At 71.0% G+C, this 57,671-nt stretch carries 33 protein-coding genes (2 of these 33 cut by a window edge); 16 read left to right on the forward strand and 17 right to left on the reverse strand.

Going from position 1 to position 57,671, the window contains the following annotated elements:
• From VHAB30_RS06490 to VHAB30_RS06510, 5 genes are all read right to left on the reverse strand, one after another.
• Positions 1-202 carry the beginning of a hypothetical protein gene (locus VHAB30_RS06490; protein WP_235926463.1) on the reverse strand. The gene continues 362 nt to the left of window position 1, outside the view, so 202 of the gene's 564 nt are visible here — the first part of the coding sequence; its start codon is at positions 200-202; the stop codon falls past the left edge of the window.
• 73 nt (positions 203-275) lie between these two features.
• The gene (gene fusA, locus VHAB30_RS06495) at positions 276-2,336 is read right to left on the reverse strand and encodes an elongation factor G (RefSeq protein WP_159276228.1); all 2,061 of its coding nucleotides are present in this window, start codon (positions 2,334-2,336) and stop codon (positions 276-278) included.
• Between the two features lie 134 nt (positions 2,337-2,470).
• Positions 2,471-2,935 carry a hypothetical protein gene (locus VHAB30_RS06500; RefSeq protein WP_062471967.1) on the reverse strand — a complete coding sequence of 155 codons (465 nt, stop codon included), beginning with the start codon at positions 2,933-2,935 and terminating at the stop codon, positions 2,471-2,473.
• Positions 2,936-3,606: 671 nt separating this feature from the next.
• Complete coding sequence (locus tag VHAB30_RS06505) at positions 3,607-4,812, reverse strand: porin (protein ID WP_159276229.1); 1,206 nt, start codon at positions 4,810-4,812, stop codon at positions 3,607-3,609.
• Between the two features lie 157 nt (positions 4,813-4,969).
• Positions 4,970-6,547: an amidohydrolase family protein gene (locus VHAB30_RS06510; protein ID WP_235926464.1), complete on the reverse strand. Its 1,578-nt coding sequence runs from the start codon at positions 6,545-6,547 to the stop codon at positions 4,970-4,972.
• A 100-nt stretch (positions 6,548-6,647) separates the two neighbouring features.
• Between VHAB30_RS06510 and VHAB30_RS06515 the strand changes: the two genes are divergently transcribed.
• The 3 genes from VHAB30_RS06515 to VHAB30_RS06525 all read left to right on the forward strand — a co-directional run bounded on the left by VHAB30_RS06515 (position 6,648) and on the right by VHAB30_RS06525 (position 10,115).
• Entirely contained in the window at positions 6,648-7,580 is a 933-nt protein-coding gene (locus VHAB30_RS06515; protein WP_159276230.1) for a LysR family transcriptional regulator, read from the forward strand.
• A 100-nt stretch (positions 7,581-7,680) separates the two neighbouring features.
• Entirely contained in the window at positions 7,681-9,099 is a 1,419-nt protein-coding gene (locus VHAB30_RS06520; protein ID WP_159276231.1) for an amidohydrolase family protein, read from the forward strand.
• Positions 9,100-9,137: 38 nt separating this feature from the next.
• Positions 9,138-10,115, forward strand: coding sequence for a Bug family tripartite tricarboxylate transporter substrate binding protein (locus VHAB30_RS06525; RefSeq protein ID WP_159276232.1), 978 nt, complete (start codon positions 9,138-9,140; stop codon positions 10,113-10,115).
• Positions 10,116-10,149: 34 nt separating this feature from the next.
• Here the strand turns inward: VHAB30_RS06525 and VHAB30_RS06530 are convergent, their stop codons facing one another.
• From VHAB30_RS06530 to VHAB30_RS06560, 7 genes are all read right to left on the reverse strand, one after another.
• Positions 10,150-11,925, reverse strand: a complete 1,776-nt coding sequence (locus VHAB30_RS06530; protein WP_139702353.1) for an amidohydrolase — start codon at positions 11,923-11,925, stop codon at positions 10,150-10,152.
• 9 nt (positions 11,926-11,934) lie between these two features.
• Complete coding sequence (locus VHAB30_RS06535; protein ID WP_139702354.1) at positions 11,935-12,957, reverse strand: porin; 1,023 nt, start codon at positions 12,955-12,957, stop codon at positions 11,935-11,937.
• A gap of 34 nt (positions 12,958-12,991) precedes the next feature.
• Positions 12,992-13,978 carry a Bug family tripartite tricarboxylate transporter substrate binding protein gene (locus VHAB30_RS06540; RefSeq protein WP_235926467.1) on the reverse strand — a complete coding sequence of 329 codons (987 nt, stop codon included), beginning with the start codon at positions 13,976-13,978 and terminating at the stop codon, positions 12,992-12,994.
• 70 nt (positions 13,979-14,048) lie between these two features.
• The gene (locus VHAB30_RS06545; protein WP_159276233.1) at positions 14,049-15,038 is read right to left on the reverse strand and encodes a quinone oxidoreductase family protein; all 990 of its coding nucleotides are present in this window, start codon (positions 15,036-15,038) and stop codon (positions 14,049-14,051) included.
• A gap of 51 nt (positions 15,039-15,089) precedes the next feature.
• Positions 15,090-16,010, reverse strand: a complete 921-nt coding sequence (locus tag VHAB30_RS06550) for a dioxygenase family protein (protein WP_159276234.1) — start codon at positions 16,008-16,010, stop codon at positions 15,090-15,092.
• A gap of 92 nt (positions 16,011-16,102) precedes the next feature.
• Positions 16,103-17,137, reverse strand: coding sequence for a tripartite tricarboxylate transporter substrate binding protein (locus tag VHAB30_RS06555; protein ID WP_159276235.1), 1,035 nt, complete (start codon positions 17,135-17,137; stop codon positions 16,103-16,105).
• A 61-nt stretch (positions 17,138-17,198) separates the two neighbouring features.
• A complete protein-coding gene (locus tag VHAB30_RS06560; protein ID WP_070061211.1) occupies positions 17,199-17,735 on the reverse strand; it encodes a cupin domain-containing protein in 537 nt (178 codons plus the stop codon).
• Positions 17,736-17,921: 186 nt separating this feature from the next.
• On the opposite strand from VHAB30_RS06560, the gene VHAB30_RS06565 reads away from it, so the two are divergent.
• Together VHAB30_RS06565 and VHAB30_RS06570 are read left to right on the forward strand one after the other, a co-directional pair.
• Positions 17,922-18,851 carry a LysR family transcriptional regulator gene (locus VHAB30_RS06565; protein WP_062472012.1) on the forward strand — a complete coding sequence of 310 codons (930 nt, stop codon included), beginning with the start codon at positions 17,922-17,924 and terminating at the stop codon, positions 18,849-18,851.
• A gap of 39 nt (positions 18,852-18,890) precedes the next feature.
• Complete coding sequence (locus VHAB30_RS06570; RefSeq protein ID WP_159276236.1) at positions 18,891-19,295, forward strand: OsmC family protein; 405 nt, start codon at positions 18,891-18,893, stop codon at positions 19,293-19,295.
• A 24-nt stretch (positions 19,296-19,319) separates the two neighbouring features.
• Here VHAB30_RS06570 and VHAB30_RS06575 read toward each other — a convergent pair whose 3' ends face one another.
• Together VHAB30_RS06575 and VHAB30_RS06580 are read right to left on the reverse strand one after the other, a co-directional pair.
• Entirely contained in the window at positions 19,320-20,000 is a 681-nt protein-coding gene (locus tag VHAB30_RS06575) for a GNAT family N-acetyltransferase (protein WP_159276237.1), read from the reverse strand.
• A 140-nt stretch (positions 20,001-20,140) separates the two neighbouring features.
• Entirely contained in the window at positions 20,141-20,539 is a 399-nt protein-coding gene (locus tag VHAB30_RS06580; protein WP_095745880.1) for a hypothetical protein, read from the reverse strand.
• Between the two features lie 1,081 nt (positions 20,540-21,620).
• Between VHAB30_RS06580 and VHAB30_RS06585 the strand changes: the two genes are divergently transcribed.
• From VHAB30_RS06585 to VHAB30_RS06605, 5 genes are read left to right on the forward strand one after another with little or no spacing between them, the layout of a single operon-like run.
• Positions 21,621-33,863: a VCBS domain-containing protein gene (locus VHAB30_RS06585; RefSeq protein ID WP_159276238.1), complete on the forward strand. Its 12,243-nt coding sequence runs from the start codon at positions 21,621-21,623 to the stop codon at positions 33,861-33,863.
• A 34-nt stretch (positions 33,864-33,897) separates the two neighbouring features.
• On the forward strand, positions 33,898-35,823 hold the full coding sequence (locus VHAB30_RS06590) for a TolC family protein (protein WP_235926469.1): 1,926 nt from the start codon (positions 33,898-33,900) through the stop codon (positions 35,821-35,823).
• 14 nt (positions 35,824-35,837) lie between these two features.
• Positions 35,838-36,635, forward strand: coding sequence for an efflux RND transporter periplasmic adaptor subunit (locus VHAB30_RS06595; RefSeq protein WP_159276240.1), 798 nt, complete (start codon positions 35,838-35,840; stop codon positions 36,633-36,635).
• A 28-nt stretch (positions 36,636-36,663) separates the two neighbouring features.
• Positions 36,664-38,016, forward strand: a complete 1,353-nt coding sequence (locus tag VHAB30_RS06600) for an efflux RND transporter periplasmic adaptor subunit (protein WP_159276241.1) — start codon at positions 36,664-36,666, stop codon at positions 38,014-38,016.
• A complete protein-coding gene (locus VHAB30_RS06605) occupies positions 38,010-40,133 on the forward strand; it encodes an HlyD family efflux transporter periplasmic adaptor subunit (protein ID WP_235926470.1) in 2,124 nt (707 codons plus the stop codon). Before VHAB30_RS06600 ends, VHAB30_RS06605 begins: the two co-directional genes overlap by 7 nt.
• Before the next feature lie 60 nt (positions 40,134-40,193).
• Here the strand turns inward: VHAB30_RS06605 and VHAB30_RS31270 are convergent, their stop codons facing one another.
• A complete protein-coding gene (locus tag VHAB30_RS31270) occupies positions 40,194-40,325 on the reverse strand; it encodes a hypothetical protein (protein WP_255221250.1) in 132 nt (43 codons plus the stop codon).
• A gap of 149 nt (positions 40,326-40,474) precedes the next feature.
• Here VHAB30_RS31270 and VHAB30_RS06610 point away from each other — a divergent pair, with 149 nt between their 5' ends.
• On the forward strand, positions 40,475-40,972 hold the full coding sequence (locus VHAB30_RS06610) for an arsenate-mycothiol transferase ArsC (RefSeq protein ID WP_062482660.1): 498 nt from the start codon (positions 40,475-40,477) through the stop codon (positions 40,970-40,972).
• 6 nt (positions 40,973-40,978) lie between these two features.
• Here VHAB30_RS06610 and VHAB30_RS06615 read toward each other — a convergent pair whose 3' ends face one another.
• Complete coding sequence (locus VHAB30_RS06615) at positions 40,979-41,299, reverse strand: hypothetical protein (protein WP_070061202.1); 321 nt, start codon at positions 41,297-41,299, stop codon at positions 40,979-40,981.
• Between the two features lie 266 nt (positions 41,300-41,565).
• On the opposite strand from VHAB30_RS06615, the gene VHAB30_RS06620 reads away from it, so the two are divergent.
• Entirely contained in the window at positions 41,566-41,823 is a 258-nt protein-coding gene (locus VHAB30_RS06620) for a hypothetical protein (protein ID WP_062482654.1), read from the forward strand.
• A 244-nt stretch (positions 41,824-42,067) separates the two neighbouring features.
• Here the strand turns inward: VHAB30_RS06620 and VHAB30_RS06625 are convergent, their stop codons facing one another.
• Positions 42,068-42,439, reverse strand: coding sequence for a hypothetical protein (locus VHAB30_RS06625; RefSeq protein ID WP_082818347.1), 372 nt, complete (start codon positions 42,437-42,439; stop codon positions 42,068-42,070).
• Between the two features lie 235 nt (positions 42,440-42,674).
• Here VHAB30_RS06625 and VHAB30_RS06630 point away from each other — a divergent pair, with 235 nt between their 5' ends.
• From VHAB30_RS06630 to VHAB30_RS06645, 4 genes are all read left to right on the forward strand, one after another.
• Complete coding sequence (locus VHAB30_RS06630) at positions 42,675-43,397, forward strand: secretin and TonB N-terminal domain-containing protein (RefSeq protein ID WP_159276242.1); 723 nt, start codon at positions 42,675-42,677, stop codon at positions 43,395-43,397.
• Positions 43,398-43,402: 5 nt separating this feature from the next.
• Positions 43,403-43,963: an RNA polymerase sigma factor gene (locus VHAB30_RS06635; protein WP_159276243.1), complete on the forward strand. Its 561-nt coding sequence runs from the start codon at positions 43,403-43,405 to the stop codon at positions 43,961-43,963.
• Positions 43,953-44,951, forward strand: coding sequence for a FecR family protein (locus tag VHAB30_RS06640; protein WP_235926472.1), 999 nt, complete (start codon positions 43,953-43,955; stop codon positions 44,949-44,951). Before VHAB30_RS06635 ends, VHAB30_RS06640 begins: the two co-directional genes overlap by 11 nt.
• 131 nt (positions 44,952-45,082) lie before the next feature.
• Positions 45,083-57,671: the 5' portion of a filamentous haemagglutinin family protein gene (locus tag VHAB30_RS06645; protein WP_159276245.1), read on the forward strand. It continues 1,067 nt past the right edge of the window; the window shows 12,589 of its 13,656 coding nt (coding positions 1-12,589); its start codon is at positions 45,083-45,085; its stop codon lies off the right edge, out of view.

Below are 57,671 nucleotides of genomic sequence, written 5' to 3' on the forward strand. Positions count from 1 at the left end.
AGTAGGTCAGCACGTCGAACGCGCTCGCCGGTTTTTTCCGGATCAGGGTCTGGTCGGAATTGATGACCATCACGTGGGCACCGAGTTGCGTGAGCAGCGCCCGCGCCTGGTCCGGGGTGTACGGCTGGCGCGGTGCGGCGTGGGCCTGCGAAGCGGGCAGGGCGAACAGGGTGGACAGGACCAGCGGCAGCAGTTTCTTCATCGGGGAGCCCGTGCGGGATGAATGGCGGATGCCGGCCATTAGGCCACGGCAGCGTCATGCCCCCGGTGGGCGCCTAGTCGTCGTCGCGCACCCGGTACTGCCCCATCAGCGTGCGCTGCACGGTCGGTGGCACGGCCTCGTAGTGCGACAACGCGATGGTGTAGCGCCCCTGGCCGCTGGTCATCGCATTGAGCCGCGACTGGTAGTTGGCCAGCTCGACCTCGGGCACCTGTCCGCCGATGGCCACCGTGCCGGCCCCCAGGCCCGAGGTGCCGGTGACCAGGCCGCGCCGCGACGACAGGTCGCTCGTGACGTCGCCCACGGCATGCTCGGGCACGGCGATCTCGATCTGCACGATCGGCTCGAGCACGGCCGGTTGCGCCTCGCGGATCGCCGCCATGAAGGCCTTGCGGCCGGCGGTCGCGAAGGCGATGTCCTTGCTGTCCACGCTGTGGTGCTTGCCGTCGTAGACCACCACGCGCACGTCGACCACGGGGTAGCCGGCGATCGCGCCGTAGGCCAGCACCTCGCGCACGCCTTTTTCGACCGCGGGGATGAACTGATTCGGAATGGCCCCGCCCCGGACTTCGTCGGCGAACTCGAAACCCGCGCCGCGCGCCAGCGGCTCGATGCGCAGGAAGACTTCGGCGAACTGGCCGGCGCCGCCGGTCTGCTTCTTGTGGCGGTGGTGGCCCTCGGCCGGTGCGGTCACGGTCTCGCGGTAGGCGATGCGCGGCGGCCGCGTCTGGACCTCGAAGCGGTACACCTCGCGCAGGCGTTCGAGCACGAGGCGCAGGTGCAGCTCGCCGAGGCCGTAGAGCACCGTCTCGTTGGTCGCGGCCACATGCTCGATGCGCAGGCACGGGTCTTCGGCCGCGAGCTTGCCCAGGATTTCCCAGGCGCGCTGCTCGTCGCCATGGCGCTTGGGCTCCACGGCCAGGCCGTACACCGGCACCGGGAACGGCAGCGGCGCGAGGTGCACATGGCTGTCTTCGGCCGCATCGTGCAGCACGGCATCGAAATGGATCTCGTCGACCTTGGCCACCGCCACGATGTCGCCCGGCACCGCGTGCGACACCTCGACGTGGTCCTTGCCCTGGAGCATGAACAGGTGCCCCACCTTGAAGGGCTTGCGGCCGTCGCCGATGTAGAGCTGGCTGTCGCGCGTGACCGTGCCCTGGTGCACGCGGAAGATGCCCATCTTGCCGACATAGGGGTCGATCGTGACCTTGAACACATGCGCCAGCACGTGCAGCGACGGGTCGGGCCGGGCCTGCATGGGCTGGGCCTGCGCGCCTTCGCCGACGAGGAACTCCGGCGGGTTGGCCTCGGTCGGGTCGGGCAGGAGCTTGACGATCACGTCCAGCAGCTCGGCCACGCCGGCGCCGCTGCGCGACGAGGTGAAGCACACCGGGATCAGGTGGCCTTCGCGCAGCGCCTGCTCGAGCGGCGCGTGCAGCTCGGACGGGTCGACATCGCCTTCCTCGAGGTAGCGGTCGACGAAGGCCGCGTCGACCTCGACCACCTGCTCCACCAGCGCGCGGTGCGCCGCTTCGACGGGGCCGAAGTCGGAGCGTCCGAAGCGGTTGAAGAAGCAGTCGATCACCTGCCGGTTGACCCCGTCGGGCACGTTCAGCGGCAGGCATTCGCGGCCGAAGGTGGCCTGGATGTCGGCCAGCAGGCCCGACAGCGAGACGCCCTGCGAGTCGATCTTGTTGACGACGATCATGCGGGCGAGGTGGCGCGAGGCCGCGTAATTCATCATGCGCACCGCCATCGGCTCGATGCCGGTGGCGGCATTGATGACCACCGCCACCGTTTCGACCGCCTCCAGCGCCGGCAGGCTCTGGCCGAGAAAGTCGGGGCCGCCGGGCGTGTCGATGAGGTGGATGCGTGTGGCGGCATGCGTGAGGTGCATCACCGAGGCGTTGAGCGAGTGCAGCATGCGGCGCTCGAGCGGGTCGTGGTCGCTGACGGTGCTGCCGCGCTCGACGCTGCCGCACGCGCCGACGGCGCCCGCCTTGAACAACAGGGCCTCGGCCAGGGAGGTTTTGCCGGCGGCCGCCGCGCCCACCAGCGCCAGCGTTCGCACTGCTTCCATTTCGGCCGCGAGGCCGTTCGATCGGCTTGGCATGGCGGGACTCCTTTGCGCGTCCGCAAGGCCGGCCCGGCGGCCCGCAAGGGCTCGGGTGCTGCGCATCGACGCCGGGCCAGCGTACGGGATTGACCGTGCCTATGCAAGCCGGGGAGGGCGCGCCGGTCGGCCGCTCAGGGCTCCTGCGGCGCGGTGCCTTCGGATGGCGGCCGGTCGGCGGGCAACCTGCCCAGCCGCGACGAGGTCGCGCGCTCCGTGCGGATCTTTCGCAGCGTGTTCGTCAACGCCTGCGGGCTCGTGTTGAGCTGTCTCGCCGCCTTGGCCGGGCGCATGCCCTCGACCAGCACCAGCCGCGCGGCGGCAAGGGACGGGGTGGCCTGCAGGTGCAGCAGCTCGGCCACTTGCCAGAACTCGGCCGAGGTGAAGGTGCCGAGGTCCGGCGGCAACGAGCGCGAAGGGACGGCCTGGCGTTTCTCGAAAACGCAGTGGGGCGCCGGGTCCATCTGCCCGACCCGCGCGACCAGCGCCTCGAGGTAGGCCTGCGTGGCGGGGGTGTTGGAAACCCAGTTCGAATGGATGACCAGCTTCGTCCCGTCGTCGGGGAACGTGTGCTCCCAGCTGACCCTCAACTCCGTCATGGCTGGCTGCGGAACGGGCGCATCGTGGGGCGGCTCGTTTCCATGTGATTTTTTTGCATTCGTGCAGTATGTCGCGACAACTCGCGCATTCTTTTGTCGATGTCGCCAGTGTGACCGATGAAGGTGGGTTTTATCCCGGACTTTCGGTGTAGGCGAATGGAAGGACGGGCCGCCTCGCGACGATGTGGCACGCGAGGCCCGGCGGCCGCCGGAGGCGGGTCAAGAAGGGCGCACGAACACGCGCCGCGCGCGGCCGGCGCGGCGAGGGCTGTCTTCCTTGCGGTCTGCCCGCCCTAGGCCGATGCGGCCGATGGCTGGGCGGATGCGGCCTGCGGTTGTTCCTGCGATGTGTGGACCGGCGCGGGGGGACCGCAGTCGTCCGGCATCTTGCGCGAGGTGCCTCTCACGAGGTGGCGGGGCACGTGGTGTGTCTTGATGAAAAGCGCCAGCGCCTCGCTGCGCGCGGGCTCGGAGACCGGTAGAAACATGTGCAAAGCGCTCATGGTGTCGTTCCGTCGATGCCAGGCAGGAAGGCGGCGCACCCGCTTGTGCCGGGTGGCTGGCGACCCCTGGCATGGCCGCCCGGCGAGCATTATGAGCGTCTGGATCAACCCCGTTGGCGCTGATGTTTTCGGGCGCCCGCGGTGCCGATGCCCAGACGCCCCGGCCTGCTAGAACGCGTGGCGGATACCGAAGTCGTAGCCCGTAGACGTCTTCGGTGTGAGCCCCGCGCTCTGCACGAAGGCCGGGCCGCCCGTGGTCAAGGCCGCGCCGTTCTTGTTGCGCACGTGGCCCACGGTCGCGTACAGCGCGGTGCGCTTCGACAGGTTGTGCACGTAGCCCAGCGCCAGCTTGCCGGCCTTCGGGTTCTTTGCTGCGCCGAACGGTGCGCCGGTGTTGTCCTGGTCGTAGGTGACGTGCGAGTACGCGGCGCGGATCAGCCCGGCGCCGACGGGCACGGTGACGCCGACGACGTAGCCCTCGAGGTCCACCTTGCGCAGGCCGCCGCCGAGCGCGGGCTGCGCCAGGTCGCGCGCGTGCCGCGAGCGCGACCACTCGCCGAAGAGCTTGACGCTGCCGAAGTGGTACGAGGCGCCGAGGTTCATCGTCTTCACCGAGTCGGTGCTGCCTGCGTAGTAGTTGTCGGCGACCGTGCTGTCGCCATAGGCCACGGCCAGCTGCAGCGGTCCGCTCGCGTAGCCCAGGCGCCCGCCGATGTAGCGGCCTGCGCGAGAAGGCGCGACCGCACCCGGGTTGCGCGCGCCGGTGACGGGGTTCACGCCCGGTGGCGTCGCGGTGCCGGGAGCGTAGCTGTCGCGCTCGTGCAGCGCGTACTGCAACTGCCCGTGAAAGCCGCCGAGGTTCGGCGGCAGGAAGTAGCCGATGGAGTTGCTCGCCCGCACGTAGTTCGCGTTGCCCGCGAAGGCCGTGTTGGCCGCGAGGATCAGGTTGCCGCCGGCGCCGTTGGTGTTGATCGGGTCGAACAGCGTGTCGTTCCAGAAGGTCGGCGTGAAGTCGCGGCCCAGGCGGATCTCGCCGAAGCCGCCCGAGAGGCTCACGGTCGAGCGGCGCGAGAAGTTCGCGATGCCCATGGCACCGTCGTCGTTGGTGATCGGGGCTTCGAGCCAGAAGCTGGCGGCCAGGCCGCCGCCCAGGTCTTCGGTGCCGCGAAAGCCCAACCGGCTGGTGTTGTAGCCCGAGTGGCCGAGGGCGGTGCGGCGCACGGTGACGGCGGGCGTGAGGCCGCGCGGGTCTTCGGAGCGGTTCGAATAGCTGCTGACCATCGCATCGATCACGCCGAAGACGGTGACCGAGGATTGGGCGGATGCGGCACCGGCCAGGGAGACAGTGGCCAGGGCGATCAGGGATTTGTTCATCGCGTGGATTCCAGAAAGTGGGAAGGCGCAGGACGAGCGGCGCCACGACAGCCCGGGAACGGGCTGCACGGAGGTGTTCAGTGAGCAGGGGTGGAGAGGGCGTGCGCGACGAGAACGTCGCGCGACGCCCGCAGGCCGGGGCGGCCCGCGCGACGCGCTAGGTCGTGAAGGTGATGCTGGCCTGCTGCGGCCCGATGCGCTGCTGCGCGGCCACCTGCTGGGCCTTGAGCTTCGCCCAGTCGACGCCGAGCATCTTCCCGTGCCGCTTGCGCGCGGTGCCGGCGACCCACACGCTGTCGATGTCGGCCTGCGATGCGAAGTTCATCACCCGGTCGGCCAGGCTGCCCAGCATGGCGAAGCCGATGCGGTCGGTGCGCAGCAGCACCAGGTCGGCGCGCTTGCCGACCGTGAGGCTGCCCGTGACGTTGCCCAGCCGCACGGCTTTGGCACCGAGTGCGGTGGCGAAGTCGAGCGTGTCTTCCGATTTGTAGTCGCGCACGATCTCGCGCCCCTCGGGCTCGAGAAAGAGGCTGAGGAACGCGCAGCGCACGTGCTCGAAGTAGTCCTGCTGCAGCACCGAGTTCACGTCGATGCCGATGCCGGTGGCCACGCCGGCGTGGCGCGCGCGGCCGTGCGCGGAGGCCATGAGGTGCGGCGTCATCATGTAGGGGAACTCGCCGACCACCGTGGCGCAGAGCATGCCGCCGGTGTCGCGCAGCATCTTGAGCTCATCGTCGGTGAGACGGTTGCCGTGCGACGCGTGGTAGTCGGGCCCGAGCAGCCCCGCCTCATGCAGGTCGACGATGCCGGAGCCGCGGTGCCCGATGGTGCCGGCGGGCTGCGGCTGCGCCGTCTTGTGCACGTGCGCGGCAATCATCTTCACGCCAGTGGCGCGGGCGCGTTCCCATTCCTTGCGCACCTCGGCCACGGGGCGGCCGGTGGCGTTCGAGGGCGCCAGGCCCAGCTGCAGCAGGCCGTTGCTGTCGGAGAACAACTCCTTCTGCAGGCGCTCGACGGTCTTCCAGTTGGTTTCGGTGGTCGTGTTGAGGTCGGCATGCACGCGGGCCGTCGAGATCGTCGAGCCCGGTCCGAAGGCGGTTGCGCGCCCGAGCTGGAAGGTGAACCAGCCGGCCACGCCCGAGTCCTTGACGCCGCGCGCGGCGGCCAGCGCTTTTTCTTCGGTGGGCTGGCCGTGCGCGTAGTCGAGCACGGTGGTCACGCCCGCGTCGATGGCCTGCAGGCCGCCGATCAGTTCCGCAAGGTAGTTGTCCTCGGGCGTCATGCAGGCCATGGTGCGCCGCTGCCAGCCGATGTAGCCCTTGGCGTAGGCATTGGGTTCGGCCTTGACGATGCGCCCTGCATCCAGGCCATGCCACATGTGGCGGTGGCCGTCGATCATGCCGGGCATCAGGATCATGCCGCGCGCCTCGATCACCTCGGCATCGCCGGCGGGCAGGCGCTTGCCGATGGCGGCGATCTTGCCGTTCTCGACCAGCACGTCGGTCGCCTGCAGCTCCTTGTTCAGCGGGTCCATCGTGAGCAGGTCGGCGCCGCGGATCAGCGTACGTCGCGCGGGGCCGCGTGGCGACGCAGCGGGCTTCGGCGTTTGCGCCATCGCCTGCGGCGCAAAGGCCGCTGCGGCGGCAGCGCCGGCCGACAGTCCGAGGAAAGCCTTGCGGGTCAATCCGGCCGGTGGCGCCGAGCCCGAGGGCGGGGCGATCTTGGGTGGGGTCATGTCTCGTTCCGTGGTTGTAAGAGTCCGAGGATGTTGACATTTTCATTTTTGACAATAAACATCGCCCGAAGAAAAAACTGTTTTCCTGAGAGGAAAGAATATGGACCGCCTCACGGCCATGTGTGTGTTCCGCAAGGTGGTCGAGCGCGGCAGTTTCACGGTCGCCGCCGAGCAGATGCGCATGTCCAACGCCTCGGTGAGCAAGTACGTGGCGGCGCTCGAAAACCACATCGGCACGCCGCTCCTGGCGCGCACCACGCGGCGCATCAATCTCACCGACGCCGGACGCAGCTACTACGACAAGTGCGTGCGCATCCTCGATGACGTGGAGGAGGCCGAGAAGTCCGCCGGCCAGCTGCAGACCACGCCGCGCGGCCTGCTGAAAGTGCGCGCGCCGGTGTCGCTCGGCACGGCGCACCTGGGCCGCACCGTGGCGGATTTCCTGGCCGGCTTTCCCGAGGTGACGATCGACATGACGCTCAACGACCGCTTCGTCGATCCGGCGGAAGAGGGCGTCGATGTGGCGCTGTTCATCGCCGACCACGTGAAGGACGCGACCGGTGCCACCCGCGCCATCGCGAAGATGCCGCGCATGCTGGTCGCTGCGCCGTCCTACCTTGCAGCGCGCGGCGCGCCTGATGTGCCGGCGGATCTCGTGCGCCACAACTGCCTGGTCTACACGCGCGGCCAGACGCCCGACGAGTGGCGCTTCACCGACGCGGGAAGCGAACGCATGGTGCGCGTCGGCGGCAACTGCCGCTGCAACAACAGCCTCGTGCTGCGCGAGGCGCTGCTGGCCGGCGCGGGCATCGGCTTGCTGCCCGCGTTCCTCGTGACGGGCCACCTCGCCGACGGCAACCTGCACACCGTGCTGCCCGGCGTGGTGCCCGAGCCGCGCACGCTGTTCGCCGTGTTCCCGCAGCCGCGCCGCCCGTCGCCCAAGGTGCGCGAATTCGTGAACTTCGTGGCGCGCAGCTTTGCGGCCGACAGCCAGTGGCAGCTCGAAGCCGAAGACGCGGCGGCAGCGGCCTAGATTTTTTCCTTTCAAGAAATCATTTCTTTCTTTGGACGCCGTTTATTGATCGAAACGAAATCGTCAACATCCTCGGACCCTTTGAAACCCCGAGTGAGACATGACGCACACCCTGATCAAGAACGCCAGCATCCTGACGCGAGACCCCAAGCTGGGAGACCTGCACGGCAGTGACCTGCTGATCGACGGCGACCGCATTGCCGCCGTCGGCCCGAACCTGCAGGCGCCACCCGACGCCGAAGTCATCGATGCGAAAGGCATGGTGCTCATGCCGGGCCTGATCGACGGCCACCGCCACGTCTGGGAAATCATCGACATGGGCCGCCTGGTGAAAACGCGCCCGGCCGAATACGCGCCGTACTACCAGCAGTGGAAGATGCGCACCATCGTCTCGATGACGCCCGAGGACAACTACCTCGCGGAACTGATCGGCGGCCTGCAGGCCATCGACTCCGGTGTGACCACCGTGCTCGACTACGCGCACGGCCAGCCCAGTGAAGACCGCGCCATGGCCGCCGCGCAGGGCCTGCGCGACTCCGGCATTGCCGGCTGGTTCGCGTTCCAGCTCGGCGTGTCGTCCTCGTACAAGCCGGGCGATACCGTCTCGCTGGCCAAGGCCGACGGCGAGCGCATCGCGATGACCAACGAATCGCACTGGAAGACCGCCGAGCGGCTGCAGAAGGAGCTGTTCTCCGACAGCACGGCGCTGCTGCAGCTCGGCCTGGCACCCAGTGGCAACAACGGCAGCCGTATCGAGGACATCCGCAAGGAATGGACGCGTGCGCGCGGCATGGGCGTGAAGATGCTCGCGGCCCACATCCACAAGCCCGAGCAACCGCACGCCCCGGGCGTGATGGGCCACCGCGATTCGGGCATGCCCGACCTGCACGAAGCCGGCCTGCTCGGCCCCGACTACCAGGCCACCCACGCCAACCGGCTCACGTCGGAAGAACTGAAGATGCTGCGCGACACCGGCGGCATGATCTGCGCGACCGCGATGGGCGAGTTCCCGTACGTGATGTCGCCGAGCAAGGGCCCGTCGGTGCACGGGCGTGCGCGCGCGGCCGGCGTGCCCACGGGCATGGGTATCGACATCTCGCTGGCGCTCACGGGCGATTACTTCGAGCACATCCGCGCCACGTTCTGGAGCCTGTACCTCGACCCCGAGTGCCGCGGGTACGTCGGCCGGTACACGTCGGAAGACATCCTGGACTTCGCCACCTCGATGGGCGCGCAGGCGGTGCGCCTGGGCGGCGTGACGGGCACCATCACCGTCGGCAAGCGCGCCGACCTCGTGCTGCTGAGCACCGACCGCATCGGCTTCGGCATGGCCGGCAGCTTGGCGGACCGCGTCGTCACCTTCGCGGGCACGCCCGATGTCGACAGCGTGTGGATCGCCGGCAAGGCGCGCAAGCGGCACGGCAAGATGCTCGGTGTCGATTGGGCGAACCTCAAGGCCCGGCTGGTGGAAGCGCAAGAGCGCGTGGGGGCACAGGCCGCCAGCATCAAGTTCGTCTGAGGCGCTGAGGCCGCACGCCCGATCCTCTGAACCCCATCATGAAAAAAATACTGAGACTCTTCGCGTTCGCCGCGCTGCAATTGGGCGCCGTGGCATCGCACGCGCAAGCCGCCGACAGCTGGCCGAACCGGCCGGTGCGCATCGTGCACGGCTTTGCGCCGGGCGGTCCCATCGACCACCTGGCGCGCCTGCTGGCTGCGCAGTTCCATGAGCACTTCAAGCAGTCGGCCATCGTCGAGGCCAAGCCGGGCGCGGGCGGCACCATGGCCGCGCGCTACGTGGCGCGCAGTGCACCCGACGGCTACACGCTCTTTCTCATGGCCTCCGGCCATGCGGCGGCGCCCAGCCTCTACGGCGCGCTGCCCTACGACGCGGTGAACGACTTCACCATGATCTCGATGGTGGCGCAGAGCCCGTTCGCGATCATCGCGAACCCCAACGCCAAGTTCGCCACCGTGCAGGAGCTGATGAAGAGGGCCAAGGCCGCGCCCGGCACCATCGACTACGGCTCGGGCGGCAACGGCAGCGGCATGCACCTGGCCGCGGCGCTGCTGCAGTCGCGGGCGGGCGTGCGCTTCAACCACGTGCCCTACCGCGGCGGCAGCGCCACCGCGTTGGCGGTGGTGAGTGGCGAGGTGCCGATCATCGTCACGTCGATGGCCGGCATGAGCGCCTACATCGACAGCGGCAAGGTCAAGCCGCTGGCCGTGACCTCGCGCCAGCGCTTCGCGCTGTACCCCGACGTGCCGACGATCGCCGAGACCGTGCTGCCTGACTTCGACGTGACCGCTTGGTACGCACTGGGCGCGCCGAAGAACCTGCCACCGGCCATCGTCGCGAAGCTCGCCGAGATGGTGCGCGTCACGCTCAAGCGCCCCGAGGTGGCTGAAGGCCTGCGGCTGCAGGCGGCCGATGCGTGGTCCACCACGCCGGCCGAGGCGCAAGCCTTCGTCGCGAAGGAAGTGACGCGCTGGACCCAGGTGGTCCGCGACGAGAAGATCTCGGCGCAGAACTGAGACGCAGCCGGCCATGCGCTCCGACGGCAACCGGTCAATGGCGAGGCGGCGCGCTTTCGGCTTCGTCGCCATGGTCGTGCATGTGGCCGATGGCCTTCAGCACGCGCGCATCGGTGCGCGGTGGCAATGCGGCGCCGTGGCGTGGCGTCGCGTGCACGGGCTTGCCGTCGACGAAGGTCAGCACGGATCGGATCGTGTGGATCGCGTTGGGCGCCACCGTGAGGAAGGGCGCATCGAGCACTGCGAAGTCCGCGAGCTTGCCCACCGTCAACGAACCGCGGTGCGGCTCGCTGAAGGTGAGCCAGGCGGCGTTGGCGGTGTACAGGCGCAAGGCTTCCTCGCGCGTAAGCAGGTGGTCGGCACGGCGCTGCACGGCACCGCCGACGGCGCGGCCCGTCACGTGGTACTCGATGGCGCGCCACACGTTGATCACGCCGACGCGCGTGGAGTCGGTGCCGCCGGCCACCATCAGGCCCTTTTGCAGCGCCAGGCGCGTGGGCGGCGATGCCTGCGCAGCCTCGGCGCCGTGGGCTTCCTGGATTGCCGGCGCCTCGAAGTACGGGCCCATCTGCACCGTGTACGCCATGCCCAGCTTGCGCATGCGTTCGAAGGTTTGTTCGGAGCCCGTGTTGATGTGCGTGATCGCCCACCGCAGGTCCTTGAAGGGCCGCGTCTGCGCGACCTTCTCGAGCACATCGAGGATGGCCTTCGCGCCGTCTTCGGTGTAGGCGTGGATCTCCAGCGGATAGCGGCGCTCGGCTGCGAACAGCGCGGCCCGGGCCAGCTCGTCGCGCGCCGACTGCGGCGGGTTGAAGCCCGCGCTCATGCGCACGCCGTCGTTCATGCCGAAGGCCAGCACTTCGCCCACGCCGAGAAAGCGCAGCATGTCGTCGCCGAACAGCGGCGGCAGGTAGGCCAGGCTGGTCTGGAACCAGGCGGTCTCGTTGCCGGGCGCGAGGGCCGATGCGCGGTAGGCGACGCGCACGGTCAGTGCCTTGTCGCGCCACAGCGTGAACAGCGGGCTGTAGATCGCGTGGTCGCCCGCGGCCGGATCGACGACGCCGGTCACGCCCAGGCGGTTGAGTTCGCGGAAGAAGGCCTGCAGGCTGGCGCGGTTCTCGGCTTCGGGGCGCGCACTGATGCGTGCGAACAGCGCAGAGAAAGGCCCGATGCCGCCGAACAGCTTGCCGGTGGCCCGGCCCTGCGCATCGCGTTCCACCGTGATGCCGGGCGGCAGCGCGGCGCCGGTGTCCAGCCCCAGCACATCGATCGCCGTGTTGTTGACGACGGCGTAGTCGTACAGGTACTGCACGTAGGCCGGGTTGTGCGGCAGGACGGCGCTCAAGTCCTGCGGCGTCGGCGCGCGCTGTTCGGCGAACTGCGCCGGATGCCAGGCGCCCATCACCGCGACCCATCGGCCGGGCCCGCGCTTTGCGGCGTCTTGGGTGAGCTGGTCGAGTGCGCCGGACAGCGTGGTCTGTTCGTACCAGTAGCTCTCGAAGGTGAACCCCTGGCCGCCGCGGATGGCATGGATGTGCGCATCGATGAGCCCAGGCACCACCGTCTTGCCACCCAGGTCGATGACGCGGGTGTGCGCGGTGCGCAGCTTGCGGATCGTGGCGTTCGAGCCCACCGCGACGATGCGGTTGCCGCGCACCGCGAGCGCTTGCGCGCGGGGCTTCGCCGGGTCCATCGTGAGGAGCTCGCCGTTGAGCAACAGCGTGTCGGCCGCCAGCGCCGTGGGCAGCCACAGCAGCGCGAGCGCCGCCGCGGCGGCCGCGACGAGCCGTTGTCGTATCGGTCGTTTCATGGGCTGCGTTCAGAAGGCGTGGTTCACGCCGAGCTGAATGCCCGACGAGCGCTGGCCCGGCACACCGGCCGGCGACGAATCGGCCACCACATAGGCAGCATTGCCGCGGTTGCTGATGCGCGAGTAGGCGCTGTACAGCGTGGTGCGCTTGCTCAGGTGGTGCGCGTAGCCGATGGCGAACTGGCGCGCGGTGCCGTCGGTCTCGAGGCCGGGGCCGGAGCGCTCGGAGCGCGCGAACGACACGCGGATCTGCCCCGCGCCGACGGGAACCGACGCGCCGATCAGCGCGTTCGTCTGCCGCTCGCGTCCCAGCCGATGGCGCAGGTAGTTGGCATAGGCCTTGACCACCCCGAAGTCGTAACTGCCGCCGACGGTCACCGTGCGGTAGTCGTCGGGGCCGATGGCGGTCTGGCCGTAGGCGGCCGCCACGTTGAGCGGCCCCGACTCGTAGCCCAGCCGGCCACCGCGGTAGCCGGCGCCCTGCGTGCCTTCGGCCGCTGCGAACATGAACTGCCCGTACAGGCCGCCGAGGCCGCGCGGCAGGAAGTAGCCGGCCGAGTTGCTGGCACGGGCCTGCGTGCGCGCACGGCCCAGGCCGAGCGGCCAGCCTTCGACGATGTTGCTGCTGCCTCCCACGCCGACCGTGCCGAAGGGCGAGAAGCTCGACACGTTCCAGAACGTGGGCGTGTAGTCGCGGCCCAGGCGCAGCTCGCCGAGGTCCTTGCTCATCAGGCTCACGGTGGAGCGCCGGCCGAAGCCGCCCTGCGTCTCGCCGGTGTCGGGCAGCACGGCGGTCTCGAGCCAGAAGCCGGCCGCGAGTCCGCCGCCCAGGTCTTCCACGCCGCGAAAGCCCAGGCGGCTGGGCAGCAGGTAGCCGCCCTGGTCCATGGCCTTCGTCGAGGCGTTGCCTGCCTTCGAGTAGGTGAAGTTCAGGTCGATGCTGCCGAACACCGTCACGGACGATTGGCCGTGCGCGGCGCCGAGCGCCCCCGCGGCCGCGAGGGCAAGCAGAAGTTTGTGTTGTTGTCTCATGTTTTTCTTTCGGAGCGGAGCGGTCGAGGGGTGATCAGCTGTCGATGCGGATGCCGGCGCGGCGGATGAGCGCGGTGGTCGACACGATCTCTTCGCGCACCTGCTGCGCGAAGGCCTGCTGCGGCATCGGTGCTGCGTCGGCGCCGAGCTTGTCCAGGCGCGCGCGCACCTCGCTGGTCTTCAGGGCGCGCACGGTCTCGGCATGCAGGTGCGCCACGGTGCGCTCCGGCGTCCTCGCGGCGACGAACATGCCGACCCAGAACAGGTGGTCCGCATCGCCGAAGCCGCTTTCGGCGGTGGTCGGCACCTGCGGCAGCAGCGGTGAGCGCTTCGGTGCGCCGATGGCCAACGCGGCGAGCTTGCCGCCTTGCACCAGCGGGGCGGCCAGCGCCAGCGGCGCCAGGAACCAGTCGAGCCGCCCGCCCATGAGGTCGGTGAGCGCCTGCGGCGTGCCGCGGTAAGGGATGTGCGCGACCTCGATGCCCGTCGCGATGCGGAATTTCTCGCCCGCGATGTGCGAGGCGCTGCCGCTGCCTGAAGAGCCGTACACGAACTTCTGCGGGCCGGCCTTCACCTTGCGCACGAGGTCCTGCAGCGAAGTGAAGCCGCGGTCGGGCGGCACCACCAGCACATTGGGCATCGACGCCAGCATGGTGATTGGCGTGAAGTCGTTCAGCGTGTCGTACTTGAGTCCGGGGTAGAGCGCGGCGTTGGCCACGTGGCCGGTCGAGTGGATCAGCACCGTGTGGCCGTCGGCCGCGGCATTGACCACCGCGCTGGCGCCGAGCGTGCCGCCCGCACCGGGGCGGTTGTCGACCACGCAGGGCTGCCCGAGGGACTGCTGCAGCCGCTCGCCGACGATGCGGCCCACCACGTCGGTGGTCGATCCGGCGGTGAAGGGAATGACCAGCTTCACGGGCTGGCTCGGGTAGGCGGACTGCGCGAAGAGCGTGGCGGGAAGCGTGGCGATGCCGCCTGCGGCTGCCGTGAGGCGAAGCAATGTCCTGCGATGGGTGTCCATCGTTGTCTCCTTGTTGTTTGTGGGGGAAGGGCCTGCCTGCGGGCAGGCCCCGAAGTGATGCGCGGGGCGCTCAGGGCGCCAGCACCAGACGCTCCATCGAGCCTTCGAGCACCTGCAGGTAGGCCTGGCGCGCGCGGTCCAGCGGCAGCACCGAGCCGTCGTTCACGTCGAAGCCCTGCAGGCTGCCGTCCTCGAAGCCGGGCAGCAGCGTGCGAAACACATCCGCGCACTGGCTGGCCGTGAGCTTCAGGCTGTCCACGCCGAGCATGTGCAGATCGCGGCGGTAGAAGGCCATGATGTCGAAGGGCACGTTGCGGTCGGGCGTGGAGATCAGGATCTGCGTGCCGCCCACCTTGAGTGCGCCAAGCGCCGCCGCGAAGTAGGGCGAGCCGACGGTGTTGTAGGCAATGTCCACGCCTTTGCCATCGGTCATCGACAGCACGGTCTGCGCGATGTCGTCGCGCGTGCCGTCGATCACCTCGACCTGCGCGCTCGCATGGCCTGTGTATTGGGTGGCGCCGCGTTCGACGCCGATCACGCGCGCGCCGGCCCGCGTGGCCAGCTGCACGGTGGCCTGCCCGACCTTGCCGTTCGAACCCAGCACCAGCACGGTCTGGCCGGGGCCTGCGAGGTGGGCCCGGCGCAGCCCTTCATAGGCCGTGACGAAGGGCACGCCCACCGTGGCCGCCGAAGCCATGGCGATGCGCTCGGGTTTGGCGACGAGTGCTGCCACGGGCAGCACGAGATAACGCGCATGCGTGCCGTCGCGCGTGATACCGAGGTCACCGCCGGTGCCCCAGACGGCGCGGCCGATCCATTCCGACGGGCCGGCGACCACGCGCCCGGCGTAGTCGCGGCCCGGCGTGCGGGGCCAGATGGCGTACGGCATCATGCCCAGCGCCGCCTTGACGTCGCTCGGGTTGATCGCCGCGGCAAGGACTTCGACGATGGCGCAGCCGGCCGGTGTCTCGGGCTGTGCGATGTCGACCAGGTCGGGGTTCAGTGCCTCGGGGCTCGGGGCCTTGGCGCTGAGGCGAAGGGCGCGCGGTGGTGTGCTCATGGTGCGATGTCTCGTGGTGCGAAGTGGAGGGAAGGAAATGCGTGTGTGGGTTCAGGGCAGCGGCGGCGTGGGCAGGCGCGTTTCGCCGGGTTCCAGCCGCAGCTCGAAGTCGAGGTGGAAGTGGCCCGCGCTGTCGGGCTCGAAGTCGCGCAGCAGCGAGCCGACCGCGCCGAAGGCCGCGTCGCTGTAGGCGTACGGATCGCGTGCATCGAAGATCTGCGTCGTCAGCACCTTGTGCCCGGGCGCGATGGCGATGAAGTGCAGGTGCGCCGGTCGCATGTGGCTGCGGTTCTGCAGTGCGAGCAGTTCGCCGCAGGGGCCGTCGGTGGGCACGCCGTAGCCCGAGGGCTGCACGCTCTCGAACCAGAAGCGGCCGTCGGCATCGGTCTCGAAGACGGCGCGCAGGTTCATGTCTTCCTGCTCGGGGTCCTGGTTTTCGTACAGCCCGCTGGGCGCGGCCTGCCAGGTCTCGATGCGGGCGCCGGCGATCGGCGTGCCGTCCAGCGACAGCACGCGGCCTTTCACGTGCAGCGTCGCGCCGGCCGTGTCGTCGGTCGCAATGCGCACGCCGTTGGGCCGCACCGGCTGGTTCGCGCGCCAGAAGGGGCCGATGAGCGCAGGCTCGGTGCCGCCCGCGGCGAGCACGGCCTTGGCGTCCATCAGCAGCACCAGCGTGGCGAGGCCAAGGATGTCGGCAAGCAGGATGCCTTCGTGCTTGCGTGGACCCGTGGCCTGGCCGATGCGCACCATGAAGTCCAGACCCTTGAAGAGTTCTTCGTAGGTCAGCGTCACTTCCGAGGCGAAGGCGTGCAGGTGACGGATCATCGCGTCGAGCACGGTGCGGGTGCGCGCGTCGTGCGTGCCCTGGTTGGCGTCCAGCACAGCCTGCAGCAGCGCTTCGGCGTTGGCGGGAATCGAGCGCGGGGCGGTCGGTGCCTCGGTGTCCGTGGGGGTCTCGGCGACAGAAATCATGGGAAGTCCTGGAGAGTGAAGAAAACGAAATCGGCACGGCGCCGCCCGGCACGCATCGGCGCACCGCTGTGGCTGAAGGGGCGTGGCGCCGGTTAGTCGGCGCGGATGCGCGCGCGGGTGGCGACGGCGGTCCAGCGCGGCACGTCTTCTGCGACGCGCGCGGCGAGGTCGGCGGGCAGGCTCGCGACCGTCTCGAAGCCGAGGTCGCGCGTCTGGCGCTGCACCTCATCGAGCGCCAGGATGCGCCGCACCTCGGTGTGCAGTCGCTCGATGGCGGCTGTGGGCGTGCCCGCCGGCGCGAACAGCGCCTGCATGGTCTCGGAGCGGTAGCCGGCAAAGCCGGACTCCGCCACCGTCGGCACCTGCGGCAGTTCGGCCCAACGTGCGCGGCTGCCGACAGCCAGCACCCGCAACGTGCCCGCCGCGATGTGGGCCTTGGCCGCCGGCAGTGCGGTCAATGCGCAATCGACTTGTCCGCCGAGCACGGCCTGCACGGCGGGGGCCGCGCCGTTGTAGGGCACGTGCAGCAGTTCGATACCGGCGCGCTGCCACAGCAGCTCGCCGCCCAGGTGCACGCTGTTGCCCTTGCCCGGCGTCGAGTAGGTGAGCGCGCCCGGCCGGCGCTTGGCGGCGTCGATCAGGGCCGACAGGCTGGTGAGCGGGCTCGCGGCCGGCACCACGATCACGTCGGGTGAACTGACGGCGAGCGACACCGGTGCGAACTGGCGCAGCGGGTCATACGGGGGCTTGTCGGCGAACAGGGCCGGGTTGGTCACGAAGGCGGACGACACCAGCAGCAGCGTCTGGCCGTCGGGTGCGGCGCGCGCCACCGAGGCGATGCCGATGTTGCCGCCGGCGCCCACGCGGTTGTCGACGAGCACCGGTTGGCCCAGTGCTTGCGCGAGCCGCACGGCCACGATGCGCGCGATGATGTCCGAGGTGCCGCCGGCGGCAAACGGAACGACGATGCGCACGGGGCCCTTGGGGCTCCAGTCCGGCTGGGCGCGGACCAGGCCGGCGCCCAGCGCCGCGAGCGTCGCGACGAGGGCGTGTCGCCGGCTCATGCCGTGGGCCACGCCGCATGTCGGCATGCGGCGTGCGGCCTGGAAGTCGTGGGGGATCGTCATTTTTTTGTCTCCTCGGGCGGTGCCTATGAGCCTTGCGCAGTTCGGGCGGTCGGCGCGGCGACTACTTTGTTTCTGGCACCGTCTCCTTGATGTAGCCGTCGGTGCCGTAGACCAGGCCAGTGGCCTCTGCAGCCCTGACGACATCCTCGTGCCAGGCGATGCGCCCGCATTCTTCGTCGGTTCCACCGACGACCGAATACACCACCAGCGCGTGATCGTTCGGATTGCGGAAACCGCGCATCACGCCGATGGGGCAGGAGATCACGTCCCACTGGTTGAGCATCACGGAGTACTGGCCCTTCTCGCCCCAGATGACCTCCATCTGCCCGTTCAGCGGACAGAAGACTTCCTCGGTCTTGTGTGCGTGAAGGCTGGCACCCTGGCCAACCGGGATTTCGATGAAGGTCACGCCGAAGCGGTGGTTGCCTGGAATTGCCGGCTGGACGCCTTTGTTCTCCAGGACGCCGCGGTTCATGATCTTGTAGATGTTTTTCTTCATCCCCGGCAGCCGGCTCTCGATGAAGGTCTCGCCGTAGGGCGCGACCTTGCCCCAGCGGGCGATGCGGGTGGATTCCATTTCCTGGAGGGTGGGGTCCATGTCTATTCCTTGATGCGATGAGGTTCGGATTCGTCGAAAAGGCAGCGGTTTACGTTCTGCGAGGCCCACTGTAGGCAACGGTCTTTCATGCGTCCATTACCATTTTTCGAGCGATTCGATAACATTTCGGTATGAGGTGTCCGGTGACCCTCGGCCGCGCTGGCGGCAGCGACCTGGAACCCCCGCATGGACCTCCGACAGCTTCGGTATTTCGTGGTGCTCGCCACGCAGCAGCACTACGGCCGCGCCTCCGCCGTGCTGCACGTGGCGCAACCGGCGTTGAGCCGGCAGATTCGCCTGCTCGAGGAAGAGCTGGGCGTGCGCCTGTTCGAGCGGCACGCGCGCGGCGCCACGCCGACCGAGGAGGCCGTGTTCCTCATGGAGCGCGCGTCGTTCCTGCTGCGCTATGCCGAGCAGATGAAGCAGGACATGACGGCGCGCCAGCGCGACCCGCGCGGGCCCGTGGCCATCGGCCTGTCGCCCGCGCTCGCGCTGCTGCTTGCGGTGCCGCTGGCGCGCGCGGTGCGCGAGCAGTTCCCCGATGTGCGGCTGCGCATCGTCGAAGGCTTCTCGCAATCGCTGCTGGGCATGCTGGAGCAGGGGGCGGTCGATGTCGCGATCCTCAACGGCCCGATGCAGCTGGCCAACGTGCTGGCTACGCCGCTCATGACCGAATCGCTGTGCCTCATCGGCCGCACTGACGACACGCGGCTGATGCGCATGACGAAGATCAAGCTGCCCCGGCTGGCAGGCCTGCCGCTGGTGATGACGGGCGTGTCCAAGTCGGGTGTGCGGCTCGAGCTGGAGGCCGCGGCGGCACGCGCGGGCGTGGTGTTGAACCCGGTGGTCGAGGTCGAGACCCTGAGCGTGGCGGCCCGCCTGGTGGAAGAGGGCCTGGGTCTCACGGTCCACTTCGCAGCGGTCGTGCAGGATGAGATCGAGGCCGGCCGGCTGGTCGCGATTCCCATCGAGGGGCTGCGGCTGCGCCGCGTGCTGGCCCGCGCTTCCGACCGGCCGCCGTCACGCGCGACCGAAGTGCTCATCGACATCCTGCGCGCCGTGGTGCAGGAGCGCGTGGACGCGGGGCGCTGGCCGCACGCGGTGCTGGACCGCTGAGCGCGCCAGAATGCTTGCTTGTCAACAGGAGCACACCCCATGGGCCACACCGCAACGATCGTCTCCACCGACGTCAATTTCAACCACCGCATCCAGGTCGGCAAGTTCCAGCTCGTGGCGGACGAGCCGGCGTCGCTGGGCGGGCAGGGCGCGGGGCCGGCGCCCTATGACTACTACCTGGCCGCGCTGTCCGCCTGCACCGCGATCACGCTGCGGATGTACGCCCAGCGCAAGGGCTGGGAGCTCGGTGAGTTCAAGGCCGAGCTGAGCTTTTCGAAAGACCCCGACGGCAAGGCGCACATCCACCGCGTGCTGCACGCCAGCGCACCGCTCACCGATGCGCAGTGGAGCCGGCTGCTCGAGGTGGTGGCCAACACGCCCGTCACGAAGACGATGCGCGAAGGCGCCGAGATCACGAGCGAGCGTGGGGTGGCGGCCGCCTGATTCGGGCAGCAGGCGCGGCGCTGTTCAGCGCCGAGAGATCACGCGAACCACCGGTTCGCTGTGCACGCGAAAACCCATGCGCTCATAGATGCGCCGCGCGCCCGCGTTGCCTTGCATCACATGCAGCACCGGCACTTCGCCGCGCTGCATCTGCTGCGCCACCAGGCGCGTGACCAGCCGCTTCGCGTAGCCCTTGCCTTGCGCATCAGGGTGCGTGCAGACGCCGCTGATCTCGCGCAGCGTGCCGGCGGCCATGCGTTCGCCGGCCATCGCCACGAGCCGGCCGTTGTCGTCGAAGCAGCCGAAGTACTCGCCGAGTTCGATGGTCCGCGTAGAGAAGGGCCCGGGGCGCGTCAGGTCGGCCAGGGCCAGCACTTGTTCTACATCTGCCGCGCCCAGTCGGACCACATCAGGAAGCGTGTCGGCCACGGGCGCAGGCGCGTCCCAGATCATCTTCACGATGACCGATTCCATGTCGACCTGCCAGGTGGACGGCGCGGGGCGCGACCAGCCGATGGCATAGAAGTGCTCGTCCGGCGTGCAGAAGGGCAGCAGCGCGTCGAGGTCGGGATGCAGTGCGTCGGCAAAGCCGACGATGGGGGAGAAGCCTGTGGCGTAGCGGCGTGCGGTCGATGTGCCGGCGGCAAAAGACGCATGCGGGCCCGAGAGGGCGTGCCAGGTGAGGTTGGTGAGGAGGTCTGTCATGGGACTGGATTCTTTCGGTCTGACAGGAACCGTTGGTGCGCCGTCCGCTGTAGTGGGAGCGGCGCCTCCTCGTCGGTGACGAGGAGGTGTGTCGCGTCGCACGGCGAGGGCAACCTCGCCGGCGTCAGCGACTCAGTGCATTAGCACTTCATGGCCGTGGCTTGTGCGGCGAAGGCGTCGGAAGCGGCCTTGCAGGCAGCGCCGAGTTGGGCGGCGTTGGCGCCGTAGCTGGCCCAGGTGGCCTTGGTCTGCTCGAGGCTGGACTTCAGGGCGTCGGCGGCGGCGCCGCTTTGCTTGCCCACGCAGGCGCTCACCTTGTCCAGGTACTCCTGGCATTCCTTGGGCACGTCGGCCGATGCCGTCGTGGTGGCAGCGGGCGCGGCAGCAGCCGGTGCGCTGGCGGCCGGTGCGGGTGCCGGCGTGGCCGGGGCGGTGGCAGCAGGTGCTGCGGGAGCGGCCGGCGCTGCGGGCGTGGACTCTTGCTTCGAGCAAGCGGTGATGGCGGCAGCCACGAAGATGAGTGCGAGCAGTTTGTTCATTTTTTCTTACATGAGCGAGTTGGATGATGTGCCACGCCTCGTGTCCTCCGGCGCGCAGTGCGCACACCAGGAACGCAAGATTCGGGGCCGGAACAGTATCACCGCGCCCTGTGCAACAGACCCCCGCGAAGGCAGGAATCGGGGGGCTGCAGATGCTCCAAAAACGTAACAATTATCTTGAATCGTTAAATATTGCCGGGTTAAGCAGTCGAAGCTGCGCGGGCGTACGCAGGGGGCGTGATGGCCCGCCGAACCGGGTGCTCGACCGGCCTCGCATCTGCAAGCGGATGTTGTTGATTCTTTCGAATTACATCAAAGCGACGAGGCCGCGCGAAGTTTCCTGAAGGCGCGCTGCGGTCCATTTCCGGAGTCGACCGAGCGGCCTGCCGTGCCTCTTCAGCGGTCACGCACATGGTTACAACCCCGTGCCGCAGACCCGCTCCTCGCGGTGCGCGGCAGCCGGCTGGACATGGCCGGATGTGGCCCGGTTCCCGGTCGATCGAATTGCGGCCGGACCCTCGGCTTGTGCATTGCATCAATTAATTCTTATGGCAAAGGTTCTCATTGCAGGATGGCATGCACATCCTCTTTCAGTTGTGAATCGGCTGCGATGAATTGAGGCGTTGGCGCGCCATTCATGAGCAGCGAGTCTTTGCCGGCAAGGAATAGGGAATTCCCGCCCCGATTTTCTACGGAATCCCGTAGTTGAAAATTGGAAATAAATCGGGTAATTCAATCGGACGGAATTCGCAAAGGCTTCGATCGCCTGGCTGTCGAGGGAAGATCGCCTTGAGCGGAGATGAATACGGCGATGGATATGCCTTCCATATGAGCAAGTGAATGGATCGCGACGTGTGAGTAACAATTAATTTCAGATTGAGGGGGAAAGCAAAGGGAGCCGTTGTTTTTGCGATTTTTTGACGGTATTGGCTCGAAAAGATAGAACGTTAATAGTGGACACATTTGCATATTTGTCGTCACACTTTGAGCCATGCCAAGGTCTCAATCGCCCCAATTCCTTCGTCCACGCGCTCATCGATTTGCGCTGGAAAGCCGGCAGCTATTTGATGGCGCCGCTTTTGTGGAGGCCGCCACGGCGGCACCGGCGGACGCACCGCAGGGCCCGCACGGGGATGCGCCGCATGCCGCCGACGCGGCAGCGCCCGTTGCCGTGCCGCATGGGCGCGAAAGCACGCCCGAAGCGGATGCGCGATCCGCGCCTGGCCCGGCTCCGGCCTCGTCCGGCGAGGTCTACGTGGTCGACAAGAACGTTGCCAATTGGCAGCAGCTCGCGGCTTCGGTGCCGCAGGGCGCCGGCCTGATCCTGCTGGACACCGGCTCGTCCGGCGTCGAACAGCTGCGGCAGGCGCTCGAAGGGCGCAGCGGCCTCACGGCGCTGCACATCCTCAGCCACGGCAGCGCGGGCGAGATCACGCTGGGCAACGAAACCCTCGACGTCGCCGGCTTGGCGCACTCGGCCGGCGCCTGGCAGGCGATCGGCGCGAGCCTGGGCGCGGACGGCGACATCCTGCTCTACGGGTGCGACGTGGGCGCCGACGGGCAACGCTTCGTGCAGGCCCTGGGCCGCGCCACGGGCGCCGATGTCGCGGCGTCGAGCGACGCCACCGGTGCGGCCTCGCGCCAGGGCGACTGGTCGCTCGAAGTCGTGACCGGCCTCATCGAGTCGCGCGCCTTCGTCGCCGCCGACTACGACGGCCTGCTGGCCGCGCCCACCGTGTCGACGACCACGCCGCGCATCACGGTCAGCGAACCCAGCGCGCTCAACGCGCCGGGCGCCGACCGCGCGACGCTCAGCGGCTGGACGCTCACGGACGACGGCGCGGGCAACGTCACGGTCGACGTGACCGTGGAGAACCCCGCGCTGGGCGCGCTGTCCAGCGCCAGCATGGCGGGCGTCACCACCGTGCCCGGCGGCTACCGCTTCGTCGGCAGCGTGGCCGACGCCAATGCCTGGATCAACCAGCTGGTGTTCACCGCCGCCGACACCGAGCTGGGCAACGCCACGGCCACCACGCGCATCCTGGTGTCGATCACCGATTCGGAAACGCCGGCGCTCACCGCCAACCGCGCGCTCGACGTGACGATCACGCCGTCGAACGACCCGACCACGGTGGCCGACGCGGCGCAGACGGTCTCCGAGGGTGGCACCACGGTGCTGACCGGCGCCACCCTCAATGCCATCGACCCCGAGGTGACGATCGGCTCGCAGAACACAGGCCAGATCGTCTACGGCATCGCGACCAACACCGCGCACGGCTACCTCACGCTCAACGGCGAACGCATCGGCGTGGGCTCGGTCTTCACGCAGGCCGACGTGCTGGCGGGCCGGGTCGCCTACGTGCACACGGCCACCGGCGCGGACCAGAACCTGGACGACAGCTTCGTCATCGTGGTCAACGACGGCGCCACGCCGCTGGCCGGCTCCGACCACGCCACCATCACGCTGAACGTCACGCCGCTGAACCAGCCGCCCGTGGTCTCGGGCGGGGGCAGCGTGTTCGAAGGGCAGCCGCCCAACGCCATCGACCCCGGCGGCAACCCGACCTCGGTCGTGGGCAACTTCATCGTCGCCGACGGCGGCGGCGACGATGTCAGCGGCGACCTCACGGTGCGGCTGACCAGCCTGCCCACCGACGGCACGCTGTACTTCACCGGCACGGTGCTGATCGGCGGCGTGCCCCAGAACGTCACCAACCGCGCGATCACACAGGCCGACATCGACGCCGGCTTCGTGTTCGGCTACGACGACCGCGGCGGCCTCACCTACGGCAACAACGGCCAGCGCGACAACAACGGGCAGAGCTACCCGTTCACCGACGGCTTCGGCGTCACGGTGAGCGACGCCGGCGGCGGCACGGGCACGCCGTCGTCCACCTCGGGCACCATCGCGATCAACGTGCGACCGGCCAACGACGACCCGGTGCTCGACCCCGGCAGCACGCTCGAGGCGACCGTGGACCCGGCGGGCGGCGGCTACACCGTGACGCTCACGCCCGGCATGCTCGGCGCGACCGACGTCGACTCGAGCGACGACAACCTGACCTTCGCCGTCACCTCGATGAACGGCCTGAACCAGGGCTACCTGCTGCTCGACGGCAAGATCCTGCCGCCAGGCGGCACCTTCACCATGGAAGACGTGCGTTCGGGCCGCGTGCAGTACGTGCAGACGCAGGGCGCGGCGGCGGGCGACACCGACACCTTCAGCTTCCAGGTGGTCGACAACACGCTCGGGCCGACCTGGGACGCCAACGGCAACACCGTGATCCGCGAGGGCGCCGACCGCAACCCCGACGGCACGCTGAAGACCTACGAGTTCACGATCAACCTCGTCGAAACCCCGGCGGGCAACGGCGATCCGCTGCAGACCATCGACGGCACCGTCACCACCTCGGGCTCCAACCACGCGGGCACCGACCAGAACGGCGCCACGCGCGGCACGCTCAGCGAAGGCGGCTCGGTGGTGCTGGGCGGCACCGGCTCCGACTTCAACACCGTGCCGGGCCTGAGCTACGTGGTCGAAGGCGTGCCGCCGTCGCAGGTGATCTACACGGTCACCGACTACACCGGCACCACGGGGCCCGTGCGCAACGGCGTGCTGCAGCGCTTCGACGGCGCGGCCTGGGTCGACATCGACACCTACGAGACCTTCACGCAGGAAGACCTGAACGCCGGGCGCATCCGCTTCCAGCACGACGGCGACGTGGAAGACTTCGAATCGGCCGTGTCGCTCTCGGTGACGGCCGGTGTCGCCGTCGGCGGCGTGCGCAACGTCTGGAGCACCAGCTTCTCGTTCTTCATCACGCCGGTCAACGACGTGCCCGTGGCCACCGGTTCGTCGAACACGGTCATCCGCGAAGGCGAGACCGCCTACCTCACGACCGGCCAGATCCGCGTGGTCGATGCGGACGATGCCGCGAGCGAAAGCTACCTCGAAGGCTCGGCCACGCTGCTGAACGGCGACCCGAACTACGCCTTCAACAACGCCGGCAGCGGGCCGGGCGCGATGCAGGTCGAGTTCGACAGCCTGCCCACCGGTGGCCAGCTGGAGTACTGGAACGGCGCCGCCTGGGTGGCCGTGGCCGTGGGGCAGCGCATCGACGCCTCGCTCATCACCGGCAGCGCCGGCACCACGGGCCTGCGCTTCGTGAGCGACGGCTCCGAGGTGCGCACCACCCAGTTCAACGTGCATGCCGTGGACCGCTGGGGCGCCGCGTCGAACCCCGTCACCGTCGGCATCCAGATCACCAACGTCAACGACGCGCCGGTGATCGCGCCCGACCCGACGCAGCCCGACCCGCCCGGCACCGCCAACCAGCCGCTGACCGTGGCCGAGGGCGGGCGCGGCCAGATCACGCCGGGCATGCTCAGGGCCTTCGACCCCGACAGCACGCTCACGCAGCTGCAGTACACGATCACCTCCGTCACCACGCACGGGCGCATCATGTACTCGACCGACGGCGTCAACTTCGTGGCGCTGGGCGTGGGCTCCTCGTTCACGCAGGCCGACGTGAACGCCGGGCGCATCTACTACTTCAATTCGGGCGACGAATCGGACGGCCACACCGAAGCCAACGGCGATCCGCCGAGCGACCGCTTCACCTTCACGCTGAGCGACGGCGACAAGGAACAGACCGGCGGCCAGTTCTGGATCTACGTCACGCCGCTGAACGACGCGCCCACGGTGACCGCGCCGGCCGGCCCGATCGACATCGACAGCAGCAACCCTGCGCACAACCCCGTGCCTGGCTTCCACGTGGGCGACACCGACCTGGACGCGGTGATCCAGGGCGAGACCGACTTCGTCCAGGTGACGGTGCGGCTGCTGGACGCCAACGGCAACCCGTTGAATGCCGCGGCCTACGCGGGCGCCACCATCGGCTCGACCTCGATGGGCGGCGTGACCGTCGACGGCGACAAGAACGGCAGCGGCGACTTCCTCACGCTGCGCGGCACGCGCGCCCAGGTGAACGCCGCGCTGGCGGGCCTCACGCTCACCTTCGACACCGACCGCGACCAGGCCTACCGGCTGCAGGTGATCGTCGACGACCGCCTGCGCGACACCGCCACCGGCGTGCTGCAGCCCGGCGCCAACGGCGGCCCGCAGAACGAGCCGAGCGTGCCGGGCGGGCCGAACATCGCGATCCCGGCCACCGAGTACGACTGGTACGCCGACACGGTGCCCACCACCGGCGACATCACGGGCAACCTCGCGGCGGCCTCGGTGCTGGTGCGCGCGTCGAGCGAGAACGACCCGGGCGTGCTGGTCGTGCCGCCCGTGCACACGGTCTATGAAGACCAGCCGACCTACATCGGCACGGGCTTCGTGGTGTCCGACCCCGAGTCGGCCGCCTTCGGCACGCCCATCACGCTGCGGCTGACCGTGCCCAACGGCACGCTGGGCATCGGCGGCACCGGCGGCCAGACGAGCTTCACGCTGCCCAGCGGGCGCGTCGTGACCATCGCCGGCGACAACACCGGCGCGCTCACGCTCACCGGGCGCGCCAGCGACATCCAGGAACTGATCACCAGCGGCGCCGTCACGGGCCTGACCTACCGCAGCGCGACCCACGTCAACCACGACCTCAACGGCGCCGACGCCGGCGACGTGACGCTCACGGTCTCCTTTGACGACACCGGCTCGCAGATCGGCGGCGACACCGGCGGGGGCAGCGTGTCGAACAACCCACCCGACATGACGATGGCGCTGACCATCGTGGCGGTCAACGACGCGCCGACGGCCGGGCTCACACCGGGCACCAACCCGAACACGCCGCTGTACCTGACGGGCGGCAGCACGCCGTCGGCCGTGCCGGGCTTCGTCGTGCGCGACCTGGACATCGACGGCGACGGCGGCGGCATCGCGCCCGGCGAAGCCGATTTCCTGCAGGTCACCGTGCGCATCACCAACGGCACGGGCGCGCCGCTGGGCGCGGTGCAGTACACGGACGGCGGCAGCGACGCCATCACCATCACCTCGAGCAATGCAGCCGGCTCGGGCGTGACCATCGACAGCACCTACGACGGCACCGGCAGCGCGCTCGTCATCCGCGGCACGCGCGCGCAGGTGCAGGCCTACCTCGACGGCCTGCAGGTGGCGCTGGGCGGCAGCCTGGCCAACACCGACCAGACCTACCGCGTGCAGGTCGTCGTGGACGACCGCCTGCGCGAGAACAGCAGCGGCGCGCTGGCGGGCGGCGCCAACGGCGGCCAGAACAACAACGCGAGCGGCGGCACGGTGGCGGTGCCCACCACCAACGTCAACCCCTACGCGCTGATCCCCGCCGGGCTGACGGCCAACGTGGCCTCGGCCTACCGCACGCTGTTCCCGTCGTCGATCAACGACCCGGCCCACATCGCGGCCGGCAACCCGACGGTGGACGAGGGCAACGGCAGCGTCACGCTGACCGGCCTCACGGTCACCGACCAGGACGCGGCCGCCACCGACGTGCTGACAGCCACGGTGTCGGTGCCCCCGGGCTTCGTCATCAACGGCGTGGGCGGCAGCGGCGGCTCGGTCGGCCCCTTGGGCGGCACCAGCATCACCATCACCGGCACGCTGGCGCAGATCAACAGCCGCATCAACGCCATCTCGATCGCGCTGCCCGACGCCCCCGGCGCCGCGTTGCCGGCCGACTGGAACGGCGCCTTCACCGTGACCGTGGTGGTCAACGACGAGGGCCACACCGGCGGGCGTCCGGGCAGCCTGGCGCCCGGCGACAACAGCACGACCGGCACCTTCGCCTACGCGGACGGGGTCGGCAACCGCCTGGTCACCACGCGCACCTTCGTCTTCACGGTGGCGCCGGTCAACGATGCGCCGGTGGTGGTGGGCGGCACCACCCAGACGCTGCCGAACGTCACCGAAGACGTGGGCAACAACGCGGCCGGCACCCCCGTGGGCACCCTGTTCGGCTCGCACTTCGACGACGGCGCCGACCTGATCGACAACAGCGGCAACGGTGGCACCGGCGGCAGTTCGTCCGACACCTTCTTCGGGGTCGCGATCACGGGCCACGTCCCGGACCCCGCGCAAGGGGCCTGGCAGTACTCGCTGGACAACGGCAGCACCTGGATTCCCGTCGGCGCACGCACCGACGGCACCGCCCTGGTGCTGGCGGCCGACGCGCAGCTGCGCTTCGTGCCGGCCGCCAACTTCCACGGCACGCCCACCACGCTGACCGTGCGGCTGGTCGAGACCGACACCAACAACGACAGCGCCACGGCCGATCCCACCTCGGGCTCGACGGTCAACGTGGCGGGTGCCAACAACGGCGGCACCACCGTCTACAGCGCCGGCACCATCGTGCTCAGCACCACGGTGATCAACGGGAACGACCGGCCGACGGCGACCGATGCGACCGTGCCCGCGGGCGTCGAGGACGTGACGGGTGCCGGTGTGCGCGTCGACACGCTGCTGGGCGGCGGCTACGGCGACGCGACCGACAACCAGACGTCCATCAGCGGCGGCGGCGATGCATCGACCTCGTTCGGCGGCATCGCCATCGTGGGCAACAACGCCAATGCCGCGCAGGGCGCGTGGGAGTACAGCCTGAACGGTACCGACTGGCTCGCCGTGCCGACGGGCGCGTCCGACACCAGCGCCTTGCTGCTGCCCACCAGTGCGCAACTGCGCTTCGTGCCGGCGGCCGACTTCAACGGCACGCCCGGCGGGCTGGTCGTGCGCGTGTCCGATGCGCCGGTGGCGGCGGGCAGCGGCGACATCAGCGCCACCGTCAACGACGCCACCAGCCAGTGGTCGGTGCTGCGCAACGTGTCGACCACCATCGCGCCGCGCAACGACGCGCCGGTGATCGGCGGCACCACCGGCGCGACCGCGGTGGAGAACAACCAGACCGGCACCGGCGTCAGCATTCCGCCCGTGGCGCTGGTCAGCGGCGGCACAGTCGGCGACCTCGACCTGGCGACCACGCCCGGCCTGGCCGCCGGCGTGTTCGGCGCGGGCTTGCTCACCGTGAGCCTGGACGGTTACCAGCCGGGCGACCAGCTGTTCGTCAACGGCGTGCTGCCCCCGGGCGTCAGCGTCTCGGGCGGCAATGGCGCGCCACTGGTGGTGCAGTTCGACGCCGACACCACCGTGGCCGAGGTGCGCGCGGTGCTCGACCAGCTGTCCTACCGCAGCAGCAGCGACAACCCGACCGCCTTCGGCACCGACAACGAGCGCGTCTACACCATCGTGCTCAACGACGGCAACAACGTGCAGCCCGGCGGCAACGCGGGTGGCCCGCAGCCGCTGAACAGCAACGTGCTCACCGGCACGCTGACCATCACCGCCGTGAACGACCCGCCGATCGCGGTGGACGACACGCACAGCATCGACGAAGACACGCCCTCGGTGGGCAGCAACGTCATCAGCGGGCGCATTCCCGGCGAGGCCGACCACGACCCCGACAGCACCACGCTCACGGTCACCAGCATCCGCACCGGCCCCGAGGTCGGCGCCGGCACGGCCGGCACGCTGGGCAGCCCGCTCACCGGCACCCACGGCAGCATCGTGCTGAACGCCGACGGCAGCTACACCTACACGCTGGACAACAGCGACCCGCGCGTGCAGGCGCTGATCGCCGGCGAGACGCTCACCGACCTTTTCACCTACGCCATCTCCGACGGCGCGGGCGGCACCGACATCGCGCAGATCACCATCACGATCCGCGGCGCCAGCAACGACGTGCCGGGCATCACGGTGACCGACGCCAACGGCAACGCGACCGGCCAGGTGACGGTGCACGAGTCGGGCCTGACGAGCGTGGGCGACACGAGCGAGACGGCGGGCGCCGGCTTCAATATCGCGGCGGCCGACGGCGTGGCGAGCATCAACGTCGGCGGCACGATGGTGACGCTGGCGCAGCTGCAGGCGCTCACGCCGGGCGCGCCGATCACGATCAACACGCCCGACGGCCAGATCCGCCTCACGGGCTTCAGCGGCACCACGCTGTCCAACGGCGTCGTGATCGACGGCACGGTCAGCTACACCTACACGCTGACCTCGGCGCAGAACCACAGCGCGGGCGAAGTGACCGAGGCGGTGGCGCTGAGCGTGACCGACCGCGACGGTGACGTGGCCAGTGGCACGCTCACGGTGCTGATCGTGAACGACGTGCCCACCGCGAACCCCGACACGAACAGCGTCACCGAAGACGCCGCGCCGAACACCGCGACCGGCAACGTGAAGACCAACGACCGCGAGGGCGCGGACACGGCCGTGCCGGTGACGGGCGTGAGCTTCGGCGGCGCGGCCGGCACCGTGGGCAGCGCGCTGGACACGGAGTACGGTTCCATCGTGCTGAACGCCGACGGCAGCTACAGCTACACGCTGGACAACACCGACCCGCGCGTCAACGCGCTGAAAGACGGCGAGACGCTCACGGACACGGTGAGCTACACCCTCACCGACGCGGACGGCGACACCTCGACCACCACGCTGACGATCACCATCCACGGCCGCACCGACGCCAGCCCCGAGATCGTGCCGGTGGACGGCAACGGCGCGGCCACGGGCCAGACCGAGGTCCACGAGCGCGGGCTGGTCGACGGCCCGGCCGGTCCCGATGCGCGCGAGAACGGCAGCGGCGTCGTCACGGTGTCGGCGGCCGACGGCCTGCAGACCGTCACCGTGGGCGGGCGCACGCTGACGCTGGCCGAGCTGGCCAACCTGGGCACCACGCCGGTCGTCATCACGACGCCGCTGGGCACGATCACGCTGACGGGCTTCACGGCCACCACCTCGGTGGGTGGCGTGCCCACGGCGGGCAACCTGGCCTACACCTACACGCTGCGCGCGCAGGTGGCGCAGCCGGGCGCGACCGAGAGCACCGAAGCGATCGCCCTGCAGGTGACCGACGCCGGCGGTGCCACGGCCACGGGCACGCTCACCGTGCGCATCGTGGACGACGTGCCGCAGGCCACCGACGACACGGCCGCCATCACCGAAGACGCCGCGCCGAACACGGTGTCGGGCAACGTGGCGAGCAACGACACCATCGGTGCGGACGACCGCAACGTGGCGCCGATCACGGGCGTGAGCTTCGGCGGCGCAGCCGGCACGGTGGGCGCGTCGATCACCACGACCTACGGTTCGATCGTGCTGAACGCCGACGGCAGCTACACCTACACGCTGAACAACGCCGACGCGCGCGTGCAGGCGCTGTCGGTCGGCGAGACGCTGACCGAGCAGGTGCGCTACACGATCACCGATGCCGACGGCGACACCGGCACCGCCACGCTCACGATCACCATCCGCGGCGCCAACGACCTGCCGGGCATCGCCGTCACCGACGCCAACGGCGCGGCGACCGGGCAGGTCACGGTGTTCGAGTCGGGCCTGGTGAGCATCACCGACACCGGCGAGCGCGCCGCCAGCAGCTTCAACATCACCGCGGCGGACGGCGTGGCGAGCATCAACGTCGGCGGCACGGTGGTGACGCTGGCGCAATTGCAGGCGCTCACGCCGGGCGCGCCGATCACGATCAACACGCCCGACGGCCAGATCCAGCTGACGGGCTTCAGCGGCACCACGCTGCCCAACGGCATCGTGACCGGCGGCGCGGTCAGCTACACCTACGTGCTGGGCGCGCCGCAGAGCCACCGCTCCGGCGGCGTGCTGACCGAGGTGACCGAGCAGATCGCGCTGTCGGTGACCGACCGCGACGGCGACGTGGCCAACGGCACGCTCACCGTGCTCATCGTCAACGACACGCCGCAGGCCACCGACGACACGGCCGCCATCACCGAGGACGCGGTGCCCGACACGGTGAGCGGCAACGTGAAGGCCAACGACCGCGACGGCGCGGACAACGGCAACGGCGTGCCGGTGACGGGCGTGAGCTTCGGCGGCGCCGCCGGCACGGTGGGCGTGTCGCTCACGACCACGTACGGCGCCATCGTGCTGAACGCCGACGGCAGCTACACCTACACGCTGGACAACGACAACGCCGCCGTCAACGCGCTCAAGACCAACGAGCAGCTGACCGAGACGGTGCGCTACACGATCACCGATGCCGACGGCGACACCAGCACCGCCACGCTCACGATCACCATCCACGGCCGCCTGGACGGCGACCCGGCCATCGGTGCGGTGGACGGCAACGGCGCGGCCACGGGGCAGGCGGAGGTGCACGAGCGCGGGCTGGTCGACGGCCCGGCCGGCCCCGACACCCGCGAGCGCACCACCGGCACGATCGTGGTCTCGGCGAGCGACGGCATGCGCAGCGTCACCGTGGGCAACCGCACGCTGACGCTGGCCGAGCTGGCGAACCTGGGCACGACGCCGGTCACCATCGACACGCCGCGCGGCACGCTGGTGCTCACCGGCTTCACGCCCACCAGTTCGGTGGGCGGCGTGCCGACGACGGGCGAGCTGGCCTACACCTACACGCTGGACGGGCAGGTGGCGCAGCCGAACGCCACCGAGAGCACGGAAGACATCGCGCTGGTGGTGACCGACGCCGGCGGCGACACGGCCACGGGCACGCTCACCGTGCGCATCGTGGACGACGTGCCCGAGGCCGTGAACGACGCCCATGCCATCACCGAGGACGGCGTGCCGAACACGGTGGGCGGCGACGTGAAGGCCAACGACACCCTCGGCGCCGACGACGCCAACGGCGTGCCGGTGACGGGCGTGAGCTTCGGCGGCGTGGCCGGCACGGTGGGCGTGCCGATCACCACCACCTACGGGCGCATCGTGCTGAATGCCGACGGCAGCTACACCTACACGCTGAACAACGCCGACCCGCGCGTGCAGGCGCTGGTCGTGGGCGACACGCTGACTGAGGTGGTGAGCTACACGATCACCGACGCGGACGGCGACACCAGCACCGCCACGCTGACCCTCACCATCCACGGCGCCAACGACGGCGTGACGCTGGTGATCGGCGACAACAACGGCCCCGACACGGCCGGGCAGGCCACCGTGTACGAGCGCGGCCTGGTCGAGCCGGGCGACGCGAGCGAGACCGTCTCGGGCAGCTTCTTCGTCACCGCGCCCGACGGCCTGGGCAGCATCGCGGTGCACGGCACCCCGCTCACGCCGGCGCAGCTGGCCGCGCTCGGCACGAGCCCGGTCACCATCGCCACCGACCGCGGGCGCATCACGCTCACCGGCTTCGACGCGGCCACGGGCACCGTGCGCTACACCTACGTGCTGGGCGCCGCGCAGAGCCATGCGGGCGGGCAGGTCACCGACGACATCGCGCTGCAGGTGACCGACCGCGACGGCGACACCACGCAGGGCACGCTGCGCGTGCTGGTGATCGACGACGTGCCCACGGCACGCAACGACGCCACCGCCATCGGCACCGCGCGCCCCGGCGCCACGGCCACCGGCAACGTGTTCGGCGGCGACGGCATGGGCGCGAACGACGTGGCCGACCGCCTCGGCGCCGATCGCACGCCGACGCCGGTCATGGGTGTTTCTTTCGAGGGCGTGGCCGGCACCATCGGCGGATCGACGGCGGGCCGCTACGGCAACTTGCGCCTGAACGCCGACGGCAGCTACAGCTATTCGGTGAACGCCAGCAATGTGCGCGTGGCCTCGCTGGGCGACGGCCAGACGCTGACCGAGGTGTTCGACTACGTCATCACCGACGCCGACGGCAGCACCAGCACGGCGAAGCTGGTCGTCACGATCAATGGCACTTCGCAGCACCGGCCGCTCACGGGCGACCAGGTGTTCCCGGCGGACTTCGGCGACACCAGCCGCCGCATCGACCAGTCGATGACGCCGGCGCTGTTCGTGCAGATCGCGGTGCAGGAATCGCAGCGCCTGAGCCAGATGCTGTCGGGCGCGATCGCCGCGCGCGCGCTGGGTGGCGACCGCCTCTTCGGCGAAGACCGTCCCACCGACCTGTGGGGCGAGCCGCAGGGCGTGGACTATGCCGAGCACGTGAGCCGCGACGGCGTGGCCTTCTCGCTGCGCATGGTGCGCGACGTGGAGCAGACGCTCGCGCTGCGCGGTGTCACGGCCGGCAAGCTGGTCGACGGCGCGAGCCCGCTGTTCGGCGACTTCGACAGCTTCTCGGTGCCGCAGCAGCAAGCGCCGCAGGAGGCACCCGCGCGCGACGGCGGGCGCATCGTGGTGCCGCGCGCCGATGCGGCGCATCCGTCCACCGAGGCGGCGCAGGCCGAGGCGGCGCCGGCGGCCGGTGCCACCGCGCCGGTGGCCGCCGACACGGCGCGTTCGTTCTCCAGCCGCGTGGCCGCGGCCGCCGCGGAGCGCGACGCAGTGCGCGAGCTGCTGCGGCATCCGCAGCGCGCCACGCCCACCGTGCGCGTGCCCACGAGTTGATCGACGCAGAGAAAAACGCCGGAGCCATCGAACCATGTCCTACCCATCGAGCACCATGACCGACATTCACAAGCAACCCGCGTTGACCCTTCGTTTCCCCCTGTCGTGGACCGCCGCGGCGGCCGCGTTGATGCTGGCCGGCTGCAGCATGACGCCGGTGCAGCTCACGCGCGACGAGATCGTGGTACGCGTGCGCCACGACCAGAAGCAGCTGTACAAGGACCAGGCCGCGGTCGCCACGCCCATGACGTATTCCGAGGTGCTGGCGCGCGCGCTCAAGTACAACGCCGACTACCGCCTCAAGCTCATGGAGTCGGCCCTGGCGCGCGGCCTGCTCGACGTGTCGGCCGCCGACATGCTGCCCAAGCTGGTGGCCGACGCCGGCTACAACGACCGCAGCAACGATTCGGGCGGCACCAGCATCGGCATCGAAGACCGCGTGGTGAGCCTGCGGCCTTCGACCTCGGAGCAGCGCTCGCACTACTACGGCCGTGCCACGCTGTCGTGGAACGCGCTCGACTTCGGCATCAGCTACTTCCGCGCCAAGCAGGCGGCCGACGAAGTCAACATCGCGGAGGAGCGCCGCCGCAAGATCCTGCAGAACATCGCGCAGGACGTGCGCAGCGCCTACTGGCGCGCCATCGGCGCGCAGCAACTCATCGGCGACGCCGACCGGCTGGCCGTGCGCATCGAGGACGCGTTGAAGAAATCGCGCGAGGCCGAGCGCGCCGGCGTGCTGCCGCCCGCGCAGGGCCTGGCCTACCAGCGCGCGCTGCTCGATGCGATGTCGCTGGTCAACGCCAAGCGCCAGGAAATGCAGTTCGCCAAGCGCGAACTGGCCGCGCTCATGAGCCTGCCGCCGGGCGTCGACTTCACGCTGGTCGAAGGGCCACAGGACGGGCGCGCGCCGGTCACGCTGGACATCGACAAGCTCGAGATCGCTGCGCTGGAAAACCGCGCCGAACTGCGCGAAGAAGACTACAAGGCGCGCATCGGCATCGCCGAGACCAAGAAGCAGATCGCCTCGTTGTTCCCCAGCCTGAACCTGTATGCCGGGGCGCGCTACGACTCCAACTCCTTCCTCTACAACAGCAACTGGAGCGACGCGGGCGTGAGCCTGTCGATGGACCTGTTCCGGCTGGCGGCCATCCCGGCCATCAACCGCACCAACGACGCGCGCAAGAAGACCGACGAAGCCCGCCGCCTGGCGCTGACCATGGCGGTGGTCACGCAGGTGCGCGTGTCGGCCGAGCGCTACAAGCTGGCGGTGGTCGACCAGGAGCTGGCGGCCGAATCCAGCCGCGTCGACCAGCGCATGGCCAGCGTGGCGCGCGCCGGCGCCAGCAACCAGCTCGAGAGCGAGCTCGAGGCGCTGCGCGTCGATGCGCGTGCGCTGGTGTCGCGCTTCCAGCTGGCCACGGCCTATGCGGCCACGCAGACCTCGTACGGCCGGGTGCTCAATTCGGTCGGCATCGACCTGATGCCGGCCACGGTGGCCAGCACCGACATCAAGACCGTCGCCAAGGCCATCGAGCAGAGCATGGCCGAGGGCGAGAAGGCGGTGTTCCTCGAAGCGGCGCTGATCCCGGTGCGAAACCGGCCGGTGACCGTGCGCGTGCGCGACCTGCCAGCGGGCGTGAGCGAAGCGGCGGTGCGCAGCGCGGTCGAGCGCATCGTCACGCGCAACGAGCTGGTGGCCTCGGGGTCGGCCGATGCGCTCGTGCTCACGCTGGCCTTCCAGCGCAATGTGCCGCAGCAGCGCGGCACCACGCGCGCCCAGTGGCGGCTCACGCTGGCCGAGCCGGGCGGGCGCGAGCTGCTCTCGCAGAACTACGCGAGCTACGTGCCGGCCGTGACCACGGAGAGTGCCGTGAGCGCCTTCGCCGAGGCGGCGACGCTGTCGGTGATCACGGACGTGCGGCGCCTCGCGCGCACGGGCGCCACGGTGACGCAGAAGTGAAAGCGAGCCCGCCCTTGAAACCGTCGTCCTTCTCCGTGCTTCGCATCGGCGTGCTCCTGGCCTGCGCCCTGGGTGGCGCCCTGCAGGCCGGCGCCCAGCCGGCACCCGCGCCGCGCAGCGCCCCGGCGGGTGCGCCGGGCAACCTGGCGCCGGTGCGTTTTCTCGTGGTGGCCGCGCAGGAAAGCGTGCTCTCGGCCTCGGCCCCGGGCCGCTTCGCGAAGGTGCCGGTGAGCCTGGGCGACACGGTGCGCGCGGGCCAGGTGTTGGCCGCCTACGAATGCGACGAGATCCAGGCGCGCCGCGCCGCCGCGCGGGCCGAGCACGAAGCCGCCAAGGTGCAGTACGTGGGCAAGCTGAAGCTGCAGGGCCTGCAGTCGGCGGCCGAGATCGAGGTCGAGCTGGCGGCGGCCAACGTGAACAAGGCGCAGAGCCAGGTCCGCATCTTCGACGCGCAGATCGCGCAGTGCAATTTCGTGGCGCCGTTCGCCGGCAAGGTGGCGCGCGTGCACGTGAAGGTGGGGCAGGGCGTGAACCCCGGCGCGCCGGTGGTCGAGCTGGTCGGCAACGGCCCGCTGAAGGCGCGCATGAACGTGCCCTCGCAATGGCTCGCGTGGCTGAAGACCGGCCAGCGCCTGGACGCCACGGTCGACGAGACCGGCGCTGCGGTGGTGTTGAAGGTCACGCGCGTGTCGGGCCGCGTGGACGCGGTGAGCCAGACCATCGAGATCGAGGCCGAACTCGCGGGCGACGCGGCCGGCCAGGTGCTGCCGGGCATGAGCGGGCAGGTGCGCGCGCCGGTCGGCAGGGGATGAGCGCCGCGCGCGGCAAGGGCGGAGCGTCGTGACCGATCTCGCGTTCCATGCGCTGGCCGCGAAGGTGCGGGCGGCGCAGCGCCCGGCCGACCTGGCCTTCCTGATCTGCAACGAGACCCACGCGCTCGCGCCGTACCGGCAGGCCGCGCTGGTCGGCTTCTTCGGCGCGCGCCGCACGCGGCTGGTGGCGCATTCGGGGTTGGCCGATGTCGAGTCCGACTCGCCCTATGCGCTGTGGCTGGCCTCGGTGGCCGACCACCTGAAGGCGCGGCTGGACGAACTGCCGGCCGCCGCGCGCGTGCTGGCGCTGTCGCCCGGCATGCTGCCGCCGGCGCTCGCCGCGTCGTGGGCCGACTGGCTGCCCGACCAGGTGTGGGTGCTGCCCATGGCCGACCCCGACGGCCGCGCGCGCGGCGCGCTGTTCCTGGCGCGCGAGGCGCCGTGGCCTACCGAGTTCGACGCCAAGGCGCCCGAGTTCTTGCTGCTGCAGGCCGCCGCGATGTACGGCCATGCGTGGTGGGCACTGACCGGGCGCCGCCGCTCCATCGGCACGCTGCTGCAGGAAGCCTGGGCGCGCAAGCCGCTGCGCTGGGCGCTGGCGCTGCTGCCGCTCGCGCTCCTGGTGCCGGTGCGCGAGTACGCGCTGCTGCAGGCCGAGGTGATCTCCACGCGCAGCCAGGTGATCGCCTCGCCGCGCGACGGCGTGATCCGCCGCATGACCGTGCCGCCCAACACGCCGGTGGTGGCCGACCAGACCATCGCCGAGCTCGACGACACCACGCTGGACAACCGGCTGGCCGTGGCGCGCGCGGCGCTGTCGACCGCGCGGCTGGAACTGCACCAGGCCTCGCAGCGGGCCATCGAGTCGCAGTCGGCCAAGGCCGAGCTGAGCCTGGCCGAAGGCAAGCTGCGTGAGCGCGAGGTGGAGGTGGGTGCGCTGCAGCGCGAAGTGGCGCAGCTGCAGATCAAGGCGCCGGCCGCGGGCGTGTTCGTGTACTCCGACCCCGACGACTGGGCCGGCCGCCCGGTGCAGACCGGCGAGCGCGTCGGGCTGCTGGCCGACCCGGCCGTGCTCGGCGTGCAGGCCTGGGCGCCGGTGAGCGAGGCGGTCAACCTGGCGCCGGGCGCGCCCATGACCTTGTTCCTGCGCGTGGCGCCGCTGGACCCGGTGTCGGCCCGGCTCGACCACGCCGGCTACCAGGCGGTCGAGGCGCCCAACGGCGTGGCGAGCTACCAGCTGCGCGGCCACCTGAGCGAGCCCTCGGGCGTGGCGCGCATCGGCCTGCGCGGCACGGCGCGCGTGTCGGGCGAGTGGACCGTGCTCGGCTACCTGCTGCTGCGCCGGCCGTTCGCGGCGGCGCGGGAGTGGTGCGGGTGCTGAGCGGCACGGCGCCCGCAGGCCGTGGCGCCCCTGCGGGTGCTGCAGCGCCGCCGCCGTGGCCGGCGCTGCGCGAGGAACTGCAGATCCATCCGGCCGGCGCCAACGGCGACGGCTCGCCGGCCTGGCACGTGTGCGACCCGGTGCGCAACCTGTTCTTTCGCATCGGCTGGCTGGAGTTCGAGATCCTGCAGCGCTGGCCGATGGCCGACGCTGCGCGCATCGCGCAGGCGATCGAACGCGACACACCGCTGGCGCCCGACGCCGACGACGTGGCGCGCTTCCAGGGCTTTCTCGAACAGCACCAGCTGCTGCGCACCGTGCGCCGCAAGCCGCCGATGCCGGCCTGGCGATGGCTGCTCAACAACTACCTCTTCGTGCGCATTCCGCTGGTGCGGCCGGCGCGGCTGCTCGAGAAGATGCTGCCCTGGGTCGAGTGGCTCTACAGCCGCTGGTTCGTGGCGCTCACCGCACTCGCCGCCGGCGTCGGCATGCTGCTGGCCGCGCGGCAATGGGACACGGTGGCGGCCCAGCTGCGCGGCGCCATCAGCTGGGAGGGCGTGCTGGGCTTTGCCGGCGCGCTCGTGGTGTCGAAGCTGCTGCACGAGATGGGGCACGCGCTCATGTCCACGCGCCACGGCGTGCGCGTGGGGCACATGGGCGTCGCGCTGCTGGTGATGTGGCCGATGGCCTACACCGACACCGGCGAAAGCTGGAGGCTGGCGCGCTCGCGGCATCGCCTGGCCATCGCGTCGGCCGGCATCTGCGCCGAGCTGGTGCTGGCCGCGTGGTCGACGTTGTTGTGGGCCTTCATGCCCGACGGCGACCTGCGCAACGCGCTGTTCTTTCTGGCGACGACGGCCTGGGTGCTGACGCTCGCGGTGAACGCCAGCCCCTTCATGCGCTTCGACGGCTACTACATGCTGACCGATGCGCTGGATTTTCCGGGCCTGCACGAACGTGCCGGGCAGCAGGCCAAGCGTGCACTGCGGCGCTGGCTGCTGGGCTTCGACGACCCGTCGCCCGAGACGCTGACGCCGGGCTTCCGGCGCTTTCTCATCGCCTTCGCGTTCGCCACCTGGGTCTACCGGCTGGTGCTGTTCATCGGCATCGCGGTCGTCGTCTACCACGCGTTTTTCAAGGCGCTGGGTGTGTTCCTTTTCATCGTCGAGATGGGCGTGTTCGTGGTGCGGCCGGTGATGGCCGAGTTGAGCGTGTGGCACGCGCGGCGCGGCGAGATCAGGCCGCGGCGGCGCCTCGGCGCGGTGCTGCTGCTCGCACTCGTGGCGGCCGTGCTGCTGGTGCCGTGGCACGGCGGCATCTCGGCGCCGGGCGTGCTCCGGGCCGGCGTCGAGCAGCCCGTGTTCTCGCCTTACGCGGCGCGGCTGGCGGCGATGGAAACCAGCGACGGCGCGACCGTGGCAGCGGGGCAGTCGCTGGTCACGCTCGAGGCGCCCGGCCAGACCGAGGAGCGCGAGAAGGCGCGCGTGATGTCCAGCGCCTACGCACGCGCGGCGCGCGGCGCCATGGGCCTGGAAGAACGCCCGGCGGCGCAGCAGGTGCTGGCCGAGCAGCAGGCCAGCCGCTGGGACACCGAACGCCGCGCGCGCGACGCCGAGCTGCTGCGCCTGCGGCTCGTGGCGGCGCACGGCGGCACGCTGCGCGACGTCGATCCGCTGCTGCAGTCCGGCACGTGGGTGGCGCCGTCGCAACTGATGGCGATGGTGGTCGACGGGCGGCGCTGGCGCGTGGAGGCGCTGGTGCCCGAGCACGACCGCCAGCGCCTGGCGGCCGGCAGCCGCGCGGTGATCCTCGTCAAGGGCCGCACGCGCAAGCTCGAAGGACAGGTGCGCGCCATCGACAACAGCCCGGTGCGCCGGCTGCCGCACCTGCTGCTGGCGCAGGACCACGGCGGCCCCATCGCGCTCAACCCGACCGCGCAGAAGAAAGACCTGCGTCCGGCCGAAGCCTGGTTCCGCGTGACGGTGGAGGGAGAAGACGACGCGCCGGTCGACGGGGTGCGCGAGGTGCGCGCGCATTTCGAAGGCACCCGCGAGAGCCTGGCCCGCCGCTGGGTCCATGCGGCGACCTCGGTGCTGATCGAGCAGTCGGGGTTCTGAACAAGCGCGCCCGCTTGCGCCGGCCGGCCATGTGCCGGCAGGCGATGCCCGCGGTCTGCCTTACAGCCGGGTGTGCTCGGAGTGCGGCATGTCCTGGTCGGAACGCAGGACCGCCAGCATGCTCATGAGCGTCACGCCCGCGGCAAGACCGACCAGGAAAGCAAGCACAACGAGGGAGGGGTCGGTTGTCATGCGGTTCTAACGCCGACCCATCCCGCAAGGTTTACGAGTGTTTACACTTATTTGTCATGTCTGCAGGTCCGGGGTAAACAGGCGTCTGCAAAAGGGTCCCTGTGCTTCGGCACCCACCTGCCACACGGCGTGGCTATAGTCGTTCGACCATGCAGAAACGGATCGAGGTTGTCTTTGTCTCGCGGCGCAATTCGCTGCGCAGCGTGCTGGCCGAGGCCTGTCTTGCCCACCTCGATGCGAAGCGCTTTTCGGTGCGCTCGTGCGGGCAGCCGGGGCGGCTGGCGGCGGACGTGCATCCCGCGGCCGTCGAGGCGCTGGGCAGCGCCGGCATGGCCTTGCCGACCTCGCCGCCGCGCAGCTGGGACCTGCTGGCGCGCGCGGGATCGCACAACGCCGATGTCGTCATCACGCTCGACCCCGCGCTCGAACCGCTGCAGCCGCGCTGGCCCGGCCAGCCCGATGCGGCCCTGTGGCCTTACCCCGACGTGGCCGGCGCCAACACCGGCCCCGACGACGCGGCGCATGGCGCGCTCCAGGTGCTGTACTCGCTGCGCCGCCGGCTCGAGTTGCTGGTCAACCTGCCGCTCGTGGGCGCCGACCGCAGCGCGCTGCGCTCCGACATCCGCGACATGGCGCACATGCGCTGACGCGCTCTAGGGGGCGGCGAGCCGCAGCACGAAGGTCTTGGTGTGCGGGTCGGTGAGAAACACCTGCGCCACCTGCCAGGCCTGCGCATGCGCGTCGCGCCAGGCGGTGGCGTACTTGATGTCCAGACGGGTCATGGGCGGTTCGTCGAGCCGCTCGAGCCGGCGCCAGAGCCGGTAGCAGTGCGCGACCTGCCGGGGCGAGCCGAGCAGTTCCTCGAGCTTGATGCGGTAGGTGAATGCCGCCACCATCACGTCGCGCACCGTGACGTTGCGGCCTTCGACTTCGATGGTGTAGAGGTGTTCGGCGGAGTGGGTCTCGTCCTTCATGCGGCGGCGCGGAAATCGGGGCGGACGGTGTCGACCTGCGGGGCAGGCCGGTCGGGAGGGTGCGCAGAAAGAGGGAGACGGATCACGGCCGCTCCATCCTAGATGGCACGCTGTTTCGGCGCGAGTGCCGAAAGTCATGCGGATGTTCACACATGGTGTCCCTTTGCGCGAAGCGCGTGAAATTGTTATTAAACGAAATTAAATGCTAATACCTAGGAACTATGTCCTAGGGCGGCGCCGGCAGTAGCCCTAAGCTCCTCACTGACATGAGCGCCACACAGCAACATCTTTTCGTCGAACTTTCCGACGGTTGGTCCAGCGAGATCGACATCCGCCAGACCACCGGCGGCCGCTATGCCGGCGTGGCCGAACTTCGCCTGCGCGGGCTCAAGCGCGGCGTGCTCGTCTTCATGCAGCAGCCCTCGCTGGACGCCGCGGTCGCGCGCGTGCGCCTGCGGGCCAGCCAGTTCGCCCGCGAGCGCCTGTCGCTCGCCGAAGCCCGGACCGGCGCACGGGCGAGCTGACCGGGTTCATCCGCACCCGCCGCAGCCCGCGGTTGAAGTTTTTCTATCCCGGCCATCGGGATTGCCAAACCCGCAGCGCCCGCAAGCGGCGCACCATCGAGGCTCACGGATCTCACCGATGGAGCACACGACATGTTGAAGACCTTCAGGAAAGCCATTGGCGTCGCCATTTCGCTGGCCGGGTTCGTGGTGCTGGTGACCCAGCAACTCTGAACGCCCGGCCTTTTTTCCCGCATGGCCTCGCTCAGGGCCGCGCCGGCAGCAGCGGCGAGGTGTACACCGCCGGCGGCGGACGCTGCGGATACACCGAGGTGCCGAAGGTGTTGCCCATGCGATGCCCGGTCGCCGCGCGATTGAACAAGCCCAGCTGATTGCCCGGCCGCTGCGTGATCGCTTCCGAGGCCAGCCCGGGCGCCGCGTCGTCCGGCCCGCGTGCCGGCATCGTGGGCGCGAGCTTGCGGGTCAGGCAGTCGTAGGCGGGCGTGCGCTCGCCGTTCACCACCACTTCGACGCAGCTGCCGTCGGCCTCGCCGCCACCGGAGGGCGGCGTCTGCGCCGCCGCGCCAGTGCCGATCACCGAGAGCATCACGCCGAACAGCCACACACCGACGCGCATCGTTGCACTCCAGGAAAAAAAGAAGAAGGAACGCCGTGCCGCGATCACGGCCAACCGGGCAGTCTGGACCGCGTGCAAGTCAGGAAGAAGACGGAATCTCGCGAGGCCGGAAGTGTGAACGAAACGTCACATGTCGGTCACGTGCGGTCGCTAGTCTCGCCCGCACGCTCACCCGGGCCGCACGGCGGACGGCCGCTTTCCAGACCCTTCGTTGCTGCTGTTGATCCTCCGTCACATGACACGTACTTCCGCATCGGGCGGTGGCCTGACACTGTCCTGGTGCCTCGTCATGGCGCTGGTGATGTGCGCCGCCCATGCCGCGGCAGCCGACGACCCGGCGAGCGACGCGCCGGCGCTGCATTTCGATCTGCCGGCGCAGCCGCTGGCACGCTCCCTCGCCGTCTTCGGCCACCTCACCGGGCATTCGGTGCTCGTCACCAGCCGCCTCACCGACGGCCGCGAGGCGTCGCCGGTGCAGGGCGACTTCGCACCGCGCGACGCGCTGCAGCGGATGCTCGTGGGCACCGGGCTGGTGGCGCGCTACACCGGAGCCAGCGCGTTCACGCTCGTGCCGACACAGCCGGCGACCGCCGCCCCCGATGAACGCGCGCCGACGGGCGCCGCCCCGGCCGGAAACGTCCCGGCCTTGCAGGCCTACGCGGCCGTGCTGCAGGGGGCGGTCACGCGCGTGCTGTGCATCGCGCAGCCCGACGCCTTCGGCCGCTACCGGCTCGCGGTCCAGTTGTGGATCGACCCGGCAGGCGCCGTCACCGAGGCACGCCTGCTCGAAGGAAGCGGCGTGCCGGCGCGCGACGCCACCGTGCTCGCCAGCCTGCGCACGCTCGGGCTGGACACGCCGCCGCCGGCCGCGCTGCCGCAGCCCGTCACGCTGCTGCTGACCCCGCGCCCCGACCCGGCGCGCGACTGCCGGCCGTACCTGCGCGCGCGCGCAGGCTGAGTCGCATGTCCGAATCGATCAAGGCCTCGCTGCGCGCGCTGTTCCTCGCGCGCTATGCGCAGTTCCGCAAGCACCTGCACCACCGCCTCGGCTCGGAAGACCTCGCCAACGATGCGCTGCAGGAGGCCTACCTGCGCGTGGAGAACTCGACCGTGCGCAGCGCCGTGCGCTACCCCTCGGCCTATCTGTTCCGCATCGCGCTCAACGTGGCGGAAGACCAGCGCAAGAGCAATTCGCGGCTGCTGAGCGTGGGCGAGGTCGAGGCGCTGTACGACATGGCCGACGAGGCCGCCGACCCCGCGCGCGGCGCCGAGGCGCGCAACGAAATCGAGGCGCTCGAGCGCGCGCTGGCCGAGCTGCCGCGCCGCCGCCGCGCCATCGTGCTGGCCGCGCGCGTCGACGAGATGCCGCACAAGGACATCGCGGCGCGCTACGGCGTGTCGGCGCGCACCGTCGAGAAGGAATTGCGCGCCGGCCTGGAACATTGCTGCGAGCGGCTCGGGCGGGATTTCATCCAGCGCTTCGGTCCCGGCGCCGGAAAACAGTCTCCCCATGATGACCGCTGAAGAACCCCAGGCGACCGAGGCCATGAAGCAGACCCTGCAACGCGAAGCGCAAGCCTGGGTGGTGCGGCTCGGCTCGCAACAGGCCACCGAAGACGACGCCCAGGCCTTCCGGCGCTGGTGCGCGCGCAGCCGCGAGCACGCGCAGGCCTTCGTGCAGGCGCGCCAGGTGTGGCAGGCCATGGCGCCGGCCGCGCAGCGCGTGCGCCAGCAGGAAGCGCGCGAGGCGGCCCGCCGTCTGCCGGTGCCCGGTCGCCGTGCCTTCCTGGGCGGTGCGGTCGCGGCGTCGGTCGCCTACCTCGCGGTGTCGCCGCCGCTGGCGCTGTGGCCCTCGGTCGCCGAATGGGGCGACGACTACCGCACCGCCACCGGCGAGCAGCGCGAGGTCGCCATGGGCGACGGCGTGGTGCTGCAGATGAACACGCAGACGCGCATCAACCTGCGGCGCGGCGCGACGCCGGAGCTTGCAGGCGAGGCCATCGAGCTGGTGTCCGGCGAGGCCGAGGTGCTGGCCGGCGGCCCGGCCTCGGCGCGCGTCACGGTCGCGGCGGGCGGTGGCACGGTGTCGGCCACGCGCGCGCGCTTCAACATCCGCCACCTCGACGGCGAGGTCTGCGTGACCTGCCTCGCGGGCCAGGTCGATGTGGCGCAGGGCACGCAGCAGGCGCGGCTCGACGAAGGCCGGCAGCTGCGCTACGGCCCCGCGGGGCTCGGCGTCGTGACGGGCGTGGACACCGGCCCCGTCGTCGCCTGGCGCCGCCGCCAGCTCGTGTTCGACCAGGTGCCGCTGTCGCAGGTGGTGGCCGAGGTCAACCGCTACCGCCACGGCCGGCTCATCCTCACGAACGAGGCGCTGGGCCGCAGCCGCGTGCAGGCCAGCTTCTCCATCGACCGGCTGGACGACGTGGCCTTCCTCGTGCGCGACGTGTACGGCGCCGAACTCACGCAGCTGCCCGGCGGCATCGTGCTGCTGGGCGCCGCGAGCGCCTGAAGTGCGTTCGTGAAGATTTCGTGACATGGTGCAGTCGCGCCGGACCTTCGCTGTCATAGCTCGGTAGTCCACGGGCCCTTGCGCTTCGTGGCCCCGATCGAGCAACGAAACACGAACCCATGGAAGTCCGCATGCAACGCAGCAGCCGCCGCACGGTGTCCCGGCGCAATCCGCCGAACGCGTCCTCTTCTTCTTATTCGTCTGCCGCATTCGCGCAGGTCCGGCTCACGCCGCTGGTGCGCGCCATCGCGCTGCTGCTGGCCGGCGGCGCCGCGTTCGACGGCGCGCAGGCGCAGCAGGCGTTCAGCGGCGCGTGGATGGCGCAGAAGAACATGGCGCAGAGCACCGCGCTGGCCACCGGCCGCCTGCCCAACGGCCTGCCCGCCGCGATGCTCGCGGGGCCGCAGGCGCAGCAGCAGCGTGCGAACGAACAGCTGCAGCAGTCCCTCGGCAACCTGAACCTGGCGGCGCGCGCCATCGCGGCGCAGCAGTCGGCGCAGGCCGCGGCGCGCGCCGCCGCGCAGCACGACCCGTCGGTGCCCGACGGCCTGGCCGAAGGCGGCCTGAAGGTCGACACGAATTCGCTCACCGCCGGCTGGCACAACGCGCGCCCGCTCACGCCCGATTCGCAGCGCCAGGCCGCGGGCCGCACCGTGGTCACGGTCGAGCAGACGGGCGACAAGGCCATCCTCAACTGGGAGACCTTCAACGTCGGCAGGAACACCACCGTGAAGTTCGACCAGCAGGCCAGCTGGTCGGTGCTCAACCGCGTGAACGACCCGAAGGCGCGGCCCTCGCAGATCCAGGGGCAGATCCAGGCCGACGGCACGGTGATGGTCGTGAACCGCAACGGCATCGTGTTCAGCGGCAGCAGCCAGGTCGACACGCGCAACCTCGTGGCCGCGGCCGCGGGCATGAGCGACGCGCAGTTCAAGCGGGGCCTGTACAGCGAAACGCGCGGCAGCACCCAGGTGCCGGTGCTGGCCAACGACCTGGTGCTCCACGCCACCGGCGCCACGCACGGCGCGGCCACCGCCGACGTGGTGGTGGAGCCCGGCGCGCGCATCGCCACGCGCCGGCCCACCAGCGTGACCGAGGGCGGCGGCTATGTGCTGCTGGCCGGGCGCGAGGCGCACAACCACGGCAGCATCACGACCGCCAACGGCCAGACCGTGCTGGCCGCCGGCGACGCCTTCGTGATCCGCAAGGGCATGGGCACCGACGGCAACAGCGACTCGAGCACGCGCGGCAACGAGGTCGATCCGCTGCGCCTGGCCGGCAGCGCCGCCGGCCGCGTGCGCAACACCGGCCTGATCGCCGCGCCGACCGGCGACGTGACCCTGGTCGGCAAGACCGTGGAGCAGCAGGGCGTGCTGCTGTCCAGTAGCTCGGTCAACACGCGCGGCACGCTGCACCTGCGGGCGGTGGGCGAGGCCGGCGAGGCGCGCGTCACGCTGGCGCCGCAGAGCACCAGCGCGATCGTGCTGGAGAACGACGGCGCCACCGCGCTCGACGTGCAGCGCGACACCCTGCTGAAGGACTCGATGCGCCTGAGCGACGGCGGCTACAACCGCCGCGACCAGTCGCTGGTGAAGATCGACTCGGCCGGCGACATCGACTTCGACGGCGGCTCGCTCACCCTGGCCACCGGCGGCCAGGTGCAGGCGCGCGCCGAGCGCCGCACGCGCGTGGCCAGCGGCGCCGCCATCGACGTGGCGGGCGCGGTCGGCGTCGGCGTGGCCATGGCGTCCAACAACGTGAAGATCAACGTGCAGGGCAACGAGCAGCGCGACGCGCCGCTCAACCGCGACGGCAAGCGCCTGAACAACCTGGACATGTGGATCGACCGCCGCGACCTCGTGCGCGTGGCGGCCGGCGTCAACGGCTACGCCGGCGAGCGCTGGTACACCGGCGGCGGCCTGCTGGAGGTCGGCGGCTACCTCAACACCGACGGCCACACCGTCGGCGAATGGGCCGCGTCGGGCGGCACGGTGGCCTTCGCGGGCGGCGAGCTGGTCACGCAGCGTGGCTCGCGCATCAACGTGGCCGGCGGCACGCTCGATGTGCAGACCGGCCGGCTGCAGCAGAGCTGGCTCAAGGGTCCCGACGGGCGCCTGTACAACCTGTCGACCGCGCCGGCCGACATCGTCTACACCGGCCTGTACCGCGGCTTCGAGGACGAGCACGCGCGCTGGGGCAAGACCACCACCGGCTACTTCTACAACCCGCTGATCGCGCCGCGCGAGCGGCTGGAAAACGGCTACACCGTGGGCCGCGATGCCGGCCAGGTGCAGGTCGGCACGCGCGCCGCGGTGCTCGAAGGCGACATCGACGCCACCGTGTTCCAGGGCGAGCGCCAGCAGCGCAAGCGCGATGCGGGCCTGGACAGCTACCGCCAGCTGCAGACGGCTGCGCCGCTGGCCGGGCGCCTGGTCATCGGCGGCGTGGCGCCGGTGTACGACGCCGCCACCGGCCTGCTGCGCGACAACCCGTCCGCGCGGGTCGACCGCGTCACCTTCGCCGAGGCGCCGATCTCGCCCGCCACGCTGGCCGATGCGCTGGCCGCCGGCGAGGCACTGCCGAAGGAGCTCGCGGGTCATGTGCGCATCGACAGCCGGTGGCTGCAGCGCCAGCGCCTGGGCGGTGTCGTCGCCTATGCGAACGACACGGTGGCCGTGACGTCCGCGCTCGCCGTCGCGCCCGGCGGCAGCATCGCGCTGCACGCGCCCACGGTGGCGGTGGACGCCGACCTGATCGCGCGCGGCGGCAGCATCGCGCTGGGCGACCTGGTCAGCCGCTTCGCCAGCGCCAACGGCGGCAGCTGGGTCGACATCTCCATCGCCGACGTGCTGCCGGTCGGCTACGCGCCGCGCGTGGCGGTGGGCGAGGGCGTGCGGCTGGATGCGCGCGGCCTGTGGAGCCACGTCGCGCAGTCGCCCGATCGCATCGAGGGCCTGCCCTATGTCGATGGCGGGCAGGTCACGCTGCGCAGCACCGGCGACGTGGTGCTCGGCGCGCGCAGCCTGGTCGACGTGTCGGGCGGTGCGGCGCTGCTGGCCGGCAACGAACTGCGCGGCGGCCGCGGCGGCGACGTGACGCTGATGGCAGCCCAGCCCGGCAACGAAGGCGCGGGCCCGGGCACGCTGCGCATGGACGGCGAGGTGCGCGGCCACGGCGTGAAGGGCGGCGGCAAGCTGACGCTGGCCAACGGCGCGGCCATCGGCATCGGCGAGCTGCCCGCGGGCGGCGACGGACAGCTCGCGGCGGGGCGCAGCAGCACCGTGCACCTGCGGCTGGCCGGCGACTACGTCATCGCCGCCGGCAGCGAGATCCCGATGGACTTCGCCGTCACGGTGTCGCGCGCGCTGCCGGGCGAGGCGCTCAAGGAGAGCGTGCAACCCGGCGTCAGCAACGCGCGCACCGTCATCACCGGCGCCGACTGGGTGGTGCCGCCGGGCACGCAGGCGTTCCTGCTCGACGGCAAGGGCTACGAGCCGGGCCAGACGGTGCCGGCCGGCAGCGTGCTGGCGGCCATCACCCTGCTGGCCAAGGGCTACGTGCTGCCCAAGGACGTGTTCCCGTCGGGCCTGCCGATCCCGCCCAAGACCACGTCGTACAAGGCCGGCACGGTGGCCGCCGCCGACACCGTGATGCCCGCGGGCACGCCGATCGTCGCCGGCACCGCGCTGCCGCGTGCGGTCGCGGTGCGGCCGCTGCTGCGCCTGGACACCGACTTGTTCCGCAGCGGCTTCGCGCAGTACTCGGTGCGCGGCCAGGACGGCATGGCCGTGGCCGACGGCGCGCGCGTGGACGTGCGCATGCCGGTGCAGCGCTTCGACCCCGTCGCCGGCGCGCTCGCGCCCACCGGCGCCGACCCGTCCACCGCGCTGCCGCTGTGGACCCCGCCGGTGTACCAGGACGACCCGGTGAAGCAGAAGCTCACCCAGCGCGCCGGCGCCGACCTGACGCTGGAGGCCGGCACGCTCTACCAGCGCGCGCCGCTGGTGGTGGGCGAGGGCGCCCACATCGCGCTCGACCCCGGCCGCACGCTCACGCTGCGCGGCAACGACCAGATCACGGTCGATGGCACGCTCTCGGCCTGGGGCGGGCGCGTCTCGCTGCTGCCGGGCGAGCACGGCACGGGCAACGCGCGCAACCTGGCCGACGGCATGCCCAACGCGCGCTCGTACTGGATCGGCGAGCACGCGCTGATCGACGTCGCCGCGCGCCCGGTGGTGGCCACCGACGCGCGCGGCCACCGCTACGGCCAGGTGGCCAACGGCGGCACCATCGAGATCGGCGCGCGCCACGTGCTCGATGCCACGCAGGTGGACGCGGCCGATGCCTTCGTGGTGCTGCGCCCCGGCGCGCGGCTGGAGGCCTCGGGCACCTCGGCGACGCTCGACCTGCCGGGCCGTGGCGCGACCGAGGTCGCCAGCCACGGCGGCACCATCGCGCTGAGTTCCTTCCGCGGCCTGTTCCTGGACGGCGACATGCGCGCCGCCGCGGGCGGCGCGGGCGCGGCCGGCGGCATGCTGGCGCTGAACCTGGACACGCCCATCTACGGCCAGGTAGCGCGCTACAACCTGAAGGGTGAGAACGTCGACGACGCGGTGCGCGTGCCGCGCGAGATGCTGCTGGCGCAGGTGCAGGGCCGCAGCGCGGTGGCCGACGCCGCCGGCCTGCGCCCGGGCCAGGCGCACGGCGCGCTGGCCTACGGCACGGCGCGCATCGGCGTCGACCGCATCCACGACGGCGGCTTCGACAACCTGTCGCTGCTCAGCCACGGCATGCTGTCCTTCGACGGCAGCGTCGATCTCTCGCTGGGTCAGAGCCTGCGCCTGACCACCACCGCGCTGGCCCTGGCCGATGCGTCCGCGACCGATGCGCGTGTGGCACTGGCGGCGCCCTACATCCGCCTGGCCGCCAGCGGGCGCACCCAGCCCGACGACTACATCCTGCCCAACCCGGTGCTCGGCTCGCGCAACGCGGGCGGGGGGGCCGGCACGCTGGGCGTGCCGCTGGTGTCGGCCGGCAGTTCGCTGCGGCTGGACGCGCAGCTCATCGACCTGGCGGGCATGGTGCAGCAGGGCGTGCGCGGCACCATCGTGCGCAACGTGCCCGAGGACCTGGTCGTGGAGCGCAACGCCTTCGACCGCACGCTGCTGCGCAGCAGCGGCGACCTGCGTTTCTCGAACAACGCCAGGTTCTACGTGCCGGGCGACCTCACGCTGGCGGCGGCGCAGATCTACCCGGCCACCGGCGACAGCGGGCTGGTGCAGGTCGGCCAGCGCAACGTCATCGACAAGTGGGGCACCCGCCAGGCCGAGATGGACATGAACCGCCGGCTGGTGATCGAGCGCGTGGGCGACACGCCGGCCATGCCGCAGTCGGCCTTCGGTTCGCTCACCTTCCACGCCGCCCACATCGAGCAGCGCGGCGTGCTGCGCGCGCCGCTGGGCGGCATCGCGCTGGGCAGCGTCTTCGGCGACACCTCCACCAGCACCGTGCAGCTGCATGCGGGCAGCCTGACCTCGGTCAGCGCCGACGGGCTGCTGATGCCCTACGGCGGCACGCAGGACGGGCTGACCTATCTCTTCAACGGCAAGGACGTGGCCTACCGCGTGCCCGGCGTCGGCCCGGCCATCACGCTGTCCGGCCACGCGGTGGACGTGCGCGAGGGCGCGGTGCTCGACATGTCGGGCGGCGGCACGCTCACCGGCACCGCCTTCCTGGCCGGTCGCGGCGGCTCCACCGACGCGCGCATGCACCCGCTGGTGCAGGTGGGCGCGCAGCGCAAGGGCTTCGTGCTGCCCGGCCTGGCCACCAACCCGGTCTATGCCATCGTGCCGGGCGTGCAGCCGCTGCAGGCGCCGCTCAACGCCGAGAAGGGCGCGAGCGATCCGGCGCTGGGCCGGCAGATCACCATCGGCGCCGGCGTGCCCGGCCTGCCGCCGGGCCGCTACACGCTGATGCCCTCTACCTACGCGCTGCTGCCCGGCGCCTTCCGCGTCGAGCTCAACGGGCTGGCCGCGCAGGTCGGCGCGCCGGGCAGCGCGACGGCGATGCGCAACGGCTCCTACACCGCGCCCGCGCAATTGGGCGTGGCCGGCACCGGCATCCACGACGCGCTGCCGCTGCAGGCGGTGTTCACGCCGGGCGACGTGCTGCGCACCTACGCGCAGTACAACGAGACCGGTTATGCCGACTTCGCCGTGGCGCAGGCGCTGCGCGACGGCGTGCCGCGCCCGCTGCTGGAACGCGATGCCAAGGCGCTGCGCTTCCAGTTCGGCCTGAAGGGCTCGGCGGGCGAGATGCCCGGCGAACCCGCGCTGCGCTTCGCCGGCACCGCGCGCTACGCCACGGTGGGCGACGGCATGGGCGGCACGGCACTGGTGCTCGGCGGAACGGCGCGCTCCTTCGAGGTGCTGGGCGACGGCGCCGCGCCCACGCCGGACTTCAAGGGCACCTCGCTGCATGCGCGCGACCTCAACGCCATCGGCGCCGCGCAGCTGGCCATCGGCGGCGCGCCGGCGGGCACCTTCGTGCAGGACGCCACCGCGGCCGACCGGCTGAAGGACGCCAACCGCCTGGGCTTCAGCAGCGCCGCCGAGGGCATCGTGCTGCGCGAAGGCGCGGTGCTGCGCGCGGGCGAGGTGTTCCTGGTCACCGACCGCCGCGACTCGGGCATCACCGTCGAGTCTGGTGCGGGCATCGACACGCTGGGCCGCGGGCCGGCGGCCTGGGACTCGCGCCGCGGCTACATCTACGAGCCGGGCTTGCGCAGCGTGCTGGCGGTGTCCAACGGCTGGATCGACATCCAGCCGCCGTCCGCGTCCAGCGGCGGACAAACGGGCCCCGGCCGCATCGACATCGGCGTGTGCACCCCCAGCGGCAGCTGCAGCGCCGGCGCGCGGCTGTATTCCGAAGGCACCATCACCGCCGCCACCGACCAGGCCTTCACGCTGGGCGAGAGCACACGCTACGGCACGCGCAACCTGGTGCTGGCACTGGGCGGCATCAACGTGGGCGGCGAACGCGCGCTGGGCGACGCCGCCGCGCGCGGCGCGCTGCCGCCGGGCCTGACGCTGAACCAGTCCGTGCTCGACCGCCTGCTGCGCGGCGACACCAGCACCGGCGCGCCGGCGCTGGAGAACCTGGTGTTCACTGTGCGCGACGCGGTCAACTTCTTCGGCTCGACGCAGCTGTCGACCATCGACCCCGCCACCGGCCGGTCGACGATCGCGCGCCTGATGCTGACCACGCCCGCGATCTACGGCTGGGGCGATGCCGACAGCGTGGCGCGCATCCACACCGACGTGCTGGTGTGGAACGGCACGCGCACGCCGCCCGGCCTGGTGGCCACCGGCGGCGCGGGCACCGGCAGCGGCCGGCTGCAGATCGACGCGCGGCGCATCGAACTGGGCGCCGCGCGCGACATGCGCGTGGACACCGTGCACGACATGGACCGGCTGGTGCTGGGCTTCGGCGAGGTGCAACTCAACGCGAGCGAACAGGTCACGGCGCGCCAGAAGGGCTCGCTCTCGGTCTACCAGTCGCAGGGCGCGTGGGACGAGGCGGCCAAGGGCCATGTGCGCACGGGCGGCGCGCTGCGCATCGACACGCCGCTGTTGACCGGCGAGGCCGGCTCGGTGATGCGCTACACCGCCGGCGGCAACGTGCGCGTGGCCGCGCCGCAAGGCATGCAACCGGCCACGATGACCGACGCCGACGCGTCGCGCGCGCTGGGCGCCGAGATCGCCATCGACGGGCGCAGCGTGACGCTCGACACCGCGGTGGTGCTGCCTAGCGGCAAGCTGGTGCTGCGCGCCGACGGCGACGTGCAGCTGCACGACGGCGCGCGGCTGGACCTGGCCGGGCGGCGCCTGCGCTTCTTCGACGTCGACAAGTACAGCTGGGGCGGCGACGTGGAGATCGAAAGCCGCACGGGCAACGTGCGCCAGACACAGGGCGCGCAGATCGACCTCTCGGCGCAGAACAACCGCGCCGGCCGGCTGGCCGTCACCGCGCTCGGCGCGGGCGCCGGCCAGGTCGAGCTGCTGGGCCGCATCGCCGGCGGCAGCAGCGGCGAGTACGACGCGGGCGGCACGGCGGTGCCCTACGCGGCCGGGCGCATCGACGTGCGCGCGCAGCGCCTGGCCGACTTCGCCGGCCTGAACCGCCGCCTGACCGACGGCGGCGTGGTCGGCGAGCGCAGCTTCCAGCTCAAGCAGGGCGACCTGGTGGTGGGCGACGAGCTGAAGGCGCGCGAGATCAACCTCTCGGTCGACGGCGGCCACCTCACCGTGGCCGGCACCGTGGACGCCGGCGGCGTGCAGGTCGGCAGCATCCGGCTGGCGGCACGCGACGGCGTCACCATTTCCAGCAACGCGCTGCTCGACGCGCACGGCACGCGGCTGCGCGTGGACAGCTACGGCCAGGCCATCGAGGCGCCCAACCGCGCCACCATCGAGATCGACAGCGGCAAGGGCCGCCTCGTGCTGGAGAGCGGCGCGCGCATGGACCTGCGCGCCGGCACCCATGGCACGCCGCGCGCCTTCGGCACGGTGGAACTCAACGCGCCCCGCCTGGGCGGCGCGCGCGGCAACGACATCGACATCGACGCCGGCGGCACGCAGCGCATCGAGGGCGCGCGCACGATCACCGTCAACGGCTTCTTCCGCTACGACGACGCGCCCACGGGCACCGACCCGGACATCAGCGGGCGGCCCTACCAGCGCATCGACCAGGCCTACCTGCAGGCCAAGCACGAGGACAGCACGGCCTTCATGCGCAACGTGCTGGCCAACAGCGCACTGGTCGACGGCCGGCTGGCCGGCCTGCGCGCCTACGGCGATGCCTTCCACCTGCGCCCCGGCGTGCAGATCGTGAGCCGCACGCCCGACGGCGACCTGCAGATCGACGGCGACCTCGACCTTTCGGCCTTCCGCTACGACAGCCTCAACGCGCGCACGCAGCGCACCGGCGTCTACGGCTCGGGCGAGGCCGGCGCGCTGGTGATGCGCGCGGGCGGCAACCTGAAGATCCACGGCAGCATCAACGACGGCTTCGACACCTCGGCGCTGCCGGCCACGCGCGACGACGACGGCTGGGTGCTGCTGAAAGGGCGCGTGCCTTTCGGCGGCGACGTGGTGGTGCCGCGCGGCGGCGTGGTCACGCTGGCCGAGAACACCTTCCTGCAGCCCGGGCGCGCGCTCAACTTCCAGGCGCCGCTCAAGGCCATGAGCCTGGCCGCCGGCACCGTGCTGCCGGTGCGCGCGGTGCTCACCGAGGGCTACACGCTGCCCGCGGGCACGGTGCTCGGCGGCGCGGTGCGCGATGCGTCCGGCCAGGTCCTTCATGCGGCCGGCACCGTGCTGGCGCAGCCGCTCGTGCTGGGCGCGAACATGCAGCTGGACCCCGGCGTGCGGCTGGCGGGCGCGGCCAAGGTCGGCCCGATGCTGTGGCCGGTCGGCGTGCCGCTGCCGTTCCCCGACGGCGCCGTGCTGGACGTCAACCAGCCGCCGTTCTACCGCTACAACGGCCCGGTGCTGGCGCGCGAGGTGCCGCTGCAGCGCGGCGCCGTCATCCCGGCCGAGACGGTGGTCGTGCTGCCTGGCGGCGCGGCGTCGGTGCGGCTGCGCCTGGCCGATGGCGACGGCAACCAGGGCCGCAACTTCGCCATCGCGCCGATGCTGGCTGAGGGCTCGCAGTCGTGGTCGATGCGCCTGGTGGCCGGCGCCGACACGCAGGCCGCCGACAGCCGCGCGCTGCAGCCGCGCGGGCCGCAGCGCGACCTGCTGCTGGCCGACACGCACTACGGCAACGCCTTCACGAAGGAGCTGGTCTCCGGCGGCAAGGTGTGGGCCTGGAACCAGAAGGCGGCCGACGAAGGCTGGGGCAGCTTGGGCAGCATCGTCACGCCGGAGGAGGTGTCCTGGGGCATGTGCGACATCGGCTATTGCGACCTGGTCTCCGAGACCCCCGAGGTCTGGGACTTCAAGTCCTACCCCGTGCGCCAGCCGCTGTTCAGCGTGGTGCGCACCGGCACCGGCGACCTGGACATGCTGGCCGGCAACGACTTCACGCAGCGCTCGCCCTACGGCATCTACACCGCCGGCACCCGCGCCGCGGCGCGCGCGGACGACGCCGACTTCCACCTGCCGCGCGCCAAGGGTCCGCAAGGCACGGTGCTCAACGGTGGCTACGACATCTTCGAGCAGTTCGTGGACAGCCAGAGCCTGTACCGCGCCTGGTACCCCGACCACGGCGGCAACCTGCGCATGCGCGTGCAAGGCGATGCGCGCGGCGACACCATCGGCGTGCGCGGCAACATGCGCCGCACCACCGACGAACTGGGCGTGTTCCGCAAGCAGATGCCCAGCGCCATGCTCGGCAACTGGCTGTGGCGCCAGGGCACCGGCAGCGTGGTGCCGGGCGCCGAGGGCGTGCCCACCGCGTGGTGGATCAACTTCGGCAGCTACGTCGCGGGCCACGAAGGCACGACCTACGACCTCGGCGGCCTCTGGCCCTACCTGGTCGGCTTCACCGGCATCGGCACGCTGGGCGGCGGCAACCTGGTGTTCGAGACCGGCGGCAACGCCGGGATGATGGAGCAGATGGGCGACCACAGCGCCACCTACGTGGCGCGCAGCCAGGGCCTGCATCTCGCCGTGGGCAGCACCGGCCGCGTGACGCGCGCGGGCGAGCTGCTGCTGACCGGCGGCGGCGACCTGGACGTGCGCATCGGCGGCACGCTGAACCCGGCGCCCGAGGTGCGCGCAGTGCCCGCCAGCACCACCTGGCAGGCCGGCAGCCTCCAGCGCTACGACCGCATGCGGCTGGACCTGAACGGGGTCTTCGCCAACCTGCGCGGCGCGCTGCGGCTGGAAAGCGGCGCGGTGGGCGGCATCGAGCTGGACTTCGGCACGCCCGGCCCGAAGGACTCGCGCGCGCTCAGCCCCTACGTCGCGGGTTCGTCGATCGCCTCGGGCGGCCCGGTGCTGATTCCCGGCGACGCCGGCGTGCGTCTCGACGCGCGCGGCGACCTGGTGCTGGGCGGCGTGGCCGATCCGGGGCGCGTGCCCACGCTCACGCACGGCACGCCCTTCAGCGCCAACGGCACGCAGCACCCGGGCGAGGGCTGGACCTGGTTCTCGCTGTGGACGCCGTCGACCGCGATCGACCTGTTCAGCGCCGGCGGCAACCTCACGCCGACGCTGGGCTGGACCGACCTGGGCGATCGCACCAACCACCAGGCGACCGACGGCCGCTTCGTCTACCCGGCCGTGCTGCGCGCGCTGGCGGCCAGCGGCAGCCTGTACTACGGCAGCGCGAGCTCGGGCGTGCGCGACGAATCGAGCAACGGGCCGGTGCTGTCGCCCTGGAGCCTCACGCTGGCGCCGTCGCCGGTCGGCCCGCAGTACGCGGTGAAGCGCACCGCGCAGCTGGAGCTGCTGGCGCGCGACTCCATTCACGCGGCGGGCTACACCATCACGCCCTCGGGCGCCGATCCGTCGCGGCTGGTGGACCCGTTCCAGCCGGGCTTCGCCGCGCTGGGCGGCGAACTCTGGTACGGCCGCGAGCTGATCCACAACACGGCCGCCGACGCGCTGCTGCCCTCCATTGCACTGGACGGCCAGAATTCGTGGCTGCGCTTTCCGCTGTTCACGCTCACCTCGCCCAGCGTGGCCGACGTGGCGCCGGCGGGCCAGCCGCCGTCGCGCTTCTATGCGCTGGAGGGCGACATCGTGGGCCTGCGCACCGGCTCGATCGTCTACCGCGGCTCCAACACCGGCGTGGCGACGCCGAACGGGCTCTGGTACGAAGGCGCCGGCCCGGTGGCGATCCGCGCCGGGCGCGACATCGTCGGTGCCGGCACCGCGCTGGGCGAGGTCGATCTCGTGCCGTCGGAGGGCGCGGGCTGGCGCGGGCGCGACTTCCCCGGCCGGCCGGAACTGCCGCCGCAGCCGCAGACGCTGAACGCCGCCTCGGCGCGCGGCAACCTGATCGTGCACCGCCACGCCGACGACGTGTCGGTGGTGGAGGCCGGGCGCGACATCCGCAACAGCAGCTTCCACATCGCCGGCCCCGGCGAGCTGGTACTGAGCGCCGGGCGCGAGCTGTACATGGCCGACAAGGGCGAGCTCAAGAGCCTGGGCGCCATCGTCAACGTGAAGCCGGGCGACCGCAGCAGCGGCGCCGGCATCTCGGTGGCGGTGGGCGTGGGCCGCGACGGGCCGGACTGGGCCGGCTTTGCCGCGCGCTACCTCGATCCGAAGCGCCGCGCCGCGAGCGGCCAGCCCTTCGCCGACCAGCCCGGCACCGCGCTGTACAGCTACGGCGGCGAACTCACGCTGGCCGGCTGGCTGTCGCAGCAGTTCGGCTACGGCGGCGACGAGGCCGGCGCCGATGCCTACCTGAAGCGCAAGCAGGCCGAGATCGACGGCCAGCGCAGCGAAGGGGGCGGCAGCACGCGCCGCGACCTCGTGCGTGAGTTCGGCCTGGCCGAAGGCCTGCACCTGGTGAACTGGCTGCGCGATCGCTTCGGCGGACGCAACAGCCAGGGCCGCCACTTCGATGCCGCCACCATGGACGCACAGGCCTTCTTCGCCGCGCTGCCGCCCGAGCAGCAGCAGGTGTACCTGCGCAACGTGTACTTCGCCGAGCTGCGCGCCGGCGGGCGCGAGTACAACGAAGAGGGCGGCCCGCGCCGGGGCA

This window comes from Variovorax boronicumulans (assembly GCF_009811375.1).
GTDB classification, from domain to species: Bacteria; Pseudomonadota; Gammaproteobacteria; order Burkholderiales; family Burkholderiaceae_C; genus Variovorax; species Variovorax boronicumulans.

Excerpts from the sequence above, each read along its gene's own strand:
- VHAB30_RS06625 (WP_082818347.1), bottom strand. The coding sequence starts at position 42,439 with ATGCGCGTCGGTGTGTGGCTGTTCGGCGTGATGCTCTCGGTGATCGGC.
- VHAB30_RS06510 (WP_235926464.1), bottom strand. The coding sequence starts at position 6,547 with ATGACCCCACCCAAGATCGCCCCGCCCTCGGGCTCGGCGCCACCGGCC.
- VHAB30_RS31270 (WP_255221250.1), bottom strand. The coding sequence starts at position 40,325 with ATGACAACCGACCCCTCCCTCGTTGTGCTTGCTTTCCTGGTCGGTCTT.
- VHAB30_RS06620 (WP_062482654.1), top strand. The coding sequence starts at position 41,566 with ATGAGCGCCACACAGCAACATCTTTTCGTCGAACTTTCCGACGGTTGG.
- VHAB30_RS06640 (WP_235926472.1), top strand. The coding sequence starts at position 43,953 with ATGACCGCTGAAGAACCCCAGGCGACCGAGGCCATGAAGCAGACCCTG.
- VHAB30_RS06525 (WP_159276232.1), top strand. The coding sequence starts at position 9,138 with ATGAAAAAAATACTGAGACTCTTCGCGTTCGCCGCGCTGCAATTGGGC.
- VHAB30_RS06570 (WP_159276236.1), top strand. The coding sequence starts at position 18,891 with ATGGGCCACACCGCAACGATCGTCTCCACCGACGTCAATTTCAACCAC.
- VHAB30_RS06565 (WP_062472012.1), top strand. The coding sequence starts at position 17,922 with ATGGACCTCCGACAGCTTCGGTATTTCGTGGTGCTCGCCACGCAGCAG.
- VHAB30_RS06520 (WP_159276231.1), top strand. The coding sequence starts at position 7,681 with ATGACGCACACCCTGATCAAGAACGCCAGCATCCTGACGCGAGACCCC.
- VHAB30_RS06635 (WP_159276243.1), top strand. The coding sequence starts at position 43,403 with ATGTCCGAATCGATCAAGGCCTCGCTGCGCGCGCTGTTCCTCGCGCGC.
- VHAB30_RS06530 (WP_139702353.1), bottom strand. The coding sequence starts at position 11,925 with ATGAAACGACCGATACGACAACGGCTCGTCGCGGCCGCCGCGGCGGCG.
- VHAB30_RS06630 (WP_159276242.1), top strand. The coding sequence starts at position 42,675 with ATGACACGTACTTCCGCATCGGGCGGTGGCCTGACACTGTCCTGGTGC.
- VHAB30_RS06560 (WP_070061211.1), bottom strand. The coding sequence starts at position 17,735 with ATGGACCCCACCCTCCAGGAAATGGAATCCACCCGCATCGCCCGCTGG.
- VHAB30_RS06610 (WP_062482660.1), top strand. The coding sequence starts at position 40,475 with ATGCAGAAACGGATCGAGGTTGTCTTTGTCTCGCGGCGCAATTCGCTG.
- VHAB30_RS06555 (WP_159276235.1), bottom strand. The coding sequence starts at position 17,137 with ATGACGATCCCCCACGACTTCCAGGCCGCACGCCGCATGCCGACATGC.
- VHAB30_RS06580 (WP_095745880.1), bottom strand. The coding sequence starts at position 20,539 with ATGAACAAACTGCTCGCACTCATCTTCGTGGCTGCCGCCATCACCGCT.
- VHAB30_RS06535 (WP_139702354.1), bottom strand. The coding sequence starts at position 12,957 with ATGAGACAACAACACAAACTTCTGCTTGCCCTCGCGGCCGCGGGGGCG.
- fusA (WP_159276228.1), bottom strand. The coding sequence starts at position 2,336 with ATGCCAAGCCGATCGAACGGCCTCGCGGCCGAAATGGAAGCAGTGCGA.
- VHAB30_RS06615 (WP_070061202.1), bottom strand. The coding sequence starts at position 41,299 with ATGAAGGACGAGACCCACTCCGCCGAACACCTCTACACCATCGAAGTC.
- VHAB30_RS06545 (WP_159276233.1), bottom strand. The coding sequence starts at position 15,038 with ATGAGCACACCACCGCGCGCCCTTCGCCTCAGCGCCAAGGCCCCGAGC.
- VHAB30_RS06590 (WP_235926469.1), top strand. The coding sequence starts at position 33,898 with ATGTCCTACCCATCGAGCACCATGACCGACATTCACAAGCAACCCGCG.
- VHAB30_RS06505 (WP_159276229.1), bottom strand. The coding sequence starts at position 4,812 with ATGAACAAATCCCTGATCGCCCTGGCCACTGTCTCCCTGGCCGGTGCC.
- VHAB30_RS06540 (WP_235926467.1), bottom strand. The coding sequence starts at position 13,978 with ATGGACACCCATCGCAGGACATTGCTTCGCCTCACGGCAGCCGCAGGC.
- VHAB30_RS06550 (WP_159276234.1), bottom strand. The coding sequence starts at position 16,010 with ATGATTTCTGTCGCCGAGACCCCCACGGACACCGAGGCACCGACCGCC.
- VHAB30_RS06500 (WP_062471967.1), bottom strand. The coding sequence starts at position 2,935 with ATGACGGAGTTGAGGGTCAGCTGGGAGCACACGTTCCCCGACGACGGG.
- VHAB30_RS06575 (WP_159276237.1), bottom strand. The coding sequence starts at position 20,000 with ATGACAGACCTCCTCACCAACCTCACCTGGCACGCCCTCTCGGGCCCG.
- VHAB30_RS06515 (WP_159276230.1), top strand. The coding sequence starts at position 6,648 with ATGGACCGCCTCACGGCCATGTGTGTGTTCCGCAAGGTGGTCGAGCGC.